This is a genomic window from Verrucomicrobiota bacterium JB022, from assembly GCA_030673845.1.
In the GTDB taxonomy this organism is placed as follows: domain Bacteria; phylum Verrucomicrobiota; class Verrucomicrobiia; order Opitutales; family Oceanipulchritudinaceae; genus WOUP01.
This window is the reverse complement of the sequence record JAUTCQ010000001.1, coordinates 114,196-171,413: the sequence shown is the minus strand read 5'-3', so window position 1 is coordinate 171,413 and position 57,218 is coordinate 114,196. Positions and strand designations below refer to the sequence as shown.

At 62.9% G+C, this 57,218-nt stretch carries 47 protein-coding genes and 1 tRNA gene (2 of these 48 only partly in view); 23 read left to right on the top strand and 25 right to left on the bottom strand.

Translation table 11 applies throughout. The features are described from left to right. Positions 1–144: the 3' portion of a UDP-2,3-diacylglucosamine diphosphatase gene (locus tag Q7P63_00745; protein MDP0498602.1), read on the top strand. 720 nt of this gene lie to the left of the window's left edge; 144 of the gene's 864 nt are visible here — the last part of the coding sequence; its start codon lies beyond the left edge, outside the window; it ends in the stop codon at positions 142–144. Between the two features lie 83 nt (positions 145–227). Further along, entirely contained in the window at positions 228–1,766 is a 1,539-nt protein-coding gene (locus Q7P63_00740) for a sulfatase-like hydrolase/transferase (GenBank protein MDP0498601.1), read from the top strand. 68 nt (positions 1,767–1,834) lie between these two features. Here Q7P63_00740 and Q7P63_00735 read toward each other — a convergent pair whose 3' ends face one another. After that, entirely contained in the window at positions 1,835–2,833 is a 999-nt protein-coding gene (locus tag Q7P63_00735) for an NAD(P)H-dependent glycerol-3-phosphate dehydrogenase (GenBank protein MDP0498600.1), read from the bottom strand. Positions 2,834–2,938: 105 nt separating this feature from the next. Here Q7P63_00735 and Q7P63_00730 point away from each other — a divergent pair, with 105 nt between their 5' ends. Then, positions 2,939–3,202, top strand: coding sequence for a hypothetical protein (locus Q7P63_00730; protein MDP0498599.1), 264 nt, complete (start codon positions 2,939–2,941; stop codon positions 3,200–3,202). A 4-nt stretch (positions 3,203–3,206) separates the two neighbouring features. Here Q7P63_00730 and Q7P63_00725 read toward each other — a convergent pair whose 3' ends face one another. From Q7P63_00725 to Q7P63_00705, 5 genes are all read right to left on the bottom strand, one after another. Then, the gene (locus Q7P63_00725) at positions 3,207–3,563 is read right to left on the bottom strand and encodes an STAS/SEC14 domain-containing protein (GenBank protein ID MDP0498598.1); all 357 of its coding nucleotides are present in this window, start codon (positions 3,561–3,563) and stop codon (positions 3,207–3,209) included. Positions 3,564–3,604: 41 nt separating this feature from the next. Continuing rightward, complete coding sequence (locus Q7P63_00720) at positions 3,605–4,765, bottom strand: ABC transporter permease (GenBank protein ID MDP0498597.1); 1,161 nt, start codon at positions 4,763–4,765, stop codon at positions 3,605–3,607. A gap of 74 nt (positions 4,766–4,839) precedes the next feature. Then, positions 4,840–5,631 (bottom strand): arsenite methyltransferase, encoded by a 792-nt coding sequence (locus Q7P63_00715; GenBank protein MDP0498596.1) that lies wholly within the window; start codon positions 5,629–5,631, stop codon positions 4,840–4,842. Between the two features lie 78 nt (positions 5,632–5,709). Next, on the bottom strand, positions 5,710–6,294 hold the full coding sequence (locus tag Q7P63_00710) for a sigma-70 family RNA polymerase sigma factor (GenBank protein MDP0498595.1): 585 nt from the start codon (positions 6,292–6,294) through the stop codon (positions 5,710–5,712). A 183-nt stretch (positions 6,295–6,477) separates the two neighbouring features. Continuing rightward, the gene (locus Q7P63_00705) at positions 6,478–7,080 is read right to left on the bottom strand and encodes a PEP-CTERM sorting domain-containing protein (GenBank protein MDP0498594.1); all 603 of its coding nucleotides are present in this window, start codon (positions 7,078–7,080) and stop codon (positions 6,478–6,480) included. Positions 7,081–7,285: 205 nt separating this feature from the next. Here Q7P63_00705 and Q7P63_00700 point away from each other — a divergent pair, with 205 nt between their 5' ends. The 3 genes from Q7P63_00700 (at position 7,286) to Q7P63_00690 (ending at position 11,080) form a co-directional block, all read left to right on the top strand. Further along, on the top strand, positions 7,286–7,960 hold the full coding sequence (locus tag Q7P63_00700) for an HAD family hydrolase (GenBank protein MDP0498593.1): 675 nt from the start codon (positions 7,286–7,288) through the stop codon (positions 7,958–7,960). 12 nt (positions 7,961–7,972) lie between these two features. Further along, entirely contained in the window at positions 7,973–10,153 is a 2,181-nt protein-coding gene (locus Q7P63_00695; GenBank protein ID MDP0498592.1) for an ATP-dependent RecD-like DNA helicase, read from the top strand. Positions 10,154–10,309: 156 nt separating this feature from the next. Further along, on the top strand, positions 10,310–11,080 hold the full coding sequence (locus Q7P63_00690) for a hypothetical protein (protein MDP0498591.1): 771 nt from the start codon (positions 10,310–10,312) through the stop codon (positions 11,078–11,080). A 5-nt stretch (positions 11,081–11,085) separates the two neighbouring features. Here the strand turns inward: Q7P63_00690 and Q7P63_00685 are convergent, their stop codons facing one another. Then, positions 11,086–11,646, bottom strand: a complete 561-nt coding sequence (locus tag Q7P63_00685) for a ferritin-like domain-containing protein (GenBank protein ID MDP0498590.1) — start codon at positions 11,644–11,646, stop codon at positions 11,086–11,088. 77 nt (positions 11,647–11,723) lie between these two features. On the opposite strand from Q7P63_00685, the gene Q7P63_00680 reads away from it, so the two are divergent. From Q7P63_00680 to Q7P63_00670, 3 genes are all read left to right on the top strand, one after another. Further along, positions 11,724–12,551: an MBL fold metallo-hydrolase gene (locus Q7P63_00680; GenBank protein MDP0498589.1), complete on the top strand. Its 828-nt coding sequence runs from the start codon at positions 11,724–11,726 to the stop codon at positions 12,549–12,551. Positions 12,552–12,620: 69 nt separating this feature from the next. Continuing rightward, complete coding sequence (locus tag Q7P63_00675; protein MDP0498588.1) at positions 12,621–13,142, top strand: transporter substrate-binding domain-containing protein; 522 nt, start codon at positions 12,621–12,623, stop codon at positions 13,140–13,142. After that, a complete protein-coding gene (locus Q7P63_00670) occupies positions 13,139–14,089 on the top strand; it encodes a cation diffusion facilitator family transporter (protein ID MDP0498587.1) in 951 nt (316 codons plus the stop codon). Before Q7P63_00675 ends, Q7P63_00670 begins: the two co-directional genes overlap by 4 nt. A gap of 6 nt (positions 14,090–14,095) precedes the next feature. Here Q7P63_00670 and Q7P63_00665 read toward each other — a convergent pair whose 3' ends face one another. From Q7P63_00665 to Q7P63_00650, 4 genes are all read right to left on the bottom strand, one after another. After that, positions 14,096–15,076 (bottom strand): tyrosine-type recombinase/integrase, encoded by a 981-nt coding sequence (locus Q7P63_00665; protein ID MDP0498586.1) that lies wholly within the window; start codon positions 15,074–15,076, stop codon positions 14,096–14,098. After that, positions 15,022–15,576: an iron-sulfur cluster assembly protein gene (locus Q7P63_00660; protein MDP0498585.1), complete on the bottom strand. Its 555-nt coding sequence runs from the start codon at positions 15,574–15,576 to the stop codon at positions 15,022–15,024. Before Q7P63_00660 ends, Q7P63_00665 begins: the two co-directional genes overlap by 55 nt. A 27-nt stretch (positions 15,577–15,603) precedes the next feature. Further along, on the bottom strand, positions 15,604–17,457 hold the full coding sequence (gene sppA, locus Q7P63_00655) for a signal peptide peptidase SppA (protein MDP0498584.1): 1,854 nt from the start codon (positions 17,455–17,457) through the stop codon (positions 15,604–15,606). A gap of 68 nt (positions 17,458–17,525) precedes the next feature. Further along, positions 17,526–17,954 carry a DUF6157 family protein gene (locus tag Q7P63_00650; GenBank protein MDP0498583.1) on the bottom strand — a complete coding sequence of 143 codons (429 nt, stop codon included), beginning with the start codon at positions 17,952–17,954 and terminating at the stop codon, positions 17,526–17,528. A gap of 70 nt (positions 17,955–18,024) precedes the next feature. On the opposite strand from Q7P63_00650, the gene Q7P63_00645 reads away from it, so the two are divergent. Together Q7P63_00645 and Q7P63_00640 are read left to right on the top strand one after the other, a co-directional pair. Beyond that, positions 18,025–18,231 (top strand): hypothetical protein, encoded by a 207-nt coding sequence (locus tag Q7P63_00645; GenBank protein MDP0498582.1) that lies wholly within the window; start codon positions 18,025–18,027, stop codon positions 18,229–18,231. 192 nt (positions 18,232–18,423) lie between these two features. After that, positions 18,424–19,113: a hypothetical protein gene (locus Q7P63_00640; GenBank protein MDP0498581.1), complete on the top strand. Its 690-nt coding sequence runs from the start codon at positions 18,424–18,426 to the stop codon at positions 19,111–19,113. 110 nt (positions 19,114–19,223) lie between these two features. Here the strand turns inward: Q7P63_00640 and Q7P63_00635 are convergent, their stop codons facing one another. The 5 genes from Q7P63_00635 to Q7P63_00615 all read right to left on the bottom strand — a co-directional run bounded on the left by Q7P63_00635 (position 19,224) and on the right by Q7P63_00615 (position 27,516). Next, positions 19,224–20,090 carry a class I SAM-dependent methyltransferase gene (locus tag Q7P63_00635; GenBank protein ID MDP0498580.1) on the bottom strand — a complete coding sequence of 289 codons (867 nt, stop codon included), beginning with the start codon at positions 20,088–20,090 and terminating at the stop codon, positions 19,224–19,226. Positions 20,091–20,130: 40 nt separating this feature from the next. Then, complete coding sequence (locus Q7P63_00630; GenBank protein MDP0498579.1) at positions 20,131–21,573, bottom strand: hybrid sensor histidine kinase/response regulator; 1,443 nt, start codon at positions 21,571–21,573, stop codon at positions 20,131–20,133. 60 nt (positions 21,574–21,633) lie between these two features. After that, complete coding sequence (locus Q7P63_00625; protein ID MDP0498578.1) at positions 21,634–23,796, bottom strand: DNA polymerase domain-containing protein; 2,163 nt, start codon at positions 23,794–23,796, stop codon at positions 21,634–21,636. A 67-nt stretch (positions 23,797–23,863) separates the two neighbouring features. Beyond that, a complete protein-coding gene (locus Q7P63_00620) occupies positions 23,864–25,000 on the bottom strand; it encodes a response regulator (GenBank protein MDP0498577.1) in 1,137 nt (378 codons plus the stop codon). After that, positions 24,997–27,516, bottom strand: a complete 2,520-nt coding sequence (locus Q7P63_00615; protein ID MDP0498576.1) for a PAS domain S-box protein — start codon at positions 27,514–27,516, stop codon at positions 24,997–24,999. The genes Q7P63_00620 and Q7P63_00615 overlap by 4 nt, the downstream gene beginning before the upstream one ends. 242 nt (positions 27,517–27,758) lie before the next feature. Here Q7P63_00615 and uvrB point away from each other — a divergent pair, with 242 nt between their 5' ends. From uvrB to Q7P63_00600, 3 genes are all read left to right on the top strand, one after another. After that, positions 27,759–29,789: an excinuclease ABC subunit UvrB gene (uvrB, locus tag Q7P63_00610; protein MDP0498575.1), complete on the top strand. Its 2,031-nt coding sequence runs from the start codon at positions 27,759–27,761 to the stop codon at positions 29,787–29,789. Positions 29,790–29,887: 98 nt separating this feature from the next. Further along, positions 29,888–30,418: a hypothetical protein gene (locus tag Q7P63_00605; protein ID MDP0498574.1), complete on the top strand. Its 531-nt coding sequence runs from the start codon at positions 29,888–29,890 to the stop codon at positions 30,416–30,418. Positions 30,419–30,440: 22 nt separating this feature from the next. Further along, positions 30,441–31,883, top strand: a complete 1,443-nt coding sequence (locus Q7P63_00600; GenBank protein ID MDP0498573.1) for a methyl-accepting chemotaxis protein — start codon at positions 30,441–30,443, stop codon at positions 31,881–31,883. Here Q7P63_00600 and Q7P63_00595 read toward each other — a convergent pair. After that, positions 31,880–32,845 carry a glycosyltransferase gene (locus Q7P63_00595; protein ID MDP0498572.1) on the bottom strand — a complete coding sequence of 322 codons (966 nt, stop codon included), beginning with the start codon at positions 32,843–32,845 and terminating at the stop codon, positions 31,880–31,882. The two genes, Q7P63_00600 and Q7P63_00595, sit on opposite strands and share 4 nt — an antisense overlap. Before the next feature lie 91 nt (positions 32,846–32,936). On the opposite strand from Q7P63_00595, the gene Q7P63_00590 reads away from it, so the two are divergent. Further along, positions 32,937–33,416, top strand: coding sequence for a DUF3347 domain-containing protein (locus Q7P63_00590; GenBank protein ID MDP0498571.1), 480 nt, complete (start codon positions 32,937–32,939; stop codon positions 33,414–33,416). 61 nt (positions 33,417–33,477) lie between these two features. On the opposite strand, the gene Q7P63_00585 is transcribed toward Q7P63_00590, so the two are convergent. Continuing rightward, positions 33,478–34,560 (bottom strand): hypothetical protein, encoded by a 1,083-nt coding sequence (locus tag Q7P63_00585; protein MDP0498570.1) that lies wholly within the window; start codon positions 34,558–34,560, stop codon positions 33,478–33,480. Between the two features lie 300 nt (positions 34,561–34,860). Between Q7P63_00585 and proS the strand changes: the two genes are divergently transcribed. Next, positions 34,861–36,378: a proline--tRNA ligase gene (gene proS / locus Q7P63_00580; protein ID MDP0498569.1), complete on the top strand. Its 1,518-nt coding sequence runs from the start codon at positions 34,861–34,863 to the stop codon at positions 36,376–36,378. A 123-nt stretch (positions 36,379–36,501) separates the two neighbouring features. Here proS and Q7P63_00575 read toward each other — a convergent pair whose 3' ends face one another. After that, a complete protein-coding gene (locus Q7P63_00575; protein ID MDP0498568.1) occupies positions 36,502–37,674 on the bottom strand; it encodes a THUMP domain-containing protein in 1,173 nt (390 codons plus the stop codon). 181 nt (positions 37,675–37,855) lie between these two features. Between Q7P63_00575 and Q7P63_00570 the strand changes: the two genes are divergently transcribed. The 4 genes from Q7P63_00570 (at position 37,856) to Q7P63_00555 (ending at position 44,074) form a co-directional block, all read left to right on the top strand. Continuing rightward, on the top strand, positions 37,856–39,790 hold the full coding sequence (locus Q7P63_00570) for an alpha-L-arabinofuranosidase C-terminal domain-containing protein (protein ID MDP0498567.1): 1,935 nt from the start codon (positions 37,856–37,858) through the stop codon (positions 39,788–39,790). 78 nt (positions 39,791–39,868) lie between these two features. Next, on the top strand, positions 39,869–40,762 hold the full coding sequence (locus tag Q7P63_00565; GenBank protein ID MDP0498566.1) for a hypothetical protein: 894 nt from the start codon (positions 39,869–39,871) through the stop codon (positions 40,760–40,762). Positions 40,763–40,811: 49 nt separating this feature from the next. After that, positions 40,812–42,320, top strand: coding sequence for a YihY/virulence factor BrkB family protein (locus tag Q7P63_00560; GenBank protein MDP0498565.1), 1,509 nt, complete (start codon positions 40,812–40,814; stop codon positions 42,318–42,320). A 92-nt stretch (positions 42,321–42,412) separates the two neighbouring features. Further along, on the top strand, positions 42,413–44,074 hold the full coding sequence (locus Q7P63_00555) for a hypothetical protein (GenBank protein ID MDP0498564.1): 1,662 nt from the start codon (positions 42,413–42,415) through the stop codon (positions 44,072–44,074). A gap of 140 nt (positions 44,075–44,214) precedes the next feature. On the opposite strand, the gene recN is transcribed toward Q7P63_00555, so the two are convergent. After that, entirely contained in the window at positions 44,215–45,885 is a 1,671-nt protein-coding gene (recN, locus tag Q7P63_00550) for a DNA repair protein RecN (GenBank protein MDP0498563.1), read from the bottom strand. A gap of 69 nt (positions 45,886–45,954) precedes the next feature. Between recN and Q7P63_00545 the strand changes: the two genes are divergently transcribed. After that, positions 45,955–46,031 (top strand) — tRNA-Val (locus Q7P63_00545). A gap of 302 nt (positions 46,032–46,333) precedes the next feature. Then, positions 46,334–47,830 (top strand): glycerol kinase GlpK, encoded by a 1,497-nt coding sequence (gene glpK / locus Q7P63_00540; GenBank protein ID MDP0498562.1) that lies wholly within the window; start codon positions 46,334–46,336, stop codon positions 47,828–47,830. Positions 47,831–47,836: 6 nt separating this feature from the next. Here the strand turns inward: glpK and Q7P63_00535 are convergent, their stop codons facing one another. The 3 genes from Q7P63_00535 to Q7P63_00525 are packed head-to-tail and all read right to left on the bottom strand — an operon-like array spanning position 47,837 to position 52,190. After that, positions 47,837–48,214 (bottom strand): response regulator, encoded by a 378-nt coding sequence (locus Q7P63_00535; protein ID MDP0498561.1) that lies wholly within the window; start codon positions 48,212–48,214, stop codon positions 47,837–47,839. A gap of 17 nt (positions 48,215–48,231) precedes the next feature. Next, positions 48,232–50,145: a response regulator gene (locus Q7P63_00530; protein MDP0498560.1), complete on the bottom strand. Its 1,914-nt coding sequence runs from the start codon at positions 50,143–50,145 to the stop codon at positions 48,232–48,234. Then, a complete protein-coding gene (locus tag Q7P63_00525; protein ID MDP0498559.1) occupies positions 50,142–52,190 on the bottom strand; it encodes an ATP-binding protein in 2,049 nt (682 codons plus the stop codon). The genes Q7P63_00530 and Q7P63_00525 overlap by 4 nt, the downstream gene beginning before the upstream one ends. Before the next feature lie 316 nt (positions 52,191–52,506). Between Q7P63_00525 and Q7P63_00520 the strand changes: the two genes are divergently transcribed. Then, positions 52,507–53,676, top strand: a complete 1,170-nt coding sequence (locus Q7P63_00520; protein ID MDP0498558.1) for a hybrid sensor histidine kinase/response regulator — start codon at positions 52,507–52,509, stop codon at positions 53,674–53,676. Positions 53,677–53,789: 113 nt separating this feature from the next. On the opposite strand, the gene Q7P63_00515 is transcribed toward Q7P63_00520, so the two are convergent. Together Q7P63_00515 and Q7P63_00510 are read right to left on the bottom strand one after the other, a co-directional pair. Further along, a complete protein-coding gene (locus Q7P63_00515) occupies positions 53,790–55,220 on the bottom strand; it encodes an efflux transporter outer membrane subunit (GenBank protein ID MDP0498557.1) in 1,431 nt (476 codons plus the stop codon). Positions 55,221–55,239: 19 nt separating this feature from the next. After that, positions 55,240–57,218, bottom strand: partial view of an efflux RND transporter permease subunit gene (locus tag Q7P63_00510; protein ID MDP0498556.1) — the 3' portion only. Its footprint extends 1,420 nt past the window's final position; 1,979 of the gene's 3,399 nt are visible here — the last part of the coding sequence; its start codon lies off the right edge, out of view — the gene reads right to left on this strand; its stop codon occupies positions 55,240–55,242.

The window sequence follows — 57,218 nt, the reverse complement described above, 5'->3', positions numbered from 1 at the left end:
GACAACCGCTGGGAAATCCTCACCTACGAAGACTTTGTCGTGCGCTTGGCCGAAGAAGAGCGCCGCCTCGCCGCCGCCGCCCAAGCGGAATGCCCCATGGACGAAGACGTCGACGATGAGGGCGAAACACTAATAAGCCACTAAAAAAGTCTTCTAAACCATAGGGTTGCGCAACCTAAAAAACGTTTCTCTTGCCCCCACCTCATTCAAGACCTAATCGATCTTGAATGAGGTTTCTTACTCTTCTGCTAACGAGTGCTGTTGTCGCTGTCGCCACCTTTGCTGAAACACGGATCGATTTTCCTAAAGTCGCGCCGATTCAGCAGTCTACGGACCTGCAAAACTGGACTGATATCGGGGCAAACGATCACGTTATAGCCCCTGATCTCGATTACCCGATTTTTTATCGGCAAGTCGAAGATAACCGACCCAACATCGTCTTTATCCTCACGGATGACATGCGCTACGACCAATACAGCGCCTGGGGCCATCCGTTTATCGAAACGCCGAACATTGATCGCCTTGCGACCGAAGGCATCAATTTCCAACGGGCCTACGTTACAACTCCCCTATGTGGTCCCAGCCGGAGCAGCATTTTTACAGGCAGGCTACCTTCTCGCCACGGTATCAGGACTCATACAAATGACAATCTCCATGCTTATGAGATGCCCAATGGCCCGTTCCTGCTAGAGGAAATGCAGAAAGCCGGTTACAAAACAGGCTTTTTTGGCAAATGGTTTAATGGTCGAAATTTCAACGGTCGCGTTGGCGCAGATATGTGGCGAGGTATGGGGCACGCCCACAAACCCTCATCAATACCATGGGAAGGCATCGAATATTGGAACTGGTTCGTCTCAGTTGCTTACAACCACATGTTTTATTACTGGCCAACAGGAGGGTGGACTCAAATCCACCGTTACTCAACTGACGTACTTCGCGATTTGGCCGTAGAATTCATCCACGCACGCAATACTAGAAACGAGGCACCATACTTTCTCTTTATTTCTTTCCTGAATCCACACAGCCCGTATATCCCTGATTCTCAATTTAAAGGACGTTATTCCGACCAAGGTTTTCAGATTCCAAACTATCCAAATCTTCAATTTAACCAGGCCAACAGCAACGATTATGTAAGGCAATGCGAGATGCTGCTTTCCGTAGACGAAGCGGTTCGCCAGATCCTGGATGAAATCGGTGAAAACACGATCGTGGTATTCACCTCTGACAACGGCTTTGCTCATGGAGAACACGGTTGGGCGGGCAAGAACCACCCGATGGAGGAATCGGTTGGTGTTCCTCTCTTCTGGTATGACCCGGGCCACGTAATCCCAAGAAGCAATCATGATGTGGTTGGACTCGTCGACCTTTACCAAACCTTCCTGGATTTGGCTGGCGCCGATACTCCTGAAGACCCCTACCGTTATTCAAAATCCATTTTACCAACGGTATATGAAGGTAAGCCGCATCGTGATGAACTTATTGTCCTGCACTACAATGCAAGTAACTTCAATCGAATCAATTTTGCCCAGATCATCACCCCAGACTTCACTTATTGGCAATTTGCGAACGGCTCGAACTCTCTCTATTCCTACGATGATCCATACCAACTGGTTAATTTGGTGAACGAGCCGGCGTTTTCAGATGTAAAATCTGACTTAATTGAACGCCTGGACAACGAGTTAGCCCATGAAGGTGCCAACATCATGGGAAACAATCCAATGCCCATTTGGGAAAGAGACCCGACTACTCAACTCGTCGCTCCGTAAGCCGCACCAAATCACTACTGATATTTGCTCCTGCCCTGCACGTTTCCTGCAGGGCTTTTCTATTTCCCCTAGGCTCGCTCGGGTTTGAGCTGGCGGCCCATGAGGGCGGGGATGGCTTCGCGGAGGCTGCGGCCTTCGAAGAGGATCTGGTAGATCTGTTCGAGGATGGGGGCTTCGACGCCCTTGTCCTGGCAGATGCGGTGGAAGCAGGCGGTGGTGCGGTAACCTTCGACCGTCATCGCGGCAATCAGTTGCTCCGCCGACTCCCCGCGCGCGACGCGTTCGCCAAAGGTGCGGTTGCGGCTCTCGGCTCCATTACAGGTCAACACGAGGTCGCCAAAGCCGGTGAGGCCATAAAAGGTCTCGCGCTTGCCACCGAGGGCCTCCCCCACCCGCACCATCTCGTGCAGGGCGCGGGTCAGCAGGGCGGCCTTGGTATTGTCGCGCAGGCCCAGCCCATCGCACATGCCCACCGCGATGGCGTAGACGTTCTTGAGGCAGCCGCCCAGCTCGACGCCGGTAAGGTCGTCGCTGGTATAGACGCGGACCCGCTCGCCGCTGAGGGCCTGCTGCAGGTATTCGTTTTTATCTGCCGGGAGGTTGGTGCTCAGGACGAGCGCGGTGGGCTGGCCGGCCGCCACCTGGCTGGCAAAGCTGGGGCCGCTCAGCGCGCCGTGGGCAAACTGCGGCAGCTCTTCGGCCACCACGGCGGTCGGCAGCGCGTTCGTGCCTTCTTCGAGGCCCTTGCAAAGCGTGAGGACGACTTCCAGCTGCTCGGCCTGATAGAGCTGGCTGCGGATCTCGCGGCAGACGCCGCGCAGGTAGCGCGAGGGGCAGGCGAGCACGAGCACATCGGCCTCCATCAGCGACGGGGCAAGCTCCATCCCCAGCTGCACGTCGCGCGGTAGCTCCACGCCGTCGAGGTAGCGGCGGTTCACGCGCGAGCTGGCCATCTCCAGCGCGTGATCGAGCTCGCGCGGGACGAGCGTCACGGTGTGGTTTTCGCGCACAAGGTGGAGGGCCAGGGCGGTGCCCCAGGCGCCGGCGGGGTAGATGCAAAAGTTCATAAGCTGTCAGCCAGTCGGAAGTTGGGTTAACCTGCAAAGGCTCGATGCGGGCGGCAATGCAAATCTGATTTGCGTCTCGCGCCGCCCACGCCGAACATGGGCGGTATGCTTGAGCGTTTCTTTTTATGGCGCGCGCATCGCCAGGACGCTAAGCGGCGCTACAAGCTTCCCCGCGAGCCGCGTCGAGGGCCTTTCGCGGCCGGTTTTTTCACCATGGCCAAGTCGACCCGGTTTTGGGATCGCTATTACAACACCTTCGAACGGCGCCGGGCTCGGCGGCGCTGGGTGCGGCGAGCCCTTTTGATCGGCGGAACGGTGTTCTTGCTCTGGGTGATATGGGAGAGCCTGATCGGGCTCCGCCACTTCTAGAGCGTTATGCCTTGGCCCAGGCGAGCGCCTGCGTGCTCTGGTCGAGCGGAAAGAACTTAACCTCTGCGCTGGTAAAAGGCTTCATCAGCTTCGTCGTCCACTTTTCCCAGTCGGAAGTGCCGACGATGGCAATTTTGGAGAAGTGGTTGGCATGTTTCACGTCGAGACGCGCATCGGCCCAGAGCCCTTGGGGTGTCCAGCCGTCAAAGTCGACCATCTCCCAATAAAGGCGCACTTTGCCTTGTTCGGCGATACGGCTTTCAAGCAGCGCCTTGATACTGTCGTAGTCGGCTGCATCGAGCTTGCCGCTCAGGCGCAGTGCCACCAGGTCGTCACGGGAATCGGGTAGAAGGGTATGCATGCCGGTTATTTAGCAGGATGCACACCACCCGCCGACCGGCCCTAGATGCCCACTTGGGCGGCAGCCCAGTCTATAATGGCGTTGGCCAGGATGATCAGCGTAATGCCGGTGACCACGGCCTTGGTGGCGGCCCGACCGACGGCGTCGGCCCCGCTGGTGGTTTGCAGGCCGCGCAGGCAACCGGCCACCGCCACAAGGATACCGAAGACGAAGCCTTTGAAGACCCCGAGGTAGACGTCCAGGCTTGTCACCACGTTGTCCATCTCGACCACGAACACCTCGTGCGGCACCCGCATCATGATGGTCGCGACGAGGTAGCCGCCGAGGATGCCCACCAGGTCGGCATAAATCGTGAGCAGCGGCATCATGATGGCCAGAGCCAGCAGACGCGGCAGCACGATAAAATCCATCGGGCTGATACCGAAGGTCGAAAGCGCGTCGATCTCTTCGTTGACCTTCATGCTGCCGATCTGGGCGGCGAAGGCGGCCCCTGTGCGCCCGGCCATGATCACCCCCGTCATCACCGCGCCCATCTCGCGCAACATGCCGTAGCCGACGAGGTAGGAGACGGCAAACTCCGCGCTGAACTGCCGCAGCACGACGGCGCCGAGGAAGGCGATGATCAGGCCCACGAGGAAGCTGATCAGCGAGACGATCGGCAGCGACGAGGCGCTGGTATCCTGCAGGATCTCGAAAAAGTCCTGCCGGCGGATCTTGGCCCGCCCAGTGATGAATTTGATGAAGCTGGTGAAGGCGCGGCCCACGAAGGCGAAGACCTCCTTGGTGCCGGCATACTTTTCCAGCCCCCAGTAGCCGAGAGCCGAGAGCCAGCCGGTATCCTTTGCCGCGCCTTCCGCTTCCGTCTTGCCGGAGGCTTGGGCGAGCGAGAGCAGCTTGCACACATCCTCGGGCAACGATTCACGCTCGATAGCCCACCCTTCCGCTTCGGCGGCGTCGATCAGCACAAAAAGCTGCGCCACCAGGCGCGAATCGAATCTCTCAACCGCGTCGAGGTCGAAAGCGAGCCGCTGATCGCCCTCCCACCCTTTCACCTGCGCGCGAAAGGCAGGCAACAAGTGCGGGTCTTTGGGCCGCGGCGCATGCAACGACCACCGCCCGCTCAACCGTAATACCAGCCGCCCCTGCTCCTGTTTCCAGTCGGCGGCAGGCTTGGCTTCGTTGGTGGGCGTGGCGGTCGGCATGGTCTCGTGCCGCAAAACGTTGCCCGATAAGTGCCGGAGGGCAAACGGAAACGGATGGGCGGTTGGCCAGCGGATTACTTACGGGCTTCGATCAGGGCCGAAACGACGTATTCCCCAGCCGTTCCGCTCTGCGACCACTGGTTGATCATGGCCCGCGTCTCCTCCTTTAGCTGGATGCGCACTTCGGAGAAGCCGGCCGCCTTCAGCATCGAATCGACCTCATCCACCTGCGCCGCGCCGGCCACACACGAAGTCAGTGCCTCGAAGTCGCGCTGAATGTCAGGCGGGATCGGCTTGGTGGCCACGATATCTGCGAGTGAGAGGCGGCCACCGGCCTTCAGCACCCGATGCGCTTCCCGGAAGACGCTCGGCTTGTCGGGCGAGAGGTTGATCACGCAGTTGGAAAGGATGGCGTCGACGATTCCATCGGGCACCGGCAACGCCTCGATCTCGCCCAGGCGAAACTCGACGTTGCTATAGCCGCCTTCCCGGGCATTACGCCGCGCCTTCGAAATCATCTCAGGCGTCATGTCGACCCCGATGACACGGCCCGTCGAGCCGACCGCACGGGCGGCCAGAAAACAGTCGAAGCCGCCCCCGCAACCAAGGTCGAGCACCGTTTCGCCGGGCTGAAGCTGCGCGAGCGCGGTGGGGTTGCCGCAACCCAGCCCCATCTCGGAGCCTTCCGGCACGCAGCATAAGTCGTCCTTGCTGTAGCCGATGTCTTCAGCCCGCGAGAAAGCCTTGTTTTCGCCGCCGCAGCAGCTCGGGGCACAGCAGGATTCGCCAGCAGTCTCGGCGATCTTGCGGTAGCGTTCGCGCACGACGGTGCGGGTGGCGTCTTGTTCCAACATTTCGTTGCTCATGGTGTCTAGTTTTTCAGATTCACCCACGAAGACGCCTCAGAGGTCCAAAAAGACGCAGGGAATCCAGCTTTTTTTGAATCAGGCGCAACATGTCTGCTGGCGCGGCTCGCAGTCCACCACCCTGCCGAAGGCGTCGCGGATGAAGATACAGCGCCGCTCCGCCAACTCGAGCAGGCGCTGCCGCCCCCGTTGCGCACGAGCCTTGACCGTAGAAAGCGGCAGCCCCAGCCGTTGGGCAAGGTCGACCTGCCGTTCCCCTTCCATCAGCGCTTCCAGGATTTCACGTTGCGCCCGGGGCAACTCATGCACCTGTGCCCGCACGAAAGTCATGATTTCGGCCCGGAAGGGAGTCAGGTGCTCCCCACTCTCAACGGGTCGACTTTCCTCGTCCAGCTCCTGCCAATGCCTTACGTCGCGGCGAAAGTGGTCCGACAACCGCCGACGCGCGATACCAAACAACCACGCACGCACCCGGGTATCATGGTCTACATCCTGGCAGTGTTGCCACGCCTTCAGCAATGCCTCCTGCGCCAGATCCTCCGCTTCGTTCCACTCCACGCGGCGTCGGAAGTAGGCGCGCAGCAATTCAGGGCCTTCCAGCCTCAGATATCGGCAGACCTGCGGCTCCGGCTTGCAGGGCATACTGGCATCGGTCGTCTTCACAACGACAAGTCTGGCTCCAGTTCGGGCGTCGAGCAAATGGAATCCTGAGGCGAAAGTCAGAAGCCGAGACGGAGGAGCTTATAGTCACCACCGACGGACCTCGCCGCCTACGCCTCATCAACAAAAGAAAACCGCTCCTTCCTCACGGAAAGAGCGGCTGGAAATTCACTTTAACTCCTGCGTTTACGCCCTGACGCGGCGGCGGAGGGCGATGAGGCCCAGAGCGCCGAGACCGGCGATCGCGGCCCAGGTGCTGGGCTCGGGAACCGAGATGGTGAGGGTGGCGGAGTCGGCATTGGCACCGCTGCCCCAGGTCCAGGTATAGACGCCGGGGGTCAGGCCCAGATCAGCCACCGTGGTGTTGAGAAAAATGGCCGTCCCGGACAAGGAGGTGCCAGAAACGTAATTATCGGGCACGTAGAGGCCAGGAGTGAGATTGGGAATCGCGATCAGGCCAATGCTGTCGCCCCAGCCGTTGTCCGCCACAAAACGGAAACTCGAATCGCCGAGAGCAGGGGAAGGAGGGGTCACGGGGCTGTAGAAATCCACCTCCTGATCAAACATACCCACCATGATCAAAGACCAGTCGGAGCGTACTGCCGGGCTTTGCTCGGCACCACCGGGCCCCGCTAAACCGGCAAGATCGACCGAGCCTGACCCCACCATGACAACATTGCCGTTCACGGGGTAGATCGAGAAGTTGAGGCCAGCGGAAAGCTGGGAGACTCCCAGAAGGGAAAGAGCACCTGCCGCACAGGTGCGAACGATAGAACGAAGTGAAATCATGAGACTACGTGGATGAGTGGTTTATCTGACCGACAGGCATCGCGAGACGAAGTATCAGCTGGCGGCCCGCGAGTCCATCACAATCTCTAATCGCATTTCATTCTGTTTCATATCGTGGCGGGGCACATGCGGCGCCTCCCTCCCGCCACAGTTCCCCGCTTTTGCCCTTGTGCCCGCTGGTGCGCGTGCTGTTAATGGCCTGCATATGCAACCTTTGCCCGCCGCCGTGCTCTACGACCTCGACGGAACGTTGATCGACCACTTCGACGTGATCTACCGCTGCTACTGCTATGCGCTGGAGCAGCTCGGCCTGCCGCCGGTGACTTTCGAGAAAGTCAAGGCGTCGGTCGGCGGCTCGATCCCGGTGACGATGGGCAAGCTGATCCCGCAGGAATACGTGGATGAGGCGGTGAAGCTCTTCCGCCAGCGTTACGAGCAGATCTGGCAGCAGGATATCCACATCCTGCCGGGTGTGCGTGAGCTGTTGCAGCGTTTTCAGGCCGAAGGCGTGCTGCAGGGGATGTTGACCAACAAGGAGGGCAACAACGCCCGAAAGATCGCCGCCGAAGTGGGCCTCGACGAATATCTGGACCCGATCATCGGCACGCTCGATACGCCCTATCGCAAGCCGCAGCCCGAGATGGTGGCCTATGCGCTCGAGCACCTCGGCTCGACGGCCGACGAGACGGTCTATATCGGCGACAGCCCGTATGACTTCCAGACGGCCAAGAATGGCGGCATGCGCTGCTACCTCTGCGCCACCGGCTCGCACACGATGGAGCAACTGGCCGAAGAAACCGAGGCCGACGGCATTTATCCGGACATGGTGGCGATGGCCCGCGAGGTTTGGGGCCTGGAGCTGCTGCCGACCGGCCTCTAAGCGCCTCGTGCAATGGATGAGCTGACGGGCATTCTCGAGCGCTTTATCTTCTACAACGAAGAGAACCACTTCGCGATTGCCGAGCTGCGCCCAAGCGGCGAGAAGCACCCCTACACCATCCTCGGCAACCTGCCGGGCGTGCAGTGCGGCGAGACGCTGCGCCTGCGGGGCGACTGGATCAACCACCCGCAGCACGGCAAGCAGTTCAAGTTCAAGGAATACCAGTCGGAGCTGCCCTCCAATGTGCAGGGCATCCGCAAATACCTGGGCAGCGGCCTCATCCCCGGTATCGGCAAGGTGTATGCCGACAAGATTGTCGACCACTTTGGCGCCGATACCTTCAAGGTGATCGAGCACGACAGCGGTCGCCTGCGCGAGGTACCCGGCATCGGCCCCAAGCGCGCGGTCGAGATCAAGCAGGCCTGGGACGAGCAGCACGCCCAGCGGCAGGTATTGCTCTTTCTGCAGAGCTACGGGGTCGGCAACGCGCTGTGCCTCAAGCTGATCAAGCGCTACGGCACGCAAGCGGGCGACGTGATCCGTGCGAACCCCTACCAGGTGGCGCGCGAGGTTGACGGCATCGGCTTCCTCACCGCCGACCGGATTGCGCAAAACCTCGGCTTTGCGCTCGACGCCCCGGCCCGCCTCGACGCGGGCCTGCTGCACGTGCTGGGCGAGGCGGAGACCGAGGGCCACACGGCAATGCCCGCCGAAGATCTGCGCCAGAAGACAACCGAGCTGCTCGGCGTAGCGGCGGACTTGATCGGGCACCGCATCAACGACCGCATCGTCGCCAAAGAGCTGATTTACCTGAAGGACGCCGGGCTGATCCAGAGCATCTATCTTTCCCGCGCCGAAGAACGCATCACCGATTCGCTGCAGCGCCTCATATCGTCCCCCAGCGGTTGGCCGGAGCTGAAGGTGGAGGCGGCGATCGACTGGGCACAGGAGCGGGCAGGCTTCACCTTTGCCCCCGAGCAGGTCGATGCGCTGCGCTCGGCCCTCTCCAACAAGGTCAGCATCCTCACGGGCGGCCCCGGCACCGGCAAAACGACGATCCTCCGCGCCCTTGTCGACATCCTGCGCGCCAAGAAGCTGCGCCTGAAATTGGCCGCCCCCACCGGGCGCGCCGCGCAACGCCTTTCCGAATCCGCCCGCATGCAGGCAGGCACGCTGCACCGCGTCTTGCAGTTCGACGTGCAGCAGGGCGGTTTTCTCCACACCGCCGAAAAACCGCTGGAGGCCGATTGCGTGATCGTGGACGAGGCGAGTATGCTCGACACCCGCCTCGCCGCCTCGTTTTTCACCGCCCTGCCGCCGGAGTGTCACCTACTGCTCGTGGGCGATGCTCAGCAGCTTCCCAGCGTGGGCGCGGGGCAGGTGCTGGGTGACCTGATCGGTAGTCGCAAGGTGGCGGTGACGGAGCTGAAGCAGATCTTCCGACAAGGCAAAGACAGCCCCATCGTCACCCTCGCGCACCAGATCATCCAAGGGAAGCCCACCCCCCCCTCCCCGCTCCGCCTCGTCGACCAACTGGAGTCGGGTCCGCTGGTGCAGTTTGTGGTGGCCCCTGAGCCGGAAGCCTGTGCGGCCGCCGTCGTGCAAGTCGTGCGTCACCTGCTGCCGCGCTGGGAGCCGCGCATCGACCCGCTGATGGACATCCAGGTGCTGGCCCCGATGCACCGCGGCTCGGCCGGCATCGGCACGCTCAACGAGTTGCTGCAAGCCGCCTGGCAGCGCCCCAACCGCCGCGAACTCGCGATGGGCGCCACGGTATTTCGAGAAGGCGACAAGGTGATCCAGAACCGCAACAACTACGAGCTGGGCATCTTCAACGGCGACCTCGGCCAGATCAAGGCCATCGACCCCGAGGAGGGCATGCTGCAGATCGACTTCGGCGAACGCATCGTCGAACTGACCAAGGGCGACCTGAGCGACCTCAACCTCGCCTACGCCATCAGCGTGCACAAGAGCCAGGGCAGCGAATTCCCGGTCGTCGTGCTCCCGCTGGTGAAGCAACACTTCATGCTCCTGCAGCGCAACCTGCTCTACACCGGCCTCACCCGGGGCAAGCGCCGCGTCATCCTCATCGGCGATCCCAACGCCTACTCCATCGCCGTCCGCCGCGCCGAAGGCCTCCACCGAGTGACAGGGCTACGCGTGAAGCTGGCGGAGGGGGCTGGAATGGCGTGAGCAACCGCATTCTCAGTGTATCCCCGTCCGGCATCTGGGTTTTGGTAGACCGCGCCCTACGCGGCGGCTAGCGCTTGAAACCGCTATTAGCTTGTTTCGCATCAAAAGAAAGATTAGTCTTTTCATGGATTCACTACAAGTTACCTCCCTATACCCATGCGATACCTTTTTATTCTTTTACTTGCCATTACACCGTGCCTATCAGCCGCCGAACACGGCACTCCAGAGTGGATCGTGAAGCGGTTTTTTGGTCAGCCGGAATTCGAGGAGAAGAAAGGCTTCTATATTGGAGAAATGGCAACAACTTACAGCGACGCCCCGACCATGGGCTTCTACACCAAAGGTGCTGCTGTTGTCTATCGCGAGCTTGCCTCAGACCAAAACCAGATTGTCTACGCGATCGACTATAGAAAAGACGGCGAAACCTCTAACTGGTATGCTTATCTGCGGCCAGACGGGGATCAATGGAAGCTGAGCGCAGTCAGATCGCTTGTTCTTCCCGGTGTCTTCTACATGGCTTTGGAACAAGCAAAGGCAAAGCCGAACCTGTCTCCAAGTGAGCAGTGGGAGATTGAAATAATGGAGCTGACAGCGGCATCAGACAGCCAACTGAAACAGCACCTACGGGACAACGAAGCAGCGCTTAAAGCTTTGACCAACATTGCGTTTGATGATCAGGCGCTCATTCAAGCCAGCAACGAAGAACCGAAGACTGCTGCGGCTCGCCTCTACGAATTGCACCTTTCCTATGCGGAACCCTATTCCAAGATTCATGGAGCGATCCAGTTCACCATCGGCGGTATGAGGGATGATAAAGTAGGCTACCTTTTTATTCCAGAGGGCAAAGAGCCTCCCCCGATGGACCCAAGCAACTTTATTTATATCGAGGAAGTTCTGCCCAACTGGTACTTATTCAAAACCACGTAATTCGGTCAGCCTTGCAAAATAAAAACGCGCCCATCGTCGGGTGCGCGTTCGTATATTCTCAGGATTTTACTGAAATCTACTTTCACGAGCTGCGGCTCCAGCTTTTCAGCAAGGGCAGTCAGTTTGTCGTCGGTGGCAGACTCTTCTTTTAGGGTCTCGGTGAGAAGCTTGGCGGCGTCCTTGAGGCCCAGCAGTTCGGCGGCACGGCAGATGGTGCGATAGCTCGCGATCTCGTAGTGCTCCACCTTCTGCGCGGCGGCAATCAGCGCGCTGTCGCGGACGTCGGGCGTTTCGACTTCTTCCATCATTTCTTCGCCCTCTTCGATGATGCCGGTGATGGCCTCGCACTGCTTGCGCTGGGGTGTCTTGCCAAATGCCTCGAACACCTGCTCCAGGCGCTTGATCTGGCCCTGCGTCTCGGTGCGATGCTGGCGAAATGCCTTTTTCAAGTCCGCATTCTTCGCGGTTTTCTCCATCTTCTGGAGCGCCTCCTCGATTCGGTGCTCGGCATCGTAGAGGTCCTTGAGGTCGTGGTGAAATAGATCTTCAGGAGTTTTTACGTTCATAGCAACTCCCGTAACGCAGTTGGTGTGCCATTCCTACCCTCCTCTCTCCGTGGCATGGGGCATGCAGGGTAACGCTCATGACCCAGATCCCGACCGACCCCTCCACCAAGGCTGGCGATGCGACGCCCGACGCTCGCTCGCAGGAAGTTCTGCCCGATGTTGCCTACCAGCGCATCGTGATGGTCAATGTCGTGTTTTTGGGTGATCCGCAAGCGGCTGATGCGCCGTGGGTATTGGTCGATGCGGGGCTTCCGCACAGCGGCGGCGCGATCATCAAGGCGGCTGAAGAACGCTTCGGGCCACGCGCCCCAAAGGCGATCATACTGACCCATGGGCACTTCGACCATGTGAGCGCCCTGGAAAAGCTGCGGGAGCACTGGCCGGAGACGCCGGTCTATGCCCATCGGCTGGAGAAGCCCTTTCTCGATGGCACGACGCCCTACCCTCCACCGAGTCCGAACGCCGGAGGGGGCCTGATGGCACGCCTTTCCCCTCTCTACCCTCGAAAGCCGATCATCGTGCCGGGCCTGAAGCTGCTGCCGGACGACGGTAGCGTGCCGGGGATGCCGGAGTGGCGCTGGGTGCATGTGCCGGGGCACAGTCCTGGGCAGGTCGCGCTCTGGCGCCTGAATGACCATACCTTGCTGAGCGCCGATGCCATCATCACGACCGATCAATCGTCGGCTACCGCCGTAGCGGCGCAGAAGGTCGAAATTCATGGCCCGCCGACCTACTTTACACCCGACTGGGAGGCGGCCCGCGAGTCGGTCCGTCGCTTGGCCGTTCTGCGGCCCCAGACATTGATTGCTGGCCATGGCAAGGCCCTGAGGGGAGATGAGATCCGAATCGATCTGGACCGCCTTGCGCGCGACTTCGACCAGGTTGCGCGACCACCGCGGAAGTAGATGCCTCGCACAGCCCTGGACCGGCGCTTGGCCCGCCTGATGCTACGGTGGAAGCGAACCCTTTACCCCATGAGCAGTATTTGGAGACCTCGCACGATCCTGATCGGCATGGTGGGCTTGAGCGTCCTGATGACCGGCTGCGAACGCTTCCCGCGCGACCCCGCTGGCACTCTGGAGCGAGTAGAAAAGCGCGGGGTGCTGCGGGCCGGCGCGTTTGAGAACCCGCCGTGGGTGACGGTGGAGCCCGATGGCACGGTCACAGGCGTGGAAGTGGCGCTGATCGAGGATTTCGCGCGCGAGCTGGGCGTGTCGGTCGAGTGGTCCCACGAAGGTGCGGAGGATTTATTCGCATCACTCGAAAAGCACGAATTGGATGTCGTAATTGGGGGCATTACGCAACAAAACCCCTGGCGGACGCAGCTGGGCTTCAGCCTGCCCTTTGCCACGATCCACCCAGGCGATGGGGAAGAGCCCAAGCGGCAGGTGATGGCCGTCGCCAGCGGCGAAAACGCGATGCTGATGCGGCTGGAAGCGTTTTTGCTGAGCCGGCGCGACGAGGTCGAAGCCTTGCAGGTGGAGGACGCGCCATGAGGCCCCGTGAACCTTATCGCCTGCCGGGAGCTGCCCAGCGGAAGAGTCGCCAGATCGTATGGCTGGAGTGGGCGACAGTAGTCGTCATGCTCGGCGTGGTCGCGGTAATGTATGTGGCGATGGGCAGCTCGCAGGCGATGAAGACGGCCTGGATCGAAGACTTGCTGGCCTTGGTGCCGCCGGCCGCCTTCCTCATCGCCAACCACTTTCGGGATCGCGCGCCCACCAACCGCTTCCCCTATGGCTTTCAGCGCACGGCCTTGCTGTCGTTCCTCGTTTCGGCGGTCGCGATTCTCGGCATGGGCCTCTACATGCTCTACGATGCGGCGTCGTCTCTCATCGCCCGGGAACACCCGACGCTGGGCCATTTCGACCGCTTCGGCTGGCAGATATGGTCGGGCTGGGTGATGCTGGGCGCCCTCGTCGTCAGCGTAATCCCGCCGATGATCCTCGGCTTCCTCAAGCAACGCATCTGCTGCCGCCTCAACGAGCGTACGATTCTGGCCGACGCCACAATGAACAAGGACGACTGGCAGACGGGGGTAGCGGCCATGCTGGGCGTTATCGGCATCGGCGCCGGGCTCTGGTGGGCCGATGCGGTGGCGGCGGCGCTGATCTCACTCAATGTTATCCACGACGGCACGACCCACCTGCGCCATGCCGTGCTGAACCTGCTCGATCAGCGCCCTACGGAGGCCGACTCCAGCCACCCGCTACAGATCGACCGCGACATCCGTCGCCGGGTGCTCGAATGTGCGGGCGTGGCCGAAGCCGAAGTGCGCCTGCGTGAAGAGGGCCGCTGCATCACGGGCGAAATATTTGTGCGCATGAAGCGGCCTGCGGCTACCCCGGAAGAGCTGCGCATGATCCGGGATGCGGCCGAGGGGGTAAATGACCGCCTCTACAGCCTCGTGGTGATGCCGGTCAGCGAGATCAAGGAGGCGTAGGCTGCCCTACCCGCGCGGGTGATTGAGCGCATGGACTTTCTTCAGCTCGGCCATGCCTACGTGGGTGTAGACTTGCGTCGTGGCAAGGCTGGCGTGGCCGAGCATCTCCTGCACCGCCCGAAGATCCGCCCCGCCGTTGAGCAGGTGAGTGGCGTAGGAGTGGCGGAGCTTGTGCGGCGACAGCTCCAGCGGTAGCCCGGCCAGCTGGAGGTAGACTTTCATGCGCTTTTGCACCCAATCGGGCTTCAGCGGCTTGCCCGGCTCGCGGAAAAGAATCACCGCTTCGTAGCCGCGCTCGGTCGCAAATTCGTCGCGGAAGCGCGCCAGGCAGCGCACCGCCACCGGGCCGAGCGGGCAGATACGGTCTTTGTTTCCCTTGCCGCGCACCCGTGCGAGGCCACGCTGGAAGTCGACCTGCCCGTAGGTAAGCGCGATCAACTCACTGATGCGGAGGCCGGCACCGTAAAACAGCTCAAAGATCGCCTGATCGCGCACCGCCTCAAACCGGGTCGCTTGCCCCATCTCGAAAAGCTTGGCCGGGCCTTCGAGGAACTCCGTCATCTGCTTCTCGGTAAGGAAGCGGGGCAGCGGCTGGTGGAACTTGGGCGCGCTGAGGGTATGGAAGGGGTTGCGCTGCACGAAGCGGCGGCGGCGCAGGTAGTCGAAAAACGAACGCGCGGCAGAGAGGCGCAGGTGCAGTGTGCGGCGCGACAACCCTTCGCGCTGGCGGTCGACCAGATACGACTGGATCAGCCGCTCGGGCACTTTCTCCAACGGCCCGGCATAGCCTTCCTGCCGGAAGTAGCCGAGAATCTCTTCGAGGGACTGCGCGTAGTTGCGCACCGTGTAGCGCGAGGCCTGGCGCTCGTCCCGGAGGAAATCCAGGAAAGCGCCGAGCCAGGCCGTTTCCGGCAGCGCGGGGGCCTGCGGGCTTAGCCCAGGCCGAGGATCTTGCGACCCTCCGGAGAGATCATTTGCGGCGTCCACTGCGGATCCCAGACGATGTCTACCTGTGCGGTTTCGACGGAGGGCAGCGACTGCAGCTTGGACTGCGCGTCGTTGGCGATGGTGGGGCCCATCCCACAGCCGGGGGCCGTGAGGGTCATCTTGACGCCCACATTGTAGCGGCCGGTGGCGATTTCCTCGTAATGGAGGTCGTAGATCAGCCCGAGGTCGACGATGTTGACGGGGATCTCGGGGTCGAAGCACTGGCGGAGCGAATCCCAGAGCTGCTGCTCGCTAAAGGGTTGGCCGCTGAGGTCGGTCGCCTGCAGCTCGTCGCGCAGTTGGGCCGCCACTTCGGGGCCGAAGGCGTCGAGGTGCGCCTGGTCGACGCGGTAGAGCCCGCCTTGGTCGCGCACCGTCACAGAGCCACCCAAGGCCTGGGTGATGAACAGCTCGCTGCCCTCCGGCAAGGTGATCTGCTCGCCGCTGGGGATACGCGTGGCGGGGCAGCCCGTCCGCAAATTGATAGTCGTTGCCTCCATGTGCTCTACGCTACGGGGGCGGGCGCGTTAATCAACGAAAACCCATTGAGGTTCGATCGCATAAACGCCCATCGGGTCGTTGAGCTGGCGAAGCAGGCGCATCGTCTGCTGCCATTGCGCCAACTGGCGGCTCACCGGGTCGCGCCCGCGCGGCAGCAGACCGGCGGCATCGAGGGTCGAGGTCTTGGCCACCCCGGGCTGCTGCTGGCCAAAGGCTTGCTCGAACCACGCCTCCAGCGTCACGCGCTCCGGGTATTCGCGCAGGGTGTAATCCTCTCCCAGGCCGGCTTCCTCGGCGGCAAAGGCGATGGCGTCTTCCAGCCCGCCCAGATAGTCCACAAGGCGCAGCTCGACGGCGCTTTCGCCCGACCACACCCGCCCCTGTGCGATCTGGTTGACGCGCTCGCGGGAGAGTTCGCGCCCTTCGGAGACGCGGGTGAGGAAGTCCTGGTAAATCTTGTCGACCGTCTGCTGCATCAGCGCCATTTCCTCCGGCGTGCGGGGGCGGCTGATCGAATAGAGGTCGGCAAAGCGGGAGGTGCGCACGGTTTCGAAGTTCACCTCGTGCTGCGCCGCCAGCTCGCCCACATTGGGGATCATCGAGATGACCCCGATCGAGCCGGTAATCGTGGTCGGCTCGGCAAAAATCGTGTCGGCCATGGAGCTGATCCAGTAGCCGCCGCTGGCCGCCATGCCGCCCATCGAGACGATGACGGGCTTTTCAGCTGCCACGAGGCGGACTTCGCGCAGGATCTTCTCCGAGGCGGTCGCGCTGCCGCCGGGGCTGTTCACGCGCATGACCAAAGCCTTGATCGAGGGGTCGCGGCGCACTTCGCGCAGGTATTCGACCATCGTGTCGGCCCCCACCTCGTCGATCACCCCCGGGCCCTCGACGATGACGCCCTCCGCATAGACGATGGCGATGGAGGGGGCGCCAAAGCCTCCGAGCGAGGCGCTGAAGCGGTGGTGGTTGCGCTCGTTGGCGTAGTCGAGCAGGCTGACTTCGCGGTAAAGAGTGCCGCGCTCGCTGGGGCCGGTGAGGTCGACCAGCAGGTTGGCCATCTCGTCGCGGTAGAGCAGGCTGTCCACCAGCCCCGCGTCCAGGGCATCGTCGGCTTCAAAGATGGCGATGTCGTTGGCCAGCTCGGCCAGTTTCTCGGGCTCCACCTCGCGCGATTCGCCGATGTCTTCGCGCAAGCTCAGCCAGATATCGTTGAGCAAGGCCGTGCGCTGGGTGCGCTCTTCGGGCGACATGTGGCCTTCGACCAGCGACTCCGCCGCGCTCTTGAACTTGCCGGAGCGCGCGACCTGCACCCCCACGCCGTATTTGCGCAAAAAGTCGCCCAGGTAAGGCGTCTCGGAGGCGAGGCCCTTGAATTCGAGATAGCTGAAGGGGTTCATGTAGACTTCCTGCGCAGCCGACTTGAGGTAGAAGTCTTGCGCACCGTCCATGTCGACATAGGCCCATACCGGCTTGCCGGAGGCCTTGAATTCCTCGATCGCGCGACGCACCTCGCGCAGCGTGGCCAGGCTGCTGCCATAGCCCGCGCCGTAGACGTTCCCCGTGAGCACCAGGCCGCTGATCCGGTCGTCGTGGGCCCCGGCGCGCAAGGCGTCGAGCAGCTCCAGCAGGGAGATCGAGCCGTAATTTTCGCTGCTCAGGGCCTGCTCCAACACCTCCCGCGGCCCTTCGAAGGCGGGCGTGTCGGTCACGTTGAGGTCGAGGTTGTAGACCAGCACCGATCCATTTTCCAGGCCCGGCTCCGGGCGCTGAAAGGCGAGGCCAAACATCGAGAGGCCCAGCAGCACCGCAATGAAGAGCAGCGCGTAAGCCACGATCAACGCCACCAGCCACTTGAAAATCGCGCGGAGAAAACCCATGCCGCCAAAGTGGCAGCGCAGCGCCTCACCTGCAAGTTTCCCCCGATAAACAGCCCAGCTTTTCTGCGTCAGGCACGCTTGCGCCGCATGCCGGGCGCCACTTTCAAGCCGGGATCGCCGGCCAACTGCCGGTAGCGCTCGGTTTCGACCCCATAGGCGGCCACCTTGCCCTCGGCGTCGTGGTGCAGTCCCCAGCCGAACTGGCCCACCAGGGGCGAGGTGCGCAAACAGGCCTGCGGCTTGGCAAAAAAGGTCGTGCGAGCGCCTTCGCTGTCTGCGGTCTCAATCCCCTGCCGCTCTGCATAGACCTCGAAGAGCAAGTCGTCGCTCGTATACCGGTAAGGGTGCGCCAGAAGCAGCGCGTGCTGGCGGGCGGCGATAGTGCCCTCCTTGGCGGGGGTCTTGCCGGCCTGCGCCTCACAATCGGGCGAGGCGGTGATAAACGTGTCGTAGTAGTTGGTCGTCTTCACGATACCTAGGGCAGCGAGAGCTTGCATGAGAGGCGGATTCCATGCAAGCTTCCCGGCGGTTACGATCGCCCCACCCACCCCAACTCCTACTAACCCCATGAGAATCAGCGCCCCAACTCTGGTCGCTCTGGTCGTCATCGCGACCGGCGGCATCAGCCTTTATTCGAATGCCAGCGAAAGCAGCCCTGCCGCCAGCGAAAAGCCAGCGTGCTGTTGCTGCACCGAAGGCGATGCGCCCGCCTCCTGCTGTGTGCCGGCCGAAGACACCACAACGGCCTCCTGTTGCGCCAATCTGGATCTCTAGGATCCGAACATCGTTACTAACTTATAAGCGCAACTTCTTCCGGGCGGAATCCCTCAATGTAACGTGCCGTTCGGCCCAATTAGGCTGCCGTTCGTGGGGATGGCTTGCGAAAGCCTCGGATTCCCTGCAAGTTGTGGATTGTTTCGTTGTCGCTCTACTGAACCGCGCTGAACCCCCGATCACAGCAAACTCATGAAAACCAGTGCCATTGCAATCGCAGCCCTCGCCGTGCTCGCCGCCGGTGGATTTGGCCTTTATTTTACCAAGGGTCCCGACCAGGAAACCTTGAACCAACAGGAACAACTTTCGAGCCAGGTCGGCGAGTTGGAGGCCGAAAAGCAACGCCTCGCCGCTGAGGCCGAACAAGCCCGCCAGGCGCAGCAACAAGCCGCCGCTCAGGCTCGCCAGGCCGAAGAGGCCCGCCGTATGGCCGAAGCCGCCGCCCAAAAGGCTGAGGCCGACCGCCAGGCCCGGGTGGAAGAGCTGAATGCCCGCCTCGCCCGCGAAGCCCAGGAGCGCCGGGCCGCCGAGGAAGCCAGCGCCCGCCTCGAACAACGCATGCAAGAGCTCGCTGCCGCCCAGGCCGAAAACGAGCGCCGCATGCAGGAGCTGCAGGCCGCTCGCGATGCCGCCGCCAACCAGCCCAAGGCCGACGAGCTGCAGCGCAACCTCGAAAACCAGCGCCAGCAAATGGCCCAGCTCCAGCAGGAGAACGCCCAGCTACGCCAGCGCCAACAGGCCCTTGAGCAAAAGCAGATCTCGACGGAAGAAGAGATCATGGCGATGGGCGGCGAAATCAAGCTCGCCTCCCCCGAAATCCGCTCGCCCAACTACCGCCGACGCGACGCCCTTTACCTGAAAGAGCGCCAACTCAGCCGATAAGGCTCTTCAGGCCGCTTCAAACTTTCGCCCGCGCCGGAAAACGACGCGGGCTTTTTTATGCAGGCGATTGATCTGGCCCAGACCAGAGGCAGACCCTCGGCGGCTCAAAACTACTGCTTCGGTTCTTCCGCAGCGTCCGTTTCAGAGTCATCCGAATCGTCTTCGACCAACGCTTCGTCGGTCTCTTCGAAATCGTCCTCTTCCTCGTAATCCGCCTCGTCTTCGTCGTAGGCGGCATTGTCGTCAGGGTTACGGGCGATCCAGAAGCGGCATTCGTCGGAGAATTCGCGCACGTGACCGGGCTCGAGGGCAATCGTCGAGCGCAGCGCGTCGCTGTCGACCTTCCAGCCGGTGGCCTTGAGGTCTTCGCGCACTTCCTCTGGCGTCGGGACGTGGACGAAGAGCATCCCGTAGCCGTCGTGCTCCAGGCGGTCGCCAAACTCCATCAGCTCACGGTTTTGCTGATTCTTGTCCCAGCGGGTCTGCTCTTCTTTCCAGAACTTCTTGAACTGGCTGCTGTAGCGGTCGTGCGTGGTAAAGACGAAGACGCCGCCCGGCTTGATCACGCGGCGGATCTCGGCCAACGCCTGGCGACGCTTGTCGCGACCGGGGATCTGCATCAGCCCGTTGAAGCCGAAGATGGCGCCGTCGAAGAAGCCGTCGTCAAACTTGAGCTTGCAGGCGTCCATGGTGTGGAACGGGATGTTGTAGCCCAGCACGGTGGCGATGCGTTGCGCCCGCTTCACCATCTCGCGCGAGAGGTCGATCCCGATCATGAAATCGTAGCCCAGCTCGTAAAGGCCGACGGAAATCCGCCCGGTGCCGCAGCCCAGCTCGAGGACGCGGTCGGTCTTTTCGAAGATATGGGTGAAGATTTTCTCTTCGGAGACCCACAGGCCGACATTGGCGGTGGCCCGGGCATAATGGTCCACCACCTCTTTATTGCTGAAATACTCGCGGATATGCTGCTTGGGCATAACAAGGCAGCATCCACGTTTTAGGGCCCGGGTGCAAGCATCAGCTCTTGCCCAGTGGCAATTGCATGCGAAAACGCGCGCCTTTGCCCGGCAGGTTCTCCGCGTCGATGTGCCCCTCGTGGCGTTCGACGATCTTGCGGCAGATGGAGAGGCCCAGCCCGGTGCTCTTTTCGCCGGCGGTAGGGCGATTGGAGGTGCGCGAGAATTCCTTGAAGAGTTTGTCTTCCTCTCCGGGCGGGATGCCGGGCCCCTCGTCGTCTACCTCCACGCAGGCAAAACCGTCTGCGCTCTTCAGCGTCACATGCACCTTGCTCTGGAAGGGCGAAAACTTGATCGCGTTGCTGAGCAGGTTTTCCAGCACGCGCTGGACCCCTTGCCGGTCGAAGTAAAGCGGCTCGGGCACCTCGTTGGCCTGTTGCAGCTCAATGCCGATCTGCTTGCGCTCGGCCACCACGCGCTGGAGCGTCACCACGCGCTGAATCTCCTGCATGAGGGAGTAGTAGCCGGGCTTGAAGGTCTCCTGCCCGCCTTCGATTGCGGAGTAGTCGAGCAAGTCGTTGAGCAGAGCCGTCATGCCGTCGGCCGCCGCCACGATGCTGTCCGTCATTTCCCGCTGTTCCTCGGTCACAGGGCCGGCCATTTCGTCGGATATCATCTGCGCGAGGCCTCCAATCGCGGAAACGGGGTTGCGCAAATCGTGCGACACCATGCGGAGGAACTTGTCCTTCGTCTGGTTGACCTTCTTCAGCTCGTTGATACTGCGCTGGCGGTAGGCCAGCAGGGTGCGGTTCTGCAGGTGCAGACGGATGCGCGAGAGGCCTTCGCCGGGGTGGAAGGGCTTGGAAATGTAGTCGGATCCGCCAGCCTCAAAGCCGTCGACGACGTCCTGCGAATCGCTGAGGTTGGTGAGGAAGATGACGGGGATGTCCCGCAGGCCGGGAATCTCCTTCAACTGGCGGCAGGCCTCGTAACCGTTCATGCCTTCCATCTGCACATCGAGCAGGATCAAGTCGGGCGTGTGCTGAGCGGCCTGGGTGAGCGCGTCTTCGCCGGAAACGGCCTCGGTGATGCGAAAACCTGCCTTCTCCAGCACGCGCTGCATGGTGCGGCGGGTCATGGCGCTGTCGTCGACCAGCAGGATGCGGCTGCCGTGCAGGTCGAGGCCGTGGAAATCCGGCGCATCGTCCGTCTCCGGCCCCTCGCCTGCAGCCGCCACCGGTTGGCCGTTGCCGTGGAAGTTTTGCAGCACTACGGTGGCGATGACTTCCTCCACGTGGCGCGTCTTGGCCGCGTTGTCCAACTCGGCAGGCATAGTCCGCAGGGCGTCGACCAGCCCGAACACGCCAAAACTATACACCTCCTGACGGTCCAGACCAAAGGGAAGGAGGGGGATCAGGTGTTCAATCGTGGCCTTGAGCAGGCCAAGGTAGGGGCGAATTTCCGGGGCCTCAGGGTGGCGGGGGCCGGCAAGATCAGTCGACATGATACCTCCAATGTAGCCCCGGAAGGCCTGTTTTTGCAACCCCAGGCACGGGCCCCGGCCTCACTTTTTCCAGTAGACCTGATAACGTTTCTTCCAGTCTGCCAACTTCTTAAGGTAATACTTCGGGTCGTAGGGCAGCTCGGTGGGGTCGTAATGGGCGGCGGCTTCGGCACGCTGCCAGTCGGCCGTCTGTCCTTTTTCCTTGGGCTTGATGTAGTAATACACTTTTTCGCCCATGCGCGGCGCGGGGTTCATGCGCAGCGCCACCTCCAGTGCGGCCCGTCGCGGCTTGCCGCCGGCCTCGATCTTGCGCTGGTAGGCGAGCGGGCTCATGCTCAGGTGCTCGCCCTTGGCCACCTCGCGCACCGGCAGCTCGCTCTCCTGGATCTGCCAGGCCAATCGCTCGGTCTTCGTCTCGGGGTCTTCTTCCTCCAGCCCGAGCAGCCACGCGATAAGGTGGTCGGTAAGGCCCTTGAGGAAGGGCTCGATCCCGCGGGAACGCAGGGCAGAGCCGCGGATGGTGATTTGCTCACCGTCAAAGAGGGCGTAATTTTTGGCCTTGTAGCAAAACATGGCCGGGTAGCTGCCGTCGTATTCGAGGTGGATACCCTCCGGCAGCACGCGCTCGACGACGGCCAGCAGCGTCTCGGGCTTTTCCCAATGCGCCTCGTTGGCGGCGACGTAAATCCCGTCGGTGTCGGCTTCGAGCACTTCCGCCCCCGCTTGGCCAAAGGCTTCGATCAGCTGCTGCAGCAGTTCGCGCCCCTGCCGGGTCACCTCCGCCGCGAGCGTGCCGTCGGCAAAGCGTGCGCCGCCAAAGCCGAGGTAGCCGTAGAAGCTGTTGATCAGGATCTTGAACGAGGCCTGGCGGGCGGCGTATTCCTGCCGCATCTCGACGTCTGCCGCCTCACGTGCGAGCTGCTTGTAGCGCAGGCGGTAGGTGCGCAGCTCGTCGAGCAGCGGGATGAACACGCCCAGGTGGTCCGAAGCGGGGTTGAGGCGGGCGGCGAGCAGCAGGCTCGGGTAAAGCGAGGCTACGTCGAAGTGCAGCACGCGGCGGTAGACGCCTTCGCCAAAACTCTTCGTATAGCCGCCTTCGTAGGCGCTGACTTCATTGAAGTCCGGCAGCGACGCGCGCTTTTCGTAATACTTCTCCAGCAGCAGCATCTCGACCTTTTGGCCGGTGCCGCGCAGCGAGGCCTCCTGCAGCAGCAGCGGGAAGTTTTGCGCCTGAGCAACGTAGGTGGGCAACAGGCGATCGGCGAGGCCCCGGATCTCGCGCAGGTCCTCGCGCAGCGCCTGGAGAAAGCGGGGGCGGTCTTCGGCCAGGGCTTCGCGGGTCGCACCGTGGGCAAAGTCGGGCCGGTCGTCGTCTTCGCCGGTGAGGCCAAAATGCACGGCCGACTCCAGCAAACCATAGCCGGGCATCTCGCGCGCGGTGATGTCGAAGAGCTGGACCGCGAGATAGCTGTCGAACACGGCCCGGCCCGGGATGTCGCAGCGCAGGAAGTCTAGCCAGCGCTCGGCTACCCGCTGGCGGCTCTTGCGGAAACGCGGCTCGCCCCCAAAGCGACCCCACGTACGCGGCAGGCGGTAGCGGCGGGAGCGCTGGTTGAGGTAATCGAGCTCGAAATTGAAGATGTTGTGCCCTTCGAGGATGTCGGGATCGCGCTCCTGCAGCAACTCGTTGAACTGCTTGAGCAGCGCCCGCTCGGCGGCATCGGTATCTTCCTCCAGCAGCAACACGGTCGCCTCGGGATCGCCGCTGAACCAAGCGCCGATGGCGAGCACGCGGTCTTCCTTGCGCGAGGGGTCGCTCGTGCCGTCGGGGTCTTCGCAGACGGTCTTGATCGAGAGCTGGCAGCGGCGAAGGTCGCCAAACTTCAGGCCGGCGAAGAGGCGCTCTTGTCGTGAAAGCAGCCACTGGTGCTCAAAGGGGCGGATCAACTCGTCGCGGCGGTCACGCTGCTGCCCCAGCTCTTTGAACGCCTCGGGGGTTTTGGCCGTAACGAGATAGCTCACCGGGCCCGGCCCCGCCAGTTGCTCGATCTCGCACTCCCCGCCCACGGGCGGCTCCACCGTCCACATAAAAGGCTGGAAGGGCTCGCGCCGGGTCTCGACCTCGCCACCCGGAGCCCGTTGGGCGAGGTGGACGGTGCCGTCGTTATCGACCCAGAGGCCGACGAGGTGGAGCGTCTTTTCTTGATCAGCGCGCGCGGTCATGCTGCCAGCGTGTGCGCTTTGGCCGGGGGCGCAAGCGCACAACGCGGGCGATGCGAACGCCGCGTGATCAAAGGGGCGGCAGCTCGGGCATCGCCACGACGGGCGGGGCGGCGACCTTCAACGGCAGCTCCATCCGCACCGTCAAGCCATTGCCTTCTCCGCTCTGCAGGGCCAGCTTGCCCCCGTAAAGCTGGGACAGCATCTGCACGATGGCGAGGCCGAGGCCCAAGCCCTCCTGCTTGCCCTCGCGGCGGTTGAACTGGCGAAACATGCCGATGTGCTCGATCTCGTGCGATGCCATGCCGAGGCCCGCGTCGTGCACCTCCAGCACATACGTCTGGCAACCTTCCACCCGGCCCCGCACGGTGACGATCTGGCCGGGGCGCGAGAACTTCAAGGCATTGTCGACCAGCTCGGTGACCGTCTTGATGAAGTGGCAGGGGGAAATAGCCAGCACGCCACGCTCGAAGTGGGCTTCGAGGTCTTCCTCCCGCTGGCGTTGATCGGCGACGGCCCGCAGGGCTGCATCCAGATCGGCCTGGAAATCTTCGTCCGTCGGGATACACGAGCCGCCTGGCTTTGCGTCCACGCCCAGCAGCTCCATCAGCTCGCGGCAGAGCACGAGGTTCTGGCTCTGGCGCAAGAGGCGGCGCCCCGAGTCCTTCATGTTGCGCACCGCCTCCCAGAGGTCGTCCCTGGTCGGCATGCTTCCGGCCACCAGCTGCTCTTCCAGCCCGTCGGCCAGGCCTAGAATGGTGTGCAGGGGCGAGAACAGCTCGCTGGGTAGCGCGCTCTTGACGGTGTATTCGAGGTTGTCGAGGCCAGAGAGCCGGGTCGAGCGCTTGCCGATCTGCGCCTCGATGGAGGCCACCAGCTCGTCGATCTCGAACGGCTTGGTAATGTAGTCGTCGGCCCCTTTGGACATGCCCGCGCGGGTGTCATCGCGCGAAGCCTTGGCGGTGAGCAGGATGACCGGGATGTTCTGCGTGCCCGGGTGGGCGCGGATCGCCTCCAGCAGCTCGATCCCGTCCATCTCGGGCATCATCACGTCGCTCACCACGATGTCGGGGCGGAAGTGATCGAGAGCCTGCCAGGCCAAGCGCCCGTTTTCCTCCGCCAGGACGAGGAAGCCCTCGAATTCGAGCATCTGGGCCACGGAATCACGGAGGCGGGGATCGTCTTCAACTAACAGGATCTTGTTCATCGGGAGTCGCTCAATTCGGTAGATAAGGTTGCCTCGGCGGGCTCGACGGCCTCCAGCGCGGGCAACTGGATGGAAAAGGTGGTGCCCCTGCCCTCTTCGCTCTCGAAGAAGATCTGCCCGCCCAGCTTCTCCACCACGCGGCGGATGATCACGAGGCCGAGGCCGGTGCCGGGGATAGTGCCGACGTTGCTCGCGCGGTGGAACGTCTCGAAAAGGTGTTTCTGGTCTTCCTGCGGGATGCCGATGCCTTCGTCGATCACCTGGAGGATCAGGTGCGGCCCCTTCAGCTCCACGATAAAGGAGACGACCGAGTCGGCGGCAGAGTATTTGACCGCGTTGGTCAGCAAGTTGGTCGCGATGCGCTTGAAGAGGGTCAAGTCGATCATCAGCACGCGGTCGACATCGCCCTTCAGCTGCAGGTCGAGCTCGCGACGCGGATAGAGGTAGTTGAACCAGTCGACGAGGCCATTGACGACCTTGCGCAAGACGTGCGGCTGTGGGTCCAGCTCCATGTAACCGGCTTCGGCCCGGCCGAGGTAGAGCACTTCTTCGATCAAATGCGTCATCTGGTCGACCGCCTCGAAGATGAAACCGAGGTGCTTGGCCCGCTCTTCGTCGGTGAGGCGACCGGCGTAGCGCTGCAGCAGGGTCGCGGAGAGCCGGATACTGGAAAGCGGGGTGCGGTATTCGTGTGAGATCATCGACACGATGCGCGACTTCATTTCGTTGACCTGCTGCTCGCGCTCCAGCGCGCGGCGAGTGCGCTGCTCCACTTCGACGCGCTCGTTGATGTTGGTGATGCTGCCCGCGACGATGAGGGGGCGCTGGTCGCGCTCGTCCACCACCCGCCCACGGTCGAGCACCCAAATGTAGCTGCCCGCCTTGCTGCGCATCCGGTATTCGCAACTGTAGAGGCTGCGGTCGCGTATGGCGCTCTGGAAGCGGCGCAGCAGCTCGCTGAGGTCCTCCGGGTGGACGAGTTCCTTCCAACCTTCGAGGGTCGGCTCCACCTCGTTGGGCTCAAAGCCGAGCATCCGGTTGTGGCCCGGGCTCATCAAAAACTCGCCCGTCTCCACATTGTAATCCCAAAAGCCGTCGTTGCTGCCGTCGAGCACCCGGGCGAGGCGTTGGCGGCTACGGCGGAGCTGCTCGGTAGCCTCGCGCTCGAGCGTCACATCGCGCATCTTGCCGGCGAGGCCGACGAATGCCCCGCCCGTGCTGCGCTGCCCGCGCAACTGCACCTCTACCACCCGCTCCAGCCCGTCGCTGCGCATCAGGCGTAGCTCGCAGAGCCCGCGTCCCGCTTCAAAGTCTTCCACGCGTTTGCGGCGTAGCGTGAATTCGCCCCGATCGTGGGCGTGGAAAAACTCTTCGATACGCTCGCCCAAAGTCTCGGTGACGGTAAAGCCGCTGACGGATTCCCACGCCTGGTTGAGGTAGATGAACCGCCCTTCGCGGTCGGTCTGGAAAAACACTTCGTCGATGGAGTTGACCAACTCGTTGTAGCGGATCTCGCTCTGCTCCAGCCGGGCCTGCGCCTGTCGCAGCGGCGTCACATCGGTGGCCACGATCACGGCGCCGTTGAAGAGCCCATTCTCGCGCACCACCACCGGCTGGCTGTCGGCCCGAAAGATGCGGGGTTCGTTTTCGCCCACGTCCAGGGCCACCTCATAGGTCCTCCCCTGCCCGGATTCGACGACCTCGCGCATGAAGGGCCAAGCGTGCCCTTCCCGCAGCGGTAGCAGCTGATCGAGCCCCGTCCCAACAAACGATCGCAGGGGTTTGCCGACCAGACGCTCGACCGAGCGATTGGCCCACATCACGATACCTTCACTATCCAGACGCAAGACGAGGTTGTTCGTTACCTGAGCGATCTGGGCCAGTTGCTCCGATTCGGCCTGGATCGCCAACTGGTTGCGGAACAGCTCGTTGAGGCCGTGCCCGATCCGCCCGATCTCGTCGTGAGCCGTCACGTCGATCTTTACGCTGCGGTCTCCAAAATGAAAGCCGACAATGGCATCGTGCAGCCGGTGAAGCGGCGTCAACACGCGGTAGCGCAAGATGAGAAAGCCGAGCAGGCCCAGCATGGCCAACGTAATAGCCGTCAGCACAATCGAGCGCTTGAGGGACTCGTCGAAGCCCTTGTGCAGCTCCCGCTCATCGAAGAGGAGGATCGAGTGCAGACCCGGCTCGCCGCTCAAGGGGCGGGAAATGGTGTAGCGCCCACCTTCCTCCTGCATTCCGTCATCGTTGTCGACCGCTGGCCAGCCTGCAAACTGTGCCCGGGCGTCGTAAATACGCTGGCCTTCTGTCCGTGGGTCGGAAGCCATCACGATCTCGCCGCTGCCCTCCTGATAAATCGCCCAGAAGACGAACTCGCTCACATGGGTCGACGGCATCGAGCGGGTGATGAACTCCCCCTCGAAGCGGCGCAGCGCCCATATGTCGTGAATGCGGTCGAGCGACATCATGGCCTTGCGCCGTACCACATCCTGCAGGCTGTTATGCTGGGCCACCCAAAGGCTGAAAATAGTAACGGCAGATGCGGTGCACAGGAGTACAAACAAGGGCAAAAGCAACTCGCGAAAAAGCGAACTGCGTTGCGTGAACAATTTGCTGGGCGAAGTCTCGGGCATCCGCGAAGAGGCTTTCCGATGGCAGTGTCTCCCTTATATCGGTAGCTCTCGGGCCAGCTTCAGCCTCCCAAGGAGGTTTTACCGGCACTTGCACCGCCGCCTTCGCCGCCTATGATACGGGGATGGATTTTCGTCTCAGCGCCGAATATCAGCCGATGGGCGACCAGCCGCAGGCGATCGAAAAGCTCGTCCGCTCCCTGCGCGAGGGTAACAAGTACCAGACGCTCCTGGGCGTGACCGGCAGCGGCAAGACCTTCACGATGGCCAACATTGTGCAGCAGCTGCAGCGCCCTACCCTCGTGATGTCGCACAACAAGACGCTGGCTGCGCAGCTCTACAGCGAGTTCAAGGCGTTTTTCCCCGACAATGCGGTGGAGTATTTCGTCAGCTATTACGATTACTATCAGCCGGAGGCCTACGTGCCGGCCACCGATACCTACATCGAGAAAGACAGCTCGATCAACGACGAGATCGAGCGCCTGCGCATCAGCGCGACCAGCTCTTTGATCAGCCGCCGCGACGTGCTGGTGGTCGCCTCCGTCTCTTGCATCTATGGCTTGGGCTCTCCGGAAGACTTCGCCGCCATGATGATCCCCATCCGGGTGGGGGAAGAGCTGCAGCGCGACAAGTTCCTGAACCGCCTGGTCGAGAACATCTACGAGCGCAACGACATCAAGTTTGAGCGCGGCACCTTTCGCGTGCGCGGCGAGACGGTCGACATCTTCCCCGCCTACATGGAGAGTGCCATCCGGGTCGAATTCTGGGGCGACGAGGTGGAATCGATCTCCGAACTCGACCCGCTGACCGGCCAGATGGGGCGACGGCTCGACTACTTCCACCTCTACCCGGCCAACCAGTTCATCACCCCGCGCAACAAGCTGCAGCCCGCCATCCGCGCGATCAAGAACGAGCTGGACGAGCAGGTTGGCTACTTTGAAAAGCAGCAACGCCTGCTCGAAGCCCAGCGCATCCGCATGCGCACCGAGTATGACCTGGAGCTGTTGCAGGAAATGGGCTTTTGCAACGGCATCGAAAACTACTCACGCCACCTCTCGGGCCGCAAGGCGGGTGATCGCCCGTTTTGCCTGCTGGACTTCTTCCCCGACGATTACCTCGTGATCCTCGACGAGAGCCACGTGACCTTGCCCCAGATCGGCGCCATGTATACGGGCGACCGCTCGCGCAAGGAGCGCCTCGTCGACTACGGCTTCCGCCTGCCCAGTGCGCTGGACAACCGGCCGCTGCAGGCCCAGGAGTTTATGGACATCACGGGCCAGATCCTCTTCGTCTCCGCCACGCCAGCCAAGGAGGAAGCGAAGCTCTCGGAGGTGATTGCCGAGCAGGTGATCCGCCCCACCGGCTTGCTCGACCCGGTGATGGAGATTCGCCCGATCAAGGGCCAGGTGGAAGACTTGATCGCCGAAGTGCAGGCTGCGGTGGGGCGAGACGAGCGCGTGCTCGTCACCACCTTGACCAAGCGCATGAGCGAAGACCTCTCCACCTACCTGCGCGAGCGAGATGTGAAGGTCGAATACCTGCACAGCGACATCGACGCCATCGAACGGGTCGAGATCCTGCGCAAGCTGCGGGCGGGCGACTTCGATGTGCTGGTCGGCGTCAACCTCCTGCGCGAAGGCCTCGACCTGCCCGAAGTGGCCTTGGTCGCCATCCTCGATGCGGACAAGGAGGGCTTCCTGCGCAGCACCACCAGCCTGATCCAGACCGCAGGCCGGGCCGCCCGCCATGAGAAGGGCCGCGTGATCCTCTACGCCGATGTGCTCAACGATTCGCTGAAGGAGACCCTGCGTATCACCCAGGAACGCCGGGAAAAGCAGATCGCCCACAATCTGGAGCACGGCATCACCCCGCGCAGCGTCAAGCGGGGCTTGCAGAAGAGCTTGCACTACGTCGACCGCGATCAGCTCGACCCGATTTCGGTAGCCGAGGCCCAAGGCGATGGCGACGTGGCCGCCGTGATTGCCGAGCTGGAATCCGAGATGCTCGAAGCCGCAGAGAAACTGGAATTCGAGCGCGCGGCCCTCCTGCGCGACCAGATCGACATGCTCAAAAACGGCGGCACCGCGCCTAACGCTAAAAAAGGCCGTGGACAAAAGGGAAAAGGTGGAGGCAAAAAGAACGTTCGCCGGAAATAATGACCGCTTGGCCTCCACTTTCGCCTTTTACGAAAACTTAGGCCATTGACCCTAATAATCAATTGCAGTTCAGCCAGCTTGGGTCGATTTTACACGGCATGTGGGGAAAATATTGTCGTAAATGGCTGGGGCCGGTGGTGCTCGGCTGCTGGGGCGTAGGGGTTCTCGCCGCCGGCGGCTACTACTTGGGCACCCATACGGCTCCGCTACGCGAACAGGGTTCGCCGAGTGTTTCGATACAAGAACACTGGCGCGTGCAGCATTTTCTTACCGCTGGCTGCCCCTGCTCCGCCCAAGTGACCAAGGATCTGCTGGCCACACCGCCCGCCGAGCCGCAGGAGGTCTACCTGCTGGGGCAAGACGACGCGCTGCAGCAGGCCCTCGCCGAGCATGGCTACCGGGTGACGGTGCTCGACCACGTGCAGGCCACCGAGCAGTTCGGCATCGCAGGGGGGCCGTGGTTGCGGGTCTACACGCCCAACGCCGAGCTGGCCTACTCTGGCGGCTATGCCATGCAACGCCCCACCAAACTGACCCCTACCCGCCCGCAAGAACTGGTAGCCGAGATCATGGCCGGCGAGCAAAGCTCCACCTTGCCTGCCTACGGCTGCGCCGCCAGTGGCCTCTAATCTTTCTACACCCTCTCCGTCGATGACACAGGTATCTCCCGCGAACCGCCTTCGAGAGATCGAGGCGCTTCATCAATATCAGCATAAGGCCGCGCGCATCGGGCTGATCCTCATGCTGCAACACATTCCGGCCATGGTTGCCGTCGCCTGGTTCTTTGGCCAGTCGATGCTCTCTGCGCTGCTGGCCAGCCTCGGCATCTGCGCCGGACCGCTTGCCCTGCACCTGCTCAAGGCCTACCGCCTGCAGCCGACCGCCCTGGCGGTTGCCGCGATGGCCTTCAGCGCCCTGCTCATCCACCTGGGCGGCGGGTTGATCGAGTTCCACTTCCACATCTTTGCCTGTATCGGCGTGTTGGCGCTGACAGGCTCGTGGGTCGCGATCGGCGCGGCAGCGATCACCATTGCGCTGCACCACCTGCTGTTCTTCTTTTTCCTGCCCGCCAGCGTCTTCAATTACGAGGCCAGCTTTACCATCGTATTGCTGCACGCGTTTTTCGTGATCTTCGAAGCGGTGCCGATGGCGTTTATCGCGCGCTACCTTGGCCGTCTGGGCGGGGTCGTAGGCTCCCTCGGCATCCCCTTGACCCGCGTGACGCAGCACTTGCGCACGACGGCCGACCGCATGGGCGAGATCAGCGTCGCCCAACGCACCGCGTCGGCCAATCAGGCGGAAAAGACGGCATCGTCGGTCCATGCCACGCACGAGATGCAAGTGCGCTCCGATGAAGTGGGCGAGCGGGCTATCCGCCTCGATGCATCGATGGAGACCACCCACGCCCTGACGACCGAAGGGGCCCGCCGGATGCAGGAGATGCGCACCGCGATGGAAGAAATCACCACCTCCAACCACTCCATTTCGCGCATCGTCGAAGCGCTGCAGGAGGTTGCCTTCCAGACCAACATCCTCGCGCTCAATGCCTCGATCGAAGCCGCCCGCGCGGGAGAAGCCGGTGCCGGTTTTGCGGTCGTGGCCGAAGAAGTCCGGGCGCTAGCCCGCCGCGCCGCCAGCTCCGCCGCCGAGACGGAAGGCCTGATCGCCTCGGCCCAACGCAACACCCAACGCGGGGCCGAATTGGCCCGCAAGGCCGACGAAGAGCTGCGCAGCATCGCCCAGGAAGTCGCCAAGGCCCGCAACGAAAGTGCTGAAATGGCCCGCGCCGCCCGCCAGCAGACCGAGCTGATTCAGGAAGTCTCCGGTGCCGCCCAGACGATGCAGGAAGACAGCCAGACTTATGCGCACGAAGCGCGTCAGGCCGCCGAAGCCTCCAAGGAACTCCGCAGCCAGGCCAACGAATTGCAAGGCCTGGTGGCCCGCGTCATCCAGGTGCTGGACCATGCGGTAAAGGATGGCAGCCCTCCCCCGCCTCAGGCACCGGCCCAGCCCCCGGCAAACACGCCGCCGCCCAGTCGCCGTGTGGCCAGGCCCCCGCTCCCCCTGGAGCCGGAGCCCCTCGTGCTCAACTAACGCACCGCCGTTTCTCCCTGCCCCGAGGCGTGTCGATACACGCTTTGGGTCAGGTAAAGTGGGCGCTGTTTAGCCTCCTTGTAGATCCGGCCCACGTATTCGCCCATCACGCCGAGCCCGATCAGCTGGATGCCGCTGAGGAAGAGCATGAACACCAGCAGCGAGGCATAGCCCGGCACGTCGATCCCGATAAACAGCGTGCGCACGACGATGACCAACGCGTACAAAAATGAGCTGAGCGAGATCAGGACGCCCAGGTAGGTCCAAATACGCAACGGGGCCGAGCTGAAGGCAAAGATGCCGTCGAGCGCGAAGTTCCACAGCTTCCAGTAGTTCCACTTGGTCGTGCCCGCAGCGCGCTCCGGTCGCTCGAAGGTGACGTAGGCGGTCTTGAACCCCGTCCAGGCGAAGAGGCCCTTCATAAACCGGTTGCGCTCGCGCAAGCCACTCAAGGCCTCGACCACGCGGCGGTCCATCAGGCGAAAGTCGCCAGCGTCGGACGGGATTGGCACCTCGGCCACCCGGTTGAACCAGCGGTAAAACTGGCGGGCCGAAAACTGCTTCAGCCAGCCGTCGCTCTTGCGGCTGCTACGGACGGCACAGACCACGTCGTAGCCCTCGCGCCAACGCTCCAGCATCTCGCCCAGCAGCTCCGGCGGGTCTTGCAGGTCGGCATCGAGCGGCACCACTGCGCGGCCCGTGCAGTGATCGATCGCGGCGGTCAGCGCCACGTCTTTGCCGAAGTTACGCGAAAGGTCGACCACCACCAGCTCGGGGATCTGAGCCTGCCGAGCGAGCAGCCCCTCCAACGTGCCGTCGCGGCTGCCATCGTTGACGCAGACGATCTCGTAAGTAACGCCCAAAGAGGCCATGACCTCACGTACTCGATTGAAGAACAGGTCGAGCCCTTCTTCCTCGTTATACATTGGCACGGCCAGGGAAAGCACGGGGGGTGGCTGCATGAGGCACCAGCCTTTCCGCAAGCGGGCGAAACTCAAGCCGAAAGCTGCTACGGACATTGCAACCGGCGCCGATTTATCTTAAGACCGAACAATGAAACGCTTTCCATTCCTCCTCCCCCTTCTCCTCTTGCTGGCCCTGCCCCTGCGGGCAGCCGATCTGGAGCCTTCCCAAGTCGACACGCTGCTGGAGCCCTACTTCCAGCTTCAAAAGGCTTTGGCGGCCGACAAACTGGAGGCGGGGCGCCGGGCCGCTGCCTCGCTCGTGAAAACCGCCGAGGGCATTGACCATTCCGCGGTCGAAGAAATCGCGCGCAAGGCGCAGGAAATTGTCGACGCCACGCGCTTCAAGGAAGCACGGCAGGCTTTCGAGCCTCTCTCCGAAGAGATGATCCGCCTGGTGAAAATGCCGGGCACCTCGAGCGAAAAGGAAGTCTACCTGATGTTCTGCCCCATGGCGATGGGCGGGATGGGGGCCGAGTGGCTCCAGAACGACAAGAAGCTCGTCAACCCTTACTATGGGGCCGAAATGCTTCATTGCGGCGTCGTCAAAGGAAACGTAGCCGAACGCTAGAGCTGCAGAGCAACCGATGAAAAGGGGCGCTTTTGGAAGGCGCCCCTTTGTGTTGTACGGCCTATTTGTCGAACCAGACGAACGCTCCTGCCCCGAAGTCCCAGAACTTGATACGCCCGTCAACTTCGTTGGCGAAGTCGAGCCAGTGGCCATCGGAGTAGCGGTAGTAGACGCCGAGCGTCTTGCTGGTGTAGAGCCAGCCCGGGCCACTTTGGTAGATAAGAAAGCTGTCCGCCTCGCCGTCTTCGAGCCACACCCAAGCCTTCAGCTTGTCGCTGTAATACCAGTCACGGTCGAGGCCCGGGCCCCAGAACCAGCCGAAGTGCCCCAGCTTTTTCCACCCGCCCTGCAGGTCGCCGCCCGCCTTGCCATAGAGGAAGCCCTGCGCGTCTACGTCCGTCAGGTCAGGGATGCCGTCTCCGTCAGCGTCGTTGAGGTTGGAAATGGAAAGGTAATAAGGAGCCTGGAGTGTTTCGTTGTAAAATTGCCCCACGTACGCGCTGCCGGTGTAAGCGAGTTCCACATCATCTACCGGATAGCCGCGGTGTATAAAGTTGCGGACAACGAGGGTGGAGTCGTCCTTGCGATAGAAATTGGCGTCTACATCGTAGCTTTCAAGATGTGTATCGGCAGGCACGACAGCGCCATACCAGGAAGCCAGATTAAGATCGTAGTATAGGCTCTGCGATTCGTTCAGGTAATCGACTGCCCGCCCCCGCTCATAGTAAGTGGCGCTCATATTGAGAGTGCCGACGATCGTAGAGCTTCCAGCTCCCCGCTGAGCGCTGATGTCGATGTTTGCGACTACCTTATAGATGCCGGAAACCATCGTCATGGAAACGGGGATGCTCCACTGGCTGGCGAGGGCGAGTTCCGCTTCATCGGGGATGCCATTGAGGTTCGTATCTTTCAAGGCATCGCTCAAGTCCAGCCTCAGGTTGCCATCGAACCATTGGCCATCAATATCGACATTAAAATCCAGCGTCAGAACGCTGTTGGAAAAGACGACCGTGTCGAAGCTGAAGGGAATCTCAAGAGCCTCGATCAGTCCATTGAGCGCTTGAACGTCCACATCGTCTTCGAAAGCGGCAAGCGCCTCGAAAGTCTGCACTGTGGCGGCCGAAGCCAACGCAGGGGTAAACAAGCAGCAGGAAGCAAGTAAGCGACGGTACATGAGTTATTCCTTCAAGGGAAAAACGGTCCTGTCAAACGCAATTCACGCAAAAATTATCTTTGTTATTTACGGTTATCGAGAGTAGCAGACACGAGTTCTAAACGGGCAAAAGAAACGGCACCAGCCGGGCAACGCCGCCCCGGCCCGCTTTTTCCTCGCCAGCGAGCGGGTGAATTGCTGCGATGTTTCCTTTCGCCCCAAAGGGGCGCTCTGGTTAAATTCTTCTGGATCAACCCGTTCCCACGCTTTTAACGCCCGATTTTCCACACCATGGCCAAGCAAGCCCGCACCGCAATCACGCCGACCCGCGATCAGGATTACCCCGAGTGGTATCAACAGGTCGTCAAAGCTGCCGACCTGGCCGAAAACTCCCCCGTGCGCGGCTGCATGGTGATCAAACCCTGGGGCTACACGCTGTGGGAGAAGATGCAACGTGCGCTCGACGAGAAGTTCAAGGACACGGGGCACGTCAACGCCTACTTCCCGCTCTTCATTCCCAAGAGCTATCTGGAGAAGGAAGCGCAGCACGTGGAGGGCTTTGCCAAGGAGTGTGCAGTCGTCACCCACAGCCGCCTGGAGCTGAACGCCGAGGGCAAGCTCGTCCCTGCCTCGCCGCTGGAAGAGCCCCTCATCGTGCGCCCCACCTCAGAGACGATCATCGGCGAGATGTACGCCAAGTGGGTCCAGAGCTACCGCGACCTGCCCATCCTGATCAACCAGTGGGCCAACGTCGTCCGCTGGGAGATGCGCACCCGCCTGTTTCTGCGGACGGCCGAATTTCTCTGGCAGGAAGGCCATACCGCGCACGCCACCTCCGAAGAGGCCTGGGAAGAAACGCGCAAGATGCTGGCCGTCTATGCCGACTTTGCCGAAAACTACATGGCCATGCCCGTCTGGCAGGGTGAGAAGACGGCAGGCGAACGTTTCCCGGGAGCCGTCTCCACCCTCTGCATCGAGGCCATGATGCAAGACCGGAAGGCCCTGCAGGCCGGCACCAGCCACTTCCTCGGCCAGAACTTTGCCAAGGCCAGCGGCATCCAGTTCCAAAGCGAACAGGGCCAACTGGAGCACGCCTGGACTACCTCCTGGGGCGTCTCGACCCGCCTCGTCGGCGGCCTCGTGATGACGCATAGCGACGACGACGGCCTGATCGCGCCGCCCCGCCTGGCCCCTCTGCATGTGGTGATCCTGCCCGTGCTGATCCAGGAAGAGAGCCGGGCGCAGGTCCTCGAATATTGCCACAAGCTGCGCGACGAACTGCGTAACACCTACTGGCACGGCCAGAAGCTCGACGTGCACATCGACGACCGCGACCTGCGCGGCGGCGACAAGATGTGGCAGTGGATCAAGAAGGGCGTGCCCCTGCGCGTCGAAGTGGGCCCGCGCGACCTCGCGAAAGACAGCCTCTTTGTGGGCCGTCGCGACACCGGCGAAAAGGGCCCCGTGGCCCGCGCCGAATTCGTGGCGACCATTGGCGAGCGCCTCGACGCAATCCAGCAAAACCTGCTCGACCGCGCCCGTGCCTTCCGCAGCGAACACACGCACGTGATCAACAGCGAGAAGGACTTCTACGACTTCTTCACGCCCAAGAACAAGGAGCAGCCCGAGATCCACGGCGGCTTTGCCCTCGCCCACTGGAACGGCGACGAATCCATTACCGAACGCATCCAGCAAGACCTGAAAGTGACCGTGCGCTGCATCCCGTTTGAAGACAGCCCGGAGGCCGGCACCTGCATCTTCACCGGCCAGCCCAGCAAGCAGCGCGTCGTCTGGGCCAAGAGCTATTAGGGCCACTTTGAGCTGGGACCCCATTTGGGGGTCCTTTTTTCTTTTCAACCTAACCGGGGGTCTGCGCTTTGCTGCGACACCCCGGCTAAGGGCTGGCATCCTGCGGATGCAATTGCCCCCGCCTTACAGCTTGTACTGCACGAGACGGGCTTCGATCTGGCCGTTGTAGAGCTTCCACTTGTTCGCGACCTTCATGCCGATGGCGTTGAGGGCTTCCGAGTTACTGGAGAAGACGGCCGCGCCGCACTTCTCGCAGCGGTGACGCAGGAAGTTGCCGAGGTCGGCGTAGAGGCGGTTCAAGTCGGCCTCGCTGGACTGCAGGCGTACGCCGTAGGGCGGGTTGGTCACGATGACGCTGCGCGAAAACGTCTCGTCGCCGTCCTGGAACTTGTGCGGGTGGATCTTGAACGACGGGTGGTTGCCGAAGTGGTCGGCCACGATGCGCTCCAGCACCTTGCGGGTCGAGAAATCCGCCTCGAAGCCATGGAACGCCACGCCTGCGTCCACCTGGCGCTCGATCAGCGACTGGCGGGCACGCTCGAAAGCTTCCGGGTCGAAATCGAGCCAGTTCTGGAAAGCAAAGCTGCGGTTGAGGTTGGGCGCGATGCGATTGGCCAGCAGGTAGGCCTCGCAGAGGAAGGTGCCCGAGCCGCACATGGGGTCGACAAAGTCGCAGTTGCCCTTGTAGCCCGCCAGTTGGAGCAGGCCCGCCGCGAGGTCTTCCTTCAGCGGCGCCTCGCCGTGCTCGATACGGTAGCCACGCTTGAAGAGCGGCTCCCCTGCCCCGTCGAGGTATAGCGTCACCTCGTCGCGGTGGACGAACGCCACCACGTGCACGTCGGGCTCGCGCTTCTCGATCGAGGGGCGGTAGCCGTCGGTCAGCTTGCGAAAGGTATCGACAATCGCATCCTTGATGCGGTGCACGGTGTATTGCGAGTTGCGGAAGTTGGGCGACTCGCCCTTCACGTCGATGCGGATCGTCTTGTCGACATCGAAGAGCTTGTGCCACGGGGCCTTGCGGGCCTGGAAGTAAAGGATGTCGTAATCCTTCGCGCGGAACTTGCGGATGGGCCGCAGCACGTTGATCGCCGTGCGCAGGGCCATGTTGGCGCGGTAGAAATCTTCCTCGCTGCCATAAAACGCGACCATGCGCGTGCCGACGAAGGCAATCTCGCAGCCGAGGTCCTTCAACTCCCGCTCCAGCACCGGCTCCAGCCCGGCCCGGCAATTGGCGACAAAGTAATCTGGCTGATCGAAAGCCTGCTTGTACATCCCACCCAGCTTGCCCGGATTCACCGCCCGCTGGCAATAGAAAGGTTGCGATTGGGTGACGGGCGCAAAACGGAACCGTCTGAATCCGTTTCCCGTGCATTTTTGGCAGGCATGCGGCATGTTTGGCGCACTACTAAACATGAGCCCCTTCAAATCCCCCTTGTTACGGGCCGCCACGCTTGCGCTGGCGTGCCTCACCCCTGTCATGAGCCCCGCTGCCCCCCTCGCCCTCACCGTAAAGCCCGACGAGGCCAAGGCGATCAGCCCGCACCTCTTCGGCCTGTTTTTCGAGGACATCAACTGGGGTGCCGACGGCGGCCTCTACCCCGAGCGCATCCGCAACCGCTCGTTTGAATTCTCCGCCATGTCGCACCCCACCTGGAACAACTTCACCGGCTGGGAGCTGGTGGAGCGTGGAGGCGGCAGGGCCTGGTGGTCGCTGGACCAAGGCATCCCCCTGCACCCAAACAACCCGCACGCCCTCGTGCTGCATGTGCGTGAGCCCGGCGAAGGCGCGGGCATCCGGAACGAAGGCTTTGACGGCATTGTGTTGGAAAAGGGCGCCAAATACGACGTATCGTTCTTTGGCCGCCTGACGTATATGGGCGCGCGCTGGGGCGGCGAACCGTTTGGCGACGGCTCACCCATGCCGGTCGTGGTGCGGCTCGAAAGCGAATCCGGCGAGGTGCTGGGCGAGGCATCGTTCGACATCACCAGCCCGGAATGGGAGAAGCATACCGCCACAATCACCGCCAAAAAGAGCGACCCGAAGGCCCACTTCGTCCTGCTGGGCAAGGCCCCGGGCGGCATCGCGCTCGATATGATTTCCGTCTTCCCGCAGGACACCTTCAAGGGTCGCCCCAATGGTATGCGGCCCGACCTCGCTCAAGTGCTGGCCGACTTGAAGCCCGGCTTCCTGCGCTTCCCCGGCGGCTGCGTGGCCCACGGGCACAATCTCTCCAACATGTACCGTTGGCCGGACACGATCGGGCCGCTGGAGGAGCGCCGCGGCATGTTCAACCTCTGGGGCTACCACCAGTCGATGGGCATCGGCTATCATGAGTATTTCCAGTTTTCGGAAGACCTCGGGGCCGAGCCGCTGCCCGTCGTACCCGCAGGCGTCTGCTGTCAAAACGCCGGCCACACCAAAGGCGGAGGCCAGCACGGCATCCCGCTGGACGACATGGACGCCTATATCCAAGAGGTCCTCGACCTGATCGAATACGCGAACGGCCCCGTCAGCTCCGAATGGGGGGCGAAGCGGGCGGCGAACGGCCACCCCGAGCCGTTCAACCTCAAGTGGCTGGGCGTGGGCAACGAAGACCACATTACGCCCGTCTTCGAGCAGCGCTTTCGCATGATCTACGACGCGGTGAAGGAAAAGCACCCGGAGATCGAGGTGATCGGCACCTCCGGGCCTTTCTGGCACGGGCCTGACTTCGATGCCGGCTGGAAGCTGGCCCGCGAGATCGACCTGCCGATGGTCGACGAGCACTATTATGTAGCGCCGGAGTGGTTCCTCGAAAATCAGGAGCGCTACGACTCTTACGACCGCAACGAGTCCAAGGTCTACTTGGGCGAATACGCCGCCCATGAGCCCGACCGCGCCAACACGCTGCGCAGCGCCTTGGCAGAGGCCGCCTTCATGACCGGCCTGGAGCGCAATGGCGACATCGTTCACTTTGCCTCCTACGCACCGTTGCTGGGCCGCGAGGGCCATACGCAGTGGCGCCCCGACCTGATCTACTTTACCGGCACGGATATCCTGCTGACGCCCAACTACCACGTGCAGAAGCTCTTCGCGCAGCACGCGGGCGATACCTTTCTGCCCGTCGAGGTGGGGGGCCAGAACGAAGCCCTCTCCGTTTCGTGTGTGAAGGACAGCCAGAGCGGCGACGTGATTATCAAGCTGGTCAACAACGGCGACGCTGCCCTGCCGGTGAGCCTCGACCCGAGCAAGCTGGGCAAGTTTGCCCGCACGGCGAAAGTCTGGACGCTCGCGGGCGACCTCAAGGCGGTCAACACCTGGGAGCAGCCCGACCAAGTGGCGCCCCAGGAAAGCACGCTGCCCATCTCGGCCAAGCTGGAGCGCGAGCTGCCGGCCCATTCGCTGACGGTGATCCGCCTGCCCGCACGGTAACGGCGCACCTCCCTCCGGCCCGCAGGCGTATTTTGCTTGCGGGCTGTAAGTTACGCCGGCAGCATCCCCTCGCTTCCCATGCCCGAGGAATACTACATCCGCCAGCCCGACTCGGAAACCGCCAAGGGCCCGTACAACGTGGATAAACTCGTGACGCTGGCCGAGGCAGGCCAAGTGACGCGCGAAACGCTCTACTACGACGACGAGCTGGAGTCGTGGGCAGCCGTCGGCTCCAACGAAGAGCTGAAGCAGCTGATCTTCCCGGAGCGCCGCAAGCTGACCTTGCGAAAAAAGGGGGCAGACGAGCTGAACCTGCTCTCCGGCGAAGACGAGGAAGACGAAGCGGTGACCGTGCGCAACATCCTCGCCGCCGCCGAGGGCAAGACCGAAGACACCCGCCACCTCAGCGCCAATGTCGACTGGCGCAAGCGTGTCGCCGGCTGGTCGACCAACCTAATGGGGCTCTGCCTGCTCGCCAGTGCCGCCGCCATCATCATGGCCAACCTCGGCTTTTTCCAGCAGGTCTACGCCTACTACAGCCAGGTGGCCGGCATCGCCGAGGCAGGCGAAGAAGCGGTTGCCATTCCCGGATTTTCCACCGCCGTCGTGCTTGCGATGCTCGACGTGCTCTTCGGCCTGTTGACGCTCGCCGGGATGACGAGTATCTACCCGCTTTTGCGCGCCCGCAGCATGTTCTGGGCGGGCTATTTTGCGCTGTATTTCTACGGGCGCATGGTCTTGGGCGATCCACACGGGCTGCTCCTGCTGTTGTCCGTGCTCGCCGCTGGCGCGGGCCTGTTTACGATGACGCTGGCCACGCACCTGCGCACCTTCCTGCCTGCCGCCATCGCCGCATTGCTCGGCACGGGGTTCTTCGCCTACGTCTACATTGGCCGCTTTGTGGCCGAGCTGATGGCGGAGACCGAAGAAAAGGCTTCGCTGCTCACCCACTGGATCGGCTCGCTGAGCTGAGACTGCTTGCCGGATCGGGCGGGCCGCGCTAAATTGGGATCTCTCGGCCGTGAAATCGCTGCACAACAATATCGCCCGCGTCCAGAACTACTGGCAACACGAGATCTGGGCCTCGTCGCCCGCCGCTGCCCAGGAGCAGGACGTAAACTGGAGGGTCAAAGCCTCGCGGCTGGTGGCCATCACCATCCATGGGGTGCTGCAAAACGGCATCCTGACGCGGGCCGCCGCCCTCGCCTACTCCACGCTGCTGGCCCTTGGGCCGCTGATCGTGATCGTGGTGTTGATCTCGTCGTCGTTCTGGCCCAGCAACGCCGAGGGCCAGATCAAGAAGCTGATGATTTTCCTCGCCCCTTCGCTGGGCGAATACATCCGCCTGGAGCAGACACCCGATACGACGGCCGCAGCCGCCGACGGGGTCGCCGCCGCCACACAGCAGACGGCTTCGGAGCTGGATGGGCTGATCTCGGAGATCATTACCGGCGCACAGGACACCCTGGGCGGCATCAATACCAGCGGCTCCGGCATTTTCGGGATCATCGGCCTCGCCGTGCTGATCTGGATCGTGATCCAGCTGCTCACCACGATCGAGAATACGCTCAACGACATCTGGGGCGTCAAAAAGGGCCGTGAGTGGGGCTACCGTATCGTCTTTTACTGGGCCTTCATCAGCCTGGGCACCATCCTCGGCCTCGGCACGGGCGCGTTTATCTCGGCCTCGTTTCTGGGCGGCTTCTTCGACTGGCTGCCCGACTTCGGCCCGCTCACGCGCATCGCCACGCTGATCCCCTCGCTCGCGATCCTCACGATGCTGCTCACGTTCTTTTACCTGTTCTTCCCCAATACGCAGGTGAACATCCGGCCCGCCCTGCTCGGGGGTGCCATCGCCGCCACCCTGCTCATCGCCAACAATTTCATCTCCACCATTTATGTGGGGCAGGTCATCCGCATCCAGAACCTCTACGGGTCGGTCGCCATCGTGCCGGTCTTGATGATCGGCCTCTACTTTTCGTGGCTGCTGGTGCTGGTGGGCGGGCAAATCTCATACGCCGCTCAGAATGTGCACTTTTTGGCCGACCAGAGCGCATGGGACCGGAGCAGCCAGCTGGTGCGCCAGAGCCTGACCATGGGCGCGCTGCTCTACATCTGCCGCCGCTTCCACCGCGGGGAGCCGCCAACCGGCCTGGAGCAGCTCTCCGAGCACCTGCGCGCCCCGCGCAACATGCTCAACGAGTCGATCAACCGCCTCGTGCAGCTCAACCTCGTGACCAAGGTGCCCGACGAAAACCCGGACGTGCAGGAAGAATTCCGTTACCAGCCTGCCCGCCCCCTGCGCTTCATGCGGCTGGCGCAAGTCCACCAGTCGCTCGAACAACTGGGCAACAACGGCGGCCTCGACCTGGTGTCCAAAGTCGACCCGCTGCTGGCCCAATACCTGAAGCAGCGCGACGAAACCCTGGGCTACGCCGAGCCGACGATCGAAGACCTCTTCGAGAGCGAGCTGCAACGCGAGAGTGTCGGCCCCTCCCGCAGCCCAGAGGCCGACCCGTCACGAGCCTAGCGATGTTTTCCTGCCCCTTGCGCGCCGCTTCTTCCTTGCCAGCGCGCGCCCCCAGCCTACGCTGCCCCCTTTATCACCTTGCCTAAAGCCCCATGATTACCTGGCTGCAAAATTTAATGCTCAAGCACAACTCCTGGCTGATGGGTAGCCTGTTGGTTGTGATCATCTTCGTCTTCGTGCTCTCGGTCGGCCCCACCGGTCTCTTCCATACCGATCGTTCGGGCAGCGCCCGCTCCGTCGAGTATTACGGGTTTGACCTCAACGACCCGGAAGTCGCCCGCGAACTCGCGGCCAAGGCCGAAATCAGCTTTGCGCTGAACCGCCCGATGGGCTTCGCCAGCCAGGAAGACTACATCTACGCCCGCATCGCCGCCCTCGGCCTGGCCAATCAAATGGGGATTGGCAACCCGACGCAGGAAGAGCTGCAGGCGTATGTGCGCGGTCTCCAGTTTTTCCAGGACCCGCAGACGGGCAGCTTCAGCCCCCAGCAATACAACCAGATCGCCGACATGATCGCCAGCGGCGGCAACCTGACCAAGGCCGACTTCACCGAAATGCTGCGGGAAGACTGGCGCGTGGGTCAGGTCGTCAAGGCCCTCGGCGGCCCCGGCTACACCAACCCCTACATCGGCTTCCGCCAATACCAGGAGGCGAACACCACCTACGATATCGCGGTGGCGGAGCTGGATTACACCAATTTCGAGTTTGACCAGAAAGTGAGCGACGAAGAGCTGGAAGCCTACTACAACCAGAACCCCGGCGCTTACACCGAGCCCGAAAAGCTGGAGGCCACAGCCGTGATCTTCCCCGCCCAGAACTTCGTCGACCGCGTGGGCAACATCGGCGACAACGAGCTGCGTGCCTATTACGACCGTAACGGCTGGCGCTACATGGGCGCACCCACCACCAACCCCGAAACGGGTGCCCAGGAGCAACCGCAGCCCCTGCCCTTCGAAGAAGCCCGCCCCCGTGTGTTGGCCGACATGAAGCTGGAGCGCGCCCGCGCCCTCGCCGCCCGCGCCGCCGAAGACTTTACGGTGGAGCTCGACGAAAAGGGCATCGCCCGCGAGTCCGAAGAATTTACCAAGCTCGTCGAAGCCCGCGGCGCGGTGACCGAAGAAGTGCAGCCCTATGCGCGCGACAACCCGCCCGCAAACAGCCGTATCTCGGCCCAGGTGCTCAACGACCTCTGGAACTACTCCAGCGGCCCCCGCTACTACTCCTCGCCCGCACAAACGCAGGCCGGCGGTGTAGTGCTGATGCGCGACGCCCTCGTCCCCGAGACGGTCCCGCCCTTCGCCTCCGTCTGGGAGCAAGTCGAGACCAACTGGCGCGACGAGAACAAACAGCGCAACTTCACCCAAAAGGGCCAGGCCCTGCGCCAGCAGTTGCAGCAAGCCATCGCCAGCGGCACCTCGTTCAATGAAGCCGCTCAGGACCTCGGGCTGACCGTGCGCGAAATCGAGCCCTTTGAAGGCGTGCAAGTGCCCCAGGAATTCCTGCAGGACCGCAGCTGGGAACAGGCCCGCAAGCTGGCTGCCAACGAGCTGACCACGATGATCCAGCGCCAAGGCAAGGGCACCTTCATCTACATCCAGAGCAAGGAAGCCCCCGACGTGCAGCCCGACGCCCAGGAAGTCCAGGACTACGTCGCGGAACGCTCCGGCGACCTTGGCCCGCTCTTCGGCTGGCAGGCCATCCTCGAAATCGCCAGCGAAACCCTCCGCACCCAAGTCGAGGCGCAGGAGAGCTAGGCGAGGCACAGTCTGATCTTATCAAGCGGCGGAAACGCCGCTTTTTTGTTGCCCAAGTGGCAGCTATTACACCAAGGCGCGGCACAGACGCAGACTTCCCATCTGCGTTTCATCCGCGTTCATCTGCGGCTCAAAAAAAGCTATGCCTGCCCTTGTAGCAGAGCCTCGGCGTGTTCGCGGGCGATGTGGCTGTGGCGGTCGCCAAGCATGCGGGCCAGCTCGTCGAGCCGGGCGGCCCGCTCCGGGTGCAGCGGCACGATGTGCACGTCGGTCGACTCATCGGTCTGGTCTTTGCGCACGAGGTAATGGGCCGCCGCGAGGCTCGCCACCTGCGGCAAGTGCGTAACGCAGAAGACCTGGTGCCCCTGCCCTCCCAGCTCGGCCAGCAAGCGCCCGACCTCCTTCGCGATCTCACCGCCCACGTTGGCGTCGACTTCGTCGAAGACCAGCACGGGCGTGGCGTCGACCCGAGCCAGCACACTCTTGAGCGCCAGCATCACGCGCGCAGTCTCGCCGCTTGACGCGATCTTGTTCAACGGCTGCAGCGATTGCCCCGCGTTGGGCGCAAAGAGGAATTGGCAACTGGAATTACCGTGCGGCTGAAGGCGGGCTTCCCGCACCACCTCGATGCTGAGCTGCGCCTTCTTGAAGCCCAACTGCAACAGGCCTTGGCTCGCCTTCGCCCCCAATTCCTTGGCAGCACGCACGCGAGCCTCGCGCAGCACCTCCGCCTGTGCGGTCAGGTCTTTTTCCAGCTTGGCGGCCTCGTGCTGCCAACGCTCGAGGGTGCCCTCGATGTCGCCCTGCTGCTCGATCTTGCGCGCCATCTCGGCCCGACGCTCCAGGATCACGTTTACGTCGGGGCCATACTTGCGCTGCAGGCCCAGCCACTGCTCCATCCGCTGCTGCAGCTCCTGCGCGGTCTCTTCGTCCATATCCTGCCCCTGCGCGAGGTCCTCGAACTCGCCCGCCACGTCCTCGGCCTCGATCAGCAACGACTGCAGGCGGTCGGCCAGCGGCATCAGCGTCTGGTCGATCTCGGCCAGCTCGTAGGCCGTGTTGATCAGCGGACGCAAGCGGTCCACGACGCCCTCGTCGCCTGTCAGACCGGTCGAGACCAGCGACGCCCCCTCGGTCAACTCCTGCGCACTGGAGAGGCGGGCAAAGTCGCGCTCCAGCTGGGTAACGGCATCGGCGGACAACTGCGCCCGGTCGATCGCGCCGATCTGGTGCTGGAGGAAGTCGACCTCATCGACACTCAGGCGCTCGCTCGCGCGCAGTTGCTCGATCTGCTTCAGCTTGGCCTGCCAAGCCTCGTAGACCGTGCCATAGCGGGCCAGCAGGCTCTCGTTTTGGGCAAAAGCATCGAGCAGCGACAACTGCCAGCGTTCGTGATGCAGCTTCTGCGGCTCGCCCGGGCCGTGAAAGTCGATCCACTCCGTACCCAGCTCCTGCAGGAGCGCAACCGTGCTCAGGCTGCCATTGATCTGCACCTTGGCCGGCTTGCTGCGGTGGATCGTGCGTTGCAGCACCAGGTTACCCTCTTCGGTCGGGGGGAGGCCCAAGCCTTCAAGGCGGGCATCCAGCTCCTTGGAGTCGGCAAAGTGCAGGACGGCCTCCACTTCGCAACGCTCCTGCCCCTGACGGATCACCGATTTGTCCGACCGCGAGCCTGAAAGCAGCTTTAAAGCACCGAGCAAGATGGACTTACCGGCCCCGGTCTCACCCGTGACCGCCGTGAGTCCCGAGGCGAACTCCAGCTCAATTTCGTCGATCAAGGCGAGGTTTCGGATCCGCAAATAGTGGAGCATTTGAGAAAAGGCGTATTTTTATCTTGAAACAACCACGCGAGGTGGTTTTATCAATGTTTTTCTTCTTACGGGGGATTAGCTCAGTTGGTTAGAGCGCCAGTATGACACACTGGAGGTCGGCAGTTCAACTCTGCCATCTCCCACCATTTCAGAAGAAACTACGGCGGTGCGGGTTGCACGCCATCTTTTTCCTCATCCAGCGATAGGAAAGCTGTGCCCGAAGGTTCGGTCGATTGATGCGGCGCACGATTCTTCCCATGGGCACGACGCTCTGCCGCACTGGCAGGAATGCGATCCATGCTCGATCAATGCGAGGTTAGGGAACATTGGGCCTGCGAAGCGCTCTCAGGGTGCTTTTTGCGATCCTGGACGCTGTTTTTAAGGGTCTTTCTCCACTCCGACCTTTCTCGCGAAGCGAAAATCGTATAATGTCGCGGTCGAAAGCCCCATGAAGAAACCCCAATACGTTCTGGCCATCGACCAGGGGACGACCAGTTCCCGCGCTATCGTCTTCGACCGCTCCGGCAACGCGATCAGCATGGCGCAGCGGGAGTTTCCCCAGCACTATCCCCAACCTGGCTGGGTGGAGCACGACCCGCTCGACATCTGGTCGAGCCAGAGCAGCGTCGCCGCCGAAGCCGTCTCGCGCGCCAACCTCGATGCGGAGCACATCGCCGCCGTGGGCATCACCAACCAGCGCGAAACGACCCTTGTATGGGACCGCCACACCGGCCGCCCCGTCTATCGCGCCATCGTCTGGCAAGACCGCCGCACCGCCGGCGCGTGCAGGCAGCTGATCGAGCAGGGGCTGGAAGAAACCTTTGCCACCAAAACGGGCCTGCGGCTCGACCCTTACTTCTCGGGCACCAAGATCGCCTGGATCCTCGACCACGTGGACGGCGCACGCCAGAAGGCCGAGAACGGAGACTTGCTCTTCGGCACGGTCGATACCTGGCTGATCTGGAAATTTACCGACGGCAAGGCGCACGTGACGGATGCGTCCAACGCCTCCCGCACCCTCCTCTACAACCTCGAAACGGGCGACTGGGACGACGAGCTGCTGGAGATCCTGCGCATTCCGCGCGCCATGCTGCCCGAGATCAAATCGTGCAGCGAAGTCTACGGGCACATCTCGCGGCACTATTACCCGGGCGAGGTGCCGATTGCCGGGGCCGCCGGAGACCAGCAGGCCGCCCTTTTTGGCCAGAACTGCTTTGAGCTGGGCATGGCCAAGAACACCTACGGCACCGGCTGCTTCCTGCTCATGCACACCGGCGAAGTGCCCATCGCCTCGCAGAACAACCTGTTGACCACAGTGGCCTGGAGGCTCGGCCAACGCACGGAATACGCCTTGGAGGGCTCGGTCTTCATCGCAGGGGCCGTAATCCAGTGGCTGCGCGACGAGTTGAAAATCATCCAGAGCGCGCCCGAATGCGACGTGCTCGCCGCCAGTGTGCCCGACAACGGGGGCGTCTATCTCGTGCCTGCCTTCGTGGGGCTGGGCGCGCCGCATTGGGACCCGAACGCGCGCGGCACGATTCTGGGTCTGACGCGTGGGGCCAATCGGGGGCATCTCTGCCGGGCCGCGCTGGAGTCGATCGCCTTCCAGAGCGCCGACCTTATCCGCTGTATGGAGGCCGACTCGGGCATGCCGCTCAAGCGGCTGGCGGTCGACGGCGGGGCGTCGCGCAGCGAGCTGCTCCTGCAGTTTCAGGCCGACTTGCTGGGCGTGCCCGTAGTGCGGCCCAAGTCGATCGAAACGACCGCGCTCGGGGCCGCGTTTCTCGCCGGGCTCGCCGTCGGCTACTGGGAAGACCGGGCAGACATTGCCCACTGCTGGCAGGAAGATCGCGTATTCACCCCGGCTCCGCTCGCCCCCATCGAACCCTTGAAAGCCGACTGGGCCCGGGCCCTGGGTCGCGCCAAGGCTTGGGCGCAGGGTTGAGCCGCCCTACCCCAGCATCGTGCGGATGCGCTGGAGCAAGTCGGGCACGGTGGCGTCTTTGGAGATCATCTGGCGACCACCGATCACGCCTTCGCTCTGGCGCACCTGATTGGCGCTGACGAGCGAGGTCAGGAACAGCACCGGGATGTTGGCCGTTTCAGGCTGGTCCTTGAGCTGACGCGCGACCATGCCGCCGTCGAAGTCGCCCATGTCGATGTCGCAGATCACGATGTGGGGCTGGAACTGGGCAATGAGGCTGGCGGCCTGGCGCGGGAGATTGGTGGCGCGCACTTCAAAGCCGTCGACCTTGCCGAGCTTCGCCTTCAGCAAGCCGGTGACGGCTGGGTCGTCGTCAAGGATGAAAACCTTGGTGGTGGGGGGCATGGCGGGAGAACGGGGGGTTAGTCTAGGGTAACAAAACGGACGTGAACTTCGTCGAGGTAGTGCTGCAGGCGGTCGATATCGGTCAACACGCGGTTGGGCAGCTTTTGGGGGCTGTGCAGGCAGCCGAGGTCGATTCGGGTGGCGATTTCGCTCGCCGTATCCAGCCCGTAGAGGGCGAGTCCACCCTTGAGCCGATGGGCGTAGCTGCGCAGGGGCACGGCTTGGCCCGACTCGGCCAGAGGGCGGAGTTGGCGGACGAGATCGCGCCAGCTTTCGAGCGCGGCGGGCAAGACGTCCTGCAAATCTTCGTCGACATCCACCGTGGGGGCAAACGGCAACCCCGTTTCGCGACCGGCGCGGTGCGACTGGACGAGGCGGCGCAGCGTCGTGCGCAAGGCCGGTCCACTGATCGGCTTTTGCAACAGCTCCTGGATACCCATGGCGCGCGCCCGGGTTTTCAGCTCCGCGTCGATCTCGGCAGAAAAGACGACGATGGTACAAGGCTGGCGTTCAGGGCTTTCGCGCTCCCAGTTACGGATCTGCAGCGCGGTCGAAGGCCCATCCCAACCCGGCATCTGGTTGTCGAGCAAGACGGCGGTGTAGCCGCGCTTCTGCAGCTGTTGCAGCCCGGTGGGGCCGTCATAGACGCTGGTGACGCTCCAGCCGTCGACCGAAAGCTGTTGGCGGATGAAGGAGTGGACCGCCGGGTCGTCATCGACGAGCAAGACCGAGAGGTGCTCCGGCGCCTCGTCTTCCTCTGCCTCCAGCATCAATTCCTCCGGGCGGAACTCCACCGGCGGCAGGACCAGAGGCAGGCGCACCACAACGGTGGTATAGCCTTCCTCGCTCGTATTGAGCGCGATCTCGCCCCCTTGGGTGCGCGTCATCAACTGGGCGGAATAGGTGCCCAGGCCCGTACCGCTCGGCTTGCCCGCAGTGGCGTATTTGTCGAAAAAGCGCTCGCGAATCTCCGCCGGCACCTCGCCCGCGTTGCGCAGCTTTACCTCCAGCATGCCCTCCACCGAGCGGATCTGCCAACGCAGGACGCTGCCCACCGGGGCCGCTTCGACCGCGTTTTTGAGCAGGTTGGCAAACAGGCTGTGGCAGAGCAGCTCTTCTCCCTGGATCCAGCAGGCGACGGCGAGCGGTTGCCCGGCCAGCAGGGCGAGCGGTTGCCCCTCCACTTCGCACTCCCAGCGCAGGTATTTCTGGTCGGCACTCAGTCGCAGCTCGGCCCGCAGGCGCTGCAACACGGGTAACAAATCGAAAGCGGTGGGATGGTATTCGTAGGCCCCGCGCTCCATCTTGAGCAAATCGAACGAGGTATTGACCATGCCGAGCATCCGGAAGGCGGCCTCGCGCATCGTCTCGATGGACAGGCGCTGATCGCCGGAAAGGCCGCGGTCGTCGAGCAGCAGCTCGGCAAAATTGATGATGTTGCCCAACGGGCTCTTCAAGTCGTGCCGCAGGATGCGCTCTACATCGGCCTGGAGCACCGCCGCCTGCTGCAGCTCCTCGTTCTGACGGCGCAGCTGCTCTTGGGCGCGGCGCAGGCGCAGGTGGGTGTCCACGCGCGCCAGCACTTCCTCGGCCTGGAAGGGCTTGGGGATGTAGTCGATGCCGCCCAACTGGAAGCCCCGCAGCTTGTCCTCGATCCCGTCGAGCGCACTGAGGAAGAGCACCGGGATGTCGCGCGTACGTGCGTCGGCCTTCAGCGCCTGGCAGACGGCAAAGCCGTCCATCTCGGGCATCATGATGTCGAGCACCACGAGGTCGGGCGGCTCGATCTGGGCGGCCTCGATCGCCAGCTTGCCCCGCAGGGCCGGGCGTACGCGGTAGCCCTCCCGGCTCAACAACTGCCGCAAGACCGTTATGTTTTCAGGGGTATCGTCTACTACAAGGATGCTTTGGGGAGGCTCCGCAATCTTCATGGTCTCTCCTGGGCGGGGGGCTGGAGGTAGGCTTGGAGCCGGTCGAAACGGTATTGTTCCAACAGGGCGTGCAAATGGGCGGAAAGGGAGGGAGCGGTGGAGCGGATCTGGGCGACGAGCCGCTCGGTGGCTTCGTAATCGACCGCGCGCACGGCGTCGGCCAACGACTTGCGCCAGGCCGTGGGCTGGCCGCCGATGGCAGCCGTCCAGGGCGAAGCCGACACCACGGGCGGGGTCTGGCCCGGGCGCCGCGGGTCTTCGTAGACAAAGATCGCGCCAAGGTGGGCCTCGAGCGCCTGCACGATAGCGGCTTCCTTGAAGGGCTTGCGCACGATGCCATCAAAGCCGCGCTGGCGCAGCTCCTCGCCCTGCTCCTCCGGCAGGCCCGCTGTGATGGCCAGGATCGCCGTACGGCTGCGGGCGGGGTCGACAAAACGCTCGGCCTCACGGATACGCCGGGTGGCTTCGTAGCCGTCGATGCCCGGCATCCGCAAATCCATCCACACCAGATCCGGCTCGTCGCACTCCCAACGGTCGATGGCGTCGGCTCCGTTGGCCGCCTCCAGCACGGTGAAGCCGAAGGGGCGGTGCAACTGGGCGAGCACTGAGCGGTTGTCGGGCTCGTCGTCGACAATCAATACGCGGAAGGGGCGCTGCCCCGCCGCCAGCCCGACGGCTCGCTTGCCCGACTGGGCCGACTTCTCCGCCGGTGGTTGCGCGAGCGGCACGCGGATCTCGAATTGGAAGGTGGAGCCGATCAGCGGGCGGCTGGAGAGGCGAATACGGCCCTTCATCAGCGCGACGAAGCTCTGGCTCAAGGCGAGCCCCAGCCCTGCCCCTTCCTGGAATTTGCGGCCCGTGCTCGTCTGCGCGAAGGCGTTGAAGAGCTGGGCTTGCTCGGCATTGCCGATCCCGGGCCCGGTATCGCTGACTTCAAAGTCCAGCCGCGCTTCCTCATCCATTGGCCCGCCGGAGGGCTGCCTGCGCACCTGCAAGGTCACGCTGCCCTCGGTCGTAAACTTGATCGCGTTGTCGAGCAGGTTGATCAACACCTGCCGCAGCTTCAGCTCGTCGACCCAGATGTAAGACGGGAGATCGTCGGAGACTTCGAAGGAAAAGGTGAGGCTCTTCTTCTGCGCCCGCAGCTGGAACATCTTGCGCAAGTCGTCGAGCATCCCCGGCAAGTGACAGATCCGGGGTTCATACACAGCCCGCCCGGCCTCGATCTTGGCCAGGTCGAGCACCTGATTGATCAGGCTGAGCAGGTGCGCGCCGCTGCGGTTGATCGTTTCGAGGTTGGCGCGGTCTTGTCGGGAAAGGTTTTCGCTGCGGCTGATGATCTGCGCAAAGCCGAGGATCGCGTTGAGCGGCGTGCGCAGCTCGTGGCTCATGTTGGCGAAAAACTCGCTCTTGCTGCGGGCCATGTCTTCCGCGCGGGTGCGGGCGTCCTCCAGTTGCTGAGCGCGCTCGGCCAGGAGGCGCATGCTCTGCAGGCTGGCCCAGTACTGGCGGTGCAGGTCGCGCCCGAAAACGGTCAGGTAAACCAAGCCGGCGAGGTAGAGAATGGCCGTGCCGTAGGTCGTTTCTTCCGCGTTCCAGAAGGAGACGATGGCCGGCGGCACCAGCGTCACCACGAGAAAGGGGCGCTGCAGCCAGAGATGCGTCGACAGGCTGATCGCGCCCCCCGCCGCAATCGCCACCATCGTGGCGGTGACAAAAAAGCTGTACCACTCCGTAGGGTACCTGTAGACGATCCAGCTCGCCCCTAAAGTGTAGACCCCCGCGAGGCCGAGCACGCTCATCTGGTAGAGCTGCAGCCAACGTTGGGAAGAGCCCGCGAAAAAATCCGCAAACCTCCACCCCAGCACAAAGCGCACGACGCCCAATAGGGCCAGCGCCACAAAGATCCCTTGCCACCAGCCGCCCAGTTGAAAGTGCAAGGGCGTGCCGTAGACGAGAATAAGCCACGCCGCTGCATAAGCCAAGCTGCCCCAGAGGCCGCGCCGGGCGAGATCGCGGCAGGCTCTAGGGTCTTGTGGGTCCACCTTTACAACGGTCGCTTCCCACAGGCCAAGACCTTCCGGCTTAACTGCCGAAAACGGTCGCCTTATGGAATCCAGGCTCATAGACACAGGGGATAACCCTGCAATCCATGACTGATTTACCCCCAGATGTCGACCGTATTTTTACTTCTGTATCTTCCAGAAAGCGATGAACTTCCGACTTTGCTCGCCAAGAGTAAAAAACTAAAGCATAATACCAACAAAAGCTACGTAATTTTACAATATTTTTGCTGTAAAACAGAGGCTTCATCCAGCTTTACCTTGCGCTAAATCAGAGGTTTTGTCTTCATATATCTTCATGCAAACACCCACGGGTCAGCATAACGGGGAGCCCCTCGATATCTTGGCAGTAGACGATACCCCCGCGAATCTGAGGGTGTTGAGCCAGGCGCTTAAACGCTGGGGATATCGCGTTCGCCCTGCCCCTAACGGCGAAATTGCCCTGCAGGCCGCCCTCGCCCGCTGCCCCGACCTGATCCTGCTCGACGTGAACATGCCTGACATGGACGGCTACGAAGTCTGTCGGCGGTTGAAGGCGATTCCAGATCTGGCCCACGTTCCCGTTATTTTCATCAGTGCCCTGTCGGAAACGCTCGACAAGGTGACGGCCTTTCGCGTGGGCGGAGTCGACTACATCACCAAACCGTTCGAGCTGGAAGAAGTCGAAGCCCGTGTGCGCACCCACCTCCAGCTCCGCGAAACCCGACGGCAGCTCGAAGCCGTCAACCACGAGCTGGAGCGCCTCGTCTCTGTGCGCACCGAACAGCTTGAGCTGGCCAACGACCGGCTCAAGATGCTCGACCATGCGAAAGACGAATTTTTGCACCTGATCGCGCACGAGCTGCGCACACCGCTCAACGGCATTCTGGGCGTGGCGGGGATTCTTTTCGACAGCTTCCCCGACGACCCACAGGTGCAGGACCTGCAACCGGTTTTCGAGAATGCCGAGCGGCGCCTGCTCGACATCCTGAACGATGCCTTGATGTTGAGCGAAGTGGAGGTGCGCCCGGAGAGCCTCGCCAAAAGCCCCCTGCGGATCGACGAGCTGATGCGCACCCTCCCCTTCAGCGAGTGGCAGCTGGAAGGCTTCGATCAGTTGACGCCTACCCACCTGCTGTTGGCCGACGTTGCCAGCCTGCGCCGCGCGCTTGAATCGCTGATGCGCGCCTGCCGCAACATGGCTCCCCACCGCGAGTGCCGCGCCGTGATCCAGCTGAACGACCACTTCGAGCTACGGCTCGTCAGCATCGAAACCTATCTCGACGAGGAGGTGCGGCTGCGCATGTTCGAGCCCTTCGCCATCTCCGAAATCCAGACGGCAGGGGTCCACCTCGGCCTCGGGCCCGCCCTCGCCTCGCGCATCCTCGCGCTTTTCGACGGCACCATCTCCGCAGAGCAGGAAGACGACGGGGTGACCTTTATCATTCGCCTGCCCTGGCCCGGCGCCTCTTTCACCCGGCGTTCCTGAATCCCTTCACAAAGAAAGGGCCGCCCCGCAGGACGGCCCTCTTGGTTGGTTCACGATCTATCTATCTGTATCTGTATCTATCCTACTGACTCTCTGATTATCGGCAAAATAGGTCAGTTGGCGGCCACGTAGTCACGGGCGTGCTCCGAGGCATTGCCCCAGCCACCGCCCAGAGCGCGGACCAGCTCCACTTGCGCGGCATAGCGCTGGCGCTGCAGATCGGTCAGTTGGCGCTGGGCGTCGAGGTGCGTGCGCTCGGTATCGACCACCTCCAGGTAGCTGACAAGGCCGCTGTCGTAGCGCAGGTGCGAGATCTCCGAAGCGTTTTCCGCCGCCGCCACCGCACGCTGCTGGGCGTCCATCTGGCGGGCCAGGACCGCATTGGCGTTGAGCGCGTCTTCGACTTCACGGATGGCGACGAGCACCGTCTGGCGGTAGTCGGCTTGGGCCGCTTCGGCTTCGGCGCGAGCGCGGTCGACATTGGCCCCGATGCGCCCGGCATTGAAGATCGGCAGCGTCACGCTGGGCATGATCGACCACGCGCGGGTGCTCCACTCGGCGAAGTCTTCCGCCTGGGTGCTGGCGTAGCCTGCCGTGCCGACCAACTGGATGCGCGGCAGGTAATCCGCCTGCGCCACACCGATGCGCTCGTGCGCGGCCTGCAGGCGCCGCTCCGCTGCAAACACGTCGGGCCGCTGCCGGAGCGCATCCAGCGGCAGGCCTACCGGCACGGCCGGGAGGGGCGGCAAGATCGCCGCCGTCTCCGCATCGAGGCGGAAGCCGCTGGGCGACACCCCCACGAGCACCGCCAGCGCGTTTTCCAACGAGCCCCGCAGGTTGCGCAGACCGATGGCTTCGGCATTGGTCAGCTCCAGCTCGGTCCGGGCCTGAGCCAAGGCGAGCCCGTCCGCATCACCCGCCTCGTGCAGGCTCTGGATCCGCTCAAAACCGCCCTCGCGCAGCTCCACCGTGCGGTCGAGCAAGGCGATCTCGGCATCGACGGTACGCAGCGTCAGGTAAGTGCGCACCACTTCGGCCAGGAGCGCGAGCCGCGTGGCATCGTAACTGGCAGTCTCGGCCTGGGCCTCGGCCTTGGCGGAGTCCACGAGGCCGCGCACCCTGCCCCACAGGTCCACCTCGTAACTCGCGACGGCGCGGGCGTCGAAGGTGTTCTGGGTCTCGTTCTGGCCGAAGAGACGCTGACGGCGGTCGCGGGTGTAGTTACCCTCTACGTCGAGCTGCGGCCACTTATCCGCCCGCGAGAGCCCCAGCCGGGCAATCGCCTGGTCCATGCGGGCGGCAGCGGCGGCCAAGTCCTGGTTACGCTGCACAAAGGTCGCCACGAGGCCGTTCAGGCGTGGGTCGCCATAGGCGGTCCACCACTGGTCTGCGATATAGTCGGCCTCGACGGGCGAGGCCGGGGCGTGCTTGAAGGTGGCGGCGGCCGCCGCAGAATCGTCGGGCGCCTGATATTTGCTGCCGATGCTGCAACCGGTCAGGATGGCGAGCAGCAAGGGAGCGCTGAGCAAAGGAAGTGCTTTCATGGTCTTTGGACGGGTGGGATTAGCCGCGCGACGGCACGGCATCGGCCGGCGCAGCTTCGGTGCTCTGGCGGACGCCAAAGCGGGTCTGCACGTCGATCAGCACGGAGAGGGTGAGCGGCACGAGCACGAGCGTGAAGACGGTCGAGACGACGAGGCCCCCCGTCACCACGGCGCCGAGGCCACGGTAGAGCTCCGAACCCGAGCCGGGCATCAGCACCAGCGGCAACATGCCACCGACTGAGGTCAACGTGCTCATGAGAATGGGGCGCACCCGGCTCTTCACGGCGGCAGCGATGGCGGCACGCGGCGTCATGACTTCGATCTTGTCGCCGTTTTCGTCTTCGCCGCGCAGGAAGTTGAGCGACTGGTGCACGATGAGGATCGCGTTATTGACCACTACCCCGGCCAGGATGACGAAGCCCAGGATCGTGAGTACGTCGAGGTTCTGGATCGGCATGTAGGGGTCGACGAGGCTCCACCAGTGCACGAGCGCCAGCCCGAGGAAGCCGCCAAACGTCGCCAGCGGCACACTCGTCATGATGACCAGCGGGTAGGCCCAGCTCTGGAAGAGCACGACCATCACGAGGTAGACCACGAGGAAGGCGAGGAAGAGCGAGCTGGTGATCGTGCCCATGAGGCTGCCGTCGCCCAGCAACACTTCCTTGATCTGGTTGAGCGCACCGGCGGAACCGGCGAGGTTCATCTCGATGACCGGAGCGATGGCGCCGGAGGCCCGCAAGTCTTGCTCGGCTTGCTCCAGGTAGGCGATGGCGTCTTCGAGCGGCAGATTCGGCGGCGGCGTGAACTGCAACGTCACGGCGCGCTGGCGATCCACGTGCTTGATCTGCTCCGGCGAACGGATGCGCTCGACTGTGGCCAGGCTGCGCAAGTCTACCACCTCACCGTCCGGCGTCGCCACCGGCAGGCTCAGCAGGGCCTCGATCGGATCTTCGGCCAAGGCATCGACCGAGACCAGCTTGATGTCCTTCAGCTCGCCCTGCATCTGGTATTGGCGCGGCAAGAGAAGGCCGTCGCCATTGGCCTGCACGGCGAGGCCTACGTCGCGGCGGGTCATGCCCAGCTCGCGCAGGCGTTCGTCGTTGGGTACGATGCGCAGTTCGGGCGTGGGCAGGAGGAAGTTGGCCGGCTCGGGCGTGACGGAATAGGGCCCGAAGTTTTCGATCAGCTTCATCATCAGCGCCATGGCACCGCCGCTCACCTGCTCCAGTTCGTCGCCCACGAGGTCGATCTTGATGGCCGAGCCCGTGGTGCCGCCGGTCTGGAAGAGCGGGAACTGGAAGGCGAAGCTCATGATGTCGGGCGCAGCCGTGTCGCCAGCGGCGTGGTTGAGCAGCGGAAGCGCGTCGACGATGCGGTGGTGGTCGGATGTGATCGCAACCTGGAACATGCGGCCCTGCCACGACACGAGGAAGTAGTGTTCGATCTCGGGCGGCAGCACGGTCGCGCCCGAGCCGTCACCGACGGGCACTTCCGTGCGGTTGTCTTCACCGTTCGAGGCGTGGCCGCGCAAGACGGCTTCGGCGGCAAACTTGTCTTCCGTCGCTTCCCAGGAAGGGCGGACGCGGGCTTCCATGCGGTCCCCAATGACGGACATTTGCGCGGCGCTGTAGCCCGGAGGCGGGAAGAGGATGCCGAAGACGATATTACGGTTGCCCTTGGGCAGGTAGTCGAGCGGCGGCATCAGCAGAGCCGTGCCCACGATGGTGACGAGGGCAAAGCCGCCGATCACCCCCAGGCGCGCGGCCCAACTGCCGTTGAGGCGGTAAATAAAGCGCTCCATCACATCCGGCAACGAGCCGAGCTTGGCCCCGAGGCGCTGCAGGCGGCCTTGCGGCTTGGCGTTGCGTGCCTTGGCCTCCCGCTCCTCAGCCGAAGGAGCACGCTTGAGCAGGACGGACGCGGCCGCCGGGATGACGGTGACGGACACGATGAGGCTAAGGCCCACCGCCGCCATGATCGCCAGCGAAATATCGCGGA

What these genes read in the sequence shown, in the direction of transcription:
- Q7P63_00535 (MDP0498561.1), bottom strand. Translation starts at nt 48,214, where the DNA reads ATGCCCCCCACCACCAAGGTTTTCATCCTTGACGACGACCCAGCCGTC.
- sppA (MDP0498584.1), bottom strand. Translation starts at nt 17,457, where the DNA reads ATGGGTTTTCTCCGCGCGATTTTCAAGTGGCTGGTGGCGTTGATCGTG.
- Q7P63_00660 (MDP0498585.1), bottom strand. Translation starts at nt 15,576, where the DNA reads ATGGAGGCAACGACTATCAATTTGCGGACGGGCTGCCCCGCCACGCGT.
- Q7P63_00600 (MDP0498573.1), top strand. Translation starts at nt 30,441, where the DNA reads ATGACACAGGTATCTCCCGCGAACCGCCTTCGAGAGATCGAGGCGCTT.
- Q7P63_00730 (MDP0498599.1), top strand. Translation starts at nt 2,939, where the DNA reads ATGCTTGAGCGTTTCTTTTTATGGCGCGCGCATCGCCAGGACGCTAAG.
- Q7P63_00695 (MDP0498592.1), top strand. Translation starts at nt 7,973, where the DNA reads ATGGATGAGCTGACGGGCATTCTCGAGCGCTTTATCTTCTACAACGAA.
- Q7P63_00680 (MDP0498589.1), top strand. Translation starts at nt 11,724, where the DNA reads ATGACCCAGATCCCGACCGACCCCTCCACCAAGGCTGGCGATGCGACG.
- Q7P63_00700 (MDP0498593.1), top strand. Translation starts at nt 7,286, where the DNA reads ATGCAACCTTTGCCCGCCGCCGTGCTCTACGACCTCGACGGAACGTTG.
- Q7P63_00625 (MDP0498578.1), bottom strand. Translation starts at nt 23,796, where the DNA reads ATGACCGCGCGCGCTGATCAAGAAAAGACGCTCCACCTCGTCGGCCTC.
- Q7P63_00595 (MDP0498572.1), bottom strand. Translation starts at nt 32,845, where the DNA reads ATGCAGCCACCCCCCGTGCTTTCCCTGGCCGTGCCAATGTATAACGAG.
- glpK (MDP0498562.1), top strand. Translation starts at nt 46,334, where the DNA reads ATGAAGAAACCCCAATACGTTCTGGCCATCGACCAGGGGACGACCAGT.
- Q7P63_00670 (MDP0498587.1), top strand. Translation starts at nt 13,139, where the DNA reads ATGAGGCCCCGTGAACCTTATCGCCTGCCGGGAGCTGCCCAGCGGAAG.
- Q7P63_00570 (MDP0498567.1), top strand. Translation starts at nt 37,856, where the DNA reads ATGAGCCCCGCTGCCCCCCTCGCCCTCACCGTAAAGCCCGACGAGGCC.
- recN (MDP0498563.1), bottom strand. Translation starts at nt 45,885, where the DNA reads ATGCTCCACTATTTGCGGATCCGAAACCTCGCCTTGATCGACGAAATT.
- Q7P63_00630 (MDP0498579.1), bottom strand. Translation starts at nt 21,573, where the DNA reads ATGTCGACTGATCTTGCCGGCCCCCGCCACCCTGAGGCCCCGGAAATT.
- Q7P63_00590 (MDP0498571.1), top strand. Translation starts at nt 32,937, where the DNA reads ATGAAACGCTTTCCATTCCTCCTCCCCCTTCTCCTCTTGCTGGCCCTG.
- Q7P63_00715 (MDP0498596.1), bottom strand. Translation starts at nt 5,631, where the DNA reads ATGAGCAACGAAATGTTGGAACAAGACGCCACCCGCACCGTCGTGCGC.
- Q7P63_00515 (MDP0498557.1), bottom strand. Translation starts at nt 55,220, where the DNA reads ATGAAAGCACTTCCTTTGCTCAGCGCTCCCTTGCTGCTCGCCATCCTG.
- Q7P63_00705 (MDP0498594.1), bottom strand. Translation starts at nt 7,080, where the DNA reads ATGATTTCACTTCGTTCTATCGTTCGCACCTGTGCGGCAGGTGCTCTT.
- Q7P63_00605 (MDP0498574.1), top strand. Translation starts at nt 29,888, where the DNA reads ATGTGGGGAAAATATTGTCGTAAATGGCTGGGGCCGGTGGTGCTCGGC.
- Q7P63_00530 (MDP0498560.1), bottom strand. Translation starts at nt 50,145, where the DNA reads ATGAAGATTGCGGAGCCTCCCCAAAGCATCCTTGTAGTAGACGATACC.
- Q7P63_00690 (MDP0498591.1), top strand. Translation starts at nt 10,310, where the DNA reads ATGCGATACCTTTTTATTCTTTTACTTGCCATTACACCGTGCCTATCA.
- Q7P63_00640 (MDP0498581.1), top strand. Translation starts at nt 18,424, where the DNA reads ATGAAAACCAGTGCCATTGCAATCGCAGCCCTCGCCGTGCTCGCCGCC.
- Q7P63_00740 (MDP0498601.1), top strand. Translation starts at nt 228, where the DNA reads ATGAGGTTTCTTACTCTTCTGCTAACGAGTGCTGTTGTCGCTGTCGCC.
- Q7P63_00650 (MDP0498583.1), bottom strand. Translation starts at nt 17,954, where the DNA reads ATGCAAGCTCTCGCTGCCCTAGGTATCGTGAAGACGACCAACTACTAC.
- Q7P63_00735 (MDP0498600.1), bottom strand. Translation starts at nt 2,833, where the DNA reads ATGAACTTTTGCATCTACCCCGCCGGCGCCTGGGGCACCGCCCTGGCC.
- Q7P63_00635 (MDP0498580.1), bottom strand. Translation starts at nt 20,090, where the DNA reads ATGCCCAAGCAGCATATCCGCGAGTATTTCAGCAATAAAGAGGTGGTG.
- Q7P63_00685 (MDP0498590.1), bottom strand. Translation starts at nt 11,646, where the DNA reads ATGAACGTAAAAACTCCTGAAGATCTATTTCACCACGACCTCAAGGAC.
- Q7P63_00620 (MDP0498577.1), bottom strand. Translation starts at nt 25,000, where the DNA reads ATGAACAAGATCCTGTTAGTTGAAGACGATCCCCGCCTCCGTGATTCC.
- uvrB (MDP0498575.1), top strand. Translation starts at nt 27,759, where the DNA reads ATGGATTTTCGTCTCAGCGCCGAATATCAGCCGATGGGCGACCAGCCG.
- Q7P63_00555 (MDP0498564.1), top strand. Translation starts at nt 42,413, where the DNA reads ATGATTACCTGGCTGCAAAATTTAATGCTCAAGCACAACTCCTGGCTG.
- Q7P63_00645 (MDP0498582.1), top strand. Translation starts at nt 18,025, where the DNA reads ATGAGAATCAGCGCCCCAACTCTGGTCGCTCTGGTCGTCATCGCGACC.
- Q7P63_00520 (MDP0498558.1), top strand. Translation starts at nt 52,507, where the DNA reads ATGCAAACACCCACGGGTCAGCATAACGGGGAGCCCCTCGATATCTTG.
- proS (MDP0498569.1), top strand. Translation starts at nt 34,861, where the DNA reads ATGGCCAAGCAAGCCCGCACCGCAATCACGCCGACCCGCGATCAGGAT.
- Q7P63_00720 (MDP0498597.1), bottom strand. Translation starts at nt 4,765, where the DNA reads ATGCCGACCGCCACGCCCACCAACGAAGCCAAGCCTGCCGCCGACTGG.
- Q7P63_00565 (MDP0498566.1), top strand. Translation starts at nt 39,869, where the DNA reads ATGCCCGAGGAATACTACATCCGCCAGCCCGACTCGGAAACCGCCAAG.
- Q7P63_00675 (MDP0498588.1), top strand. Translation starts at nt 12,621, where the DNA reads ATGAGCAGTATTTGGAGACCTCGCACGATCCTGATCGGCATGGTGGGC.
- Q7P63_00725 (MDP0498598.1), bottom strand. Translation starts at nt 3,563, where the DNA reads ATGCATACCCTTCTACCCGATTCCCGTGACGACCTGGTGGCACTGCGC.